Source organism: Thermus brockianus (genome assembly GCF_021462505.1).
Classification (GTDB): Bacteria; Deinococcota; Deinococci; order Deinococcales; family Thermaceae; genus Thermus; species Thermus hydrothermalis.
This window is the reverse complement of sequence record NZ_JAKEDV010000008.1, coordinates 57,317-111,749: the sequence shown is the minus strand read 5'-3', so window position 1 is coordinate 111,749 and position 54,433 is coordinate 57,317. Positions and strand designations below refer to the sequence as shown.

Sequence of the window (54,433 nt, the reverse complement as noted above, 5' to 3'; positions counted from 1 at the left end):
CTCGTATTCTGGAAGAAGCTGGCGAACGCCTGGATCTACCTCGGTTACCGCTACCTCCGGCAACCGGGTTGCCTGAAGGGCGGCCTCGAGGTCCGGGTACACCCCTCCCCCTACCATAGCCAGGATGGCCGCTCCCCGGGCAGCTCCTTCCTCGCCCACAACCTGGTAAAGGGGAACCTGTAGAGCTCCTCCCAAGAGGCTTAGCCAAAGGCTAGAGGCCGAACCTCCGCCGGTGACCAGAAACGCTTCGGCTTGCGACAAGGAACGCATTACCTCATAAACAACCCCTAAGCTTAGGGCCACCCCTTCCAGGACCGCCCGCACCAAATGGCCGCGTTCATGCACCAAGGAAAGACCCAAGAAAGCGCCCCGCAACGCCGGCTCCAAATAGGGGCTCCGCTCTCCCGCCAAGAACGGGAGAAAGTAAAGCCCCTGCGCTCCCAAAGGAACCTTCTCCGCCTCCGCAAGGAGCTCCTTTAGCGAAACCTCGGGGAAAAGTCGGCGAAGCCATTCCAAGCTCCCCGCGGCGCTCAGGGTTACCCCTAGAAGGTGGTAGGCACCGTCAGCGTGGCAAAAAAGGTGGATCCGTCCCTCAGGATCGGGCAAAGGCGCTTCAATGGGAAGGAAGATGACCCCACTCGTGCCCAAGGAAACGCTACCGGTGCCCGGCCGATAGCGGGAAACCCCTAGCCCAATGGCAGCGGCGGCGTTGTCCCCGGCTCCCGCCACCACGGGGGTACCTGTCCTGAGACCAACCGCTCGAGCCCACTCCGGCCGGAGCCCTCCCACCACGCGGTGGCTTTCCCCAAGGTCGGGGAGAAGGGAAACGGCTAGCCCAAGCGCCCTAAGCAGCTCTTCGTCCCAAACCCGTTCCCGGATCGCCATGGCCCCGGTGCCGGAAGCGTCGGAGTATTCCGTGGCCCAGTTCCCGGTAAGGAGGAAACCCAGGTAGTCTTTGGGCAATAACACCTTATAGACCCGCCGAAACAAGTCGGGACGCTTACGCTTAAGCCAAACAATCTTGGGGAGTTGGAAACCGGTGATAGCCGGATTGCCCGTGCGCCGGATCAGCTCGGGACGAGGGATCACCTCCTCTATCCACTTGGCCTCCTCCGCCGTGCGCTGGTCATTCCAAAGAGGAGCCGGAAGTATTGGCTCCCCCTCCCGGTCAAGGAACACGGCCCCATGCATCTGCCCAGAAAGACCGATAGCCACCACCTCTACTTGGGGGAGCCTGGACGTGAGGGCCTCGAGGACCTCCCTCAAGGCCTTCGCCCAATCGCGGGGATCCTGCTCGGTCCAACCCGGTTGGGGAACATGCAGGGGATAGCTGGCCCGGGCATCGGCCAGCTTTTGGCCCCTCTCGTCCAGAATCACCCCCTTCAGCCCGCTGGTACCCAAGTCCAGCCCCACAACCGCCTTCATCCGCGTACCCCGAGAAGGTGTTCCACCGCAAGTTGGTCCAACCGCTCCAACGCGTATCCCCTTCGCCGCACCCCTTCCAAGGGAATATCCGCACGCTTCAAGGCCTCCGCCTTTTCCCGGCTATAGGAGCCAAGAAGGGCCAAGGCTTCCTTGTCCGCCCGGTAATACTCCGCAAGCAAGGCTTGAACCTCGGGGTCCTGCCGGAAGGCCTGGGCCTTCTCCTTTAGGATCAAATACGTACGCATGCATCCCCGGGCAAATTCCCAAACCCCTTCTTCATCCTCTGTCCTCAGGGCATGGGCGTCAAAATGGCGGGGACCCTGGTAGCCGGAGTGCTCCAGGAGGTCTACCAAGAAGAAGGCAGCTTTCAGGTTTTCTGCGCCGAAGCGGAGGTCCTGGTCAAACCGGCTCATCCTCTGATCGTTAAGGTCTATATGGAAAAGCTTACCCACCTCCAGGACCTGAGCCACTGCGTGGACGAAGTTTAGCCCTGCCATGGTTTCGTGCGCAAACTCGGGGTTGAGGCCAAAGCGGTCAGGGTCCTCGAGGGTGTAGATAAAGGCCAGAAGGCTTCCCACCGTGGCGAAATAGATGTCGCCCCTAGGTTCGTTGGGCTTTGGTTCCAAAGCGAAGCGGTACCCATAACCTTGGTCCTTGGCGTAAGCAGCCATGTAGTTGAGCGCCTCCCGCATCCACTCCCACACATGACGGCTTTTGCCCGTAGCTTCTACCTCCGCTCCCTCCCTCCCGGGCCAAACCACGTAGATCTCCGCTCCTAACTCCGCGCCTAAGTCCATCGTTTCCAAGCTCTTGCGAAGCGCATAGGCCCGGACCCATGGGTCTGGGCTCGTAAAGGCACCGTCCTTGAAGGCAGGGTCGGAAAAGAGGTTTGCGGTAACCATGGGGACCCGGAGACCGGTTTCCTCAAGGGCTTTCCTAAACCGACGAAGGATTTGGTCCCGCTCCCGAGGCGGCGTATCCCTGGGGACGAGGTCCTCGTCGTGCAGGTTCACCCCATAAGCCCCAAGCTCCGCCAACTTCTGCACGACGTAAACTGGATCAAGCTTTTCCCGAACCGCATCCCCAAAGGGATCCCGGCCCACATTACCCACCGTCCAAAGTCCAAATGTGAACTTGTGCTCCGGTTTAGGCTCGTACATCTAAACCACCTCCACAAAAGCCATTTGATCTATGAACTGGGCAGCAGCCAAAGCGCCTGCCCCCAGAAGAGCGGCTTCCCGCCCAAAAGGGGAAAGAACAACTTGCTCAGGAGAGTGAACCCGCAAGGCGTATTTAGGGAGCCTTTGACGAACCTCGCGAAGAAGCTCCTCCCCTGTGGCCCCCACCAAAGGTCCTCCTAGCACGATGAGGTTCGGATCTAGCGTGCTCAACACGATGGCGCAAAGGTGCGCCAGCTTGTCCCCTATCTCCGCCAGAAGTTCCTTGGAGGCGTTCGCGTTCCACCGGCGAAAGCTCAAATAGACTTCGGCGCATCCTTGTTTGCCACAACCACAGGAAGGCCCATCGGGGTTCAGGGGAATATGGCCCACCTCACCTGCGTGAAAACGGGCCCCGTGGTAAACCTTCCGGTCTACCACGACGCCGCCTCCCACGCCTACGCCCAGGTTCAGGTACACGCAGTGGCCTACCTCCCACCCCCCCAAGGCATAAAGGCCGTACGCTGCGGCATTCGCCTCGTTTTCCACTATGAGAGGAACTTCTGCAAGCCCCAAGCTTGCCAGAGCCTTCTGTGCCATCTCCCCCAAGGCCAGGTCTTGCCAGCCCAGGTTGGGTGCTAGGGTCAAGTGACCTTCTTCGGGTTCCACAAGGCCCGGCACAGCGACGCCTACGCCGAGAACCCGCCTGCCCGAAAGCAAGGGGTACGTGGTTGCCGCCAAAAGGGCTAGCGCCTCTTGAGGGTCCCTCGGCGCCGGGGGCAGGACCGTCTTTACCCGCACGTCCCCCGCTAGGCTCATAAGGGCCACCGCCATCCGGTCCACATCTATTTCCCAGGCAAGGACCACGTTCCTTTCGCCCTCTACCTCGAGGGCGATGGAAGGCCGGCCCTGGCCCTGGGGAGGGAGGGGCCGTTCCAAGAGGAGGCCCTCTTCTAGAAGCTCGGCCACGGCCTCCGTAACGGCTGAGGGAGAGAGCTCTAGGTGTCTGGCTAGGTCGCTCCGAGAAAGCCCGGGTTGCTTACGCAACAGGTCCAGAATCCTAGCCTTGTGCCAACGACGAAGCTGCCGGGTACCGCCTTTGGGGATTTCGGAAGCGTTAGGCATACTGGTCCGCATTTTCCCAAATCCCTGCCTACCTCTTGGGCTCTCCAGCCAAAATCATCCCCAACACCTCCTCCTGGGTGCTCTCGCAGGCCCGCACCGTTCCCACCACCCTGCCTCCCTTCATCACCGTAATCCGGTCGCTTAGGTCAAAGACGTCGTGGAGATCGTGACTAATGAGGACAATACCCAGACCCTCCTCGCGGAGAGCGCGGATGAGCGCTTTGACCCGAGCCGTTTCCCCCGGGCCAAGGGCGGCGGTGGGCTCATCCATGATCAGGACCTTTGCCCGGAAGAGTAGGGCCCGGGCAATGGCCACCGCTTGGCGCTGGCCCCCCGAGAGGCGGTGCACCGGGACCCTGAGGGAAGGTAGCCTCGCTCCTACCCGCTCCAATACCCTTCTCGCCTCCGTCTCCATGAATTCCTCATCCAGAGAAAGATGCCGAACGCGTTCCCGACCCAAAAAAACGTTGGCTACTGCATCCAAATTATCAGCCAAGGCCAGGTTCTGATGAATGGTTTCAATGCCAAAACGCTGCGCATCTCTTGGGGAGGTAAAGCGCACCTCCTCGAGCCCGCCCCCAGTCCGCAGGAGGATCCTCCCTTCCTGTGGGGTGTAAACCCCCGCTAAGACCCGGATGAAGGTGGTCTTTCCCGCCCCATTGTGCCCCACCAAGCTATGAACCTCGCCCTCGTGGAGATCAAAGGATACCCTGTCCAAAGCTTGCAGCCCACCAAAACGTAGGGATACGTTTTCCGCGCGCAACAGCGGTAGGCTCATGTCCGCCTCCGGTGAAACCTAGCGTTCCACACGGCAGCCACCACCAAGACCACACCTAGGATTAGGTTCTGCCACTCTGTAGGGACGCCCATTAACACCAAACCGTTTTGCAGACTAGACATGATCAAGGCCCCCAGCGCCGCCCCAAGAATGGTTCCGCTTCCCCCAGCCAACGAAGTACCTCCCACCACAGCAGCAGCTATCACGTACAGCTCCAGCAGCGTGCCCATGCCCGTGGGCACAAAGGCAAGTCGTGCCGCTTGCACTGCCCCAGCCAGGGCGGCGAGGAAGCCCATTAGACCAAACACCAGAACTTGGACACGGCGAACAGGAATGCCCGCTAACAGGGCCGCCTCAGGATTGCCGCCGATAGCGTACACATACCTGCCAAAACGCGTGCGCTGGGATACCCAATGGAGAAGCACGAGGACACCAAGGGCAATGAGTACGGGCACAGGGATCCCCCGGCCTTGGCCCGTAACAGGGTGAGGAAAACTGTTCATGACCCAGAGAAAGCTCCCAAAAACCAAACCCAGGAAGAGGGTTACAGCGAGGTCCACCCAAAGGGGGCGCACGGAAAGACCATGGCGTTGCCGAAGCCACCGGCCACGCCATACAGCCCAGAGGGTGTAGGCCAAGGCCAGAAGGGTAACCACCGTAGACCAAAAAGGCCCGATCGAACCTTGGAGTCCCCCGCCCAGAATCAGAAACTCGTCCTGAAGAGGGCCTACGGTCCGACCTTCGGCAATCAAGTAGGCAGCATTACGGAAAACAAGGAGCCCAGCCATGGTAACGATAAAGGAAGGAGCCCCAAGATAGGCGATCAGATACCCTTGTAAAAGGCCCGCCCCAGCCCCCAGGAGCAGGCCCACCAAAAGGGCTAGGGGCCAGGGCCATCCTTGGCCAATGGGCGGGACCGCTTGCAAAAGAGCCATGGCCATCCCGGTGAAACCCAAAAGCGATCCCACGCTAAGGTCAATCTGCCGGGCCACAATGACCAGGACCATTCCCCCTACCAAGATGGCTACCACGGCGGTTTGTACGGAAAGGTTCCAAAGGTTTTGGGGGGATAGAAACTTGCCCGGTTGGCCCAAGGTCATTAGATGAAAGACAATCCAGAGAAGTCCTAGAACGAAAAGAAGGAAGGCATTTTGCGAGTATGTGCCCATGTCGGCACGGGGACTTTTCCCTACCTTATCTGAAGGGTACATGGCGTTCATGGCTCCTCCAAAAGGGGCTCAGGGGACTTCCCCTGAGCCCCCTTAGGCCTAGCGGCAAACTGCGGGCGCCTGCGGCCCGCTTACACCCTGGCAAAGCGCTTCTTTCGTGATCCAACCGGCCTCGAGGACGATATGCAAGTTGTCGCGTGTAATAGGAATAGGCCGCAACAGCACTGCGTTCACCACGGTACCTCTAGGATCCCCCGGAACGCGGAACCTCTGAGCACCCGGGATTTGGTCCGGACGAGTCCCCCGAGCTAGGAGCACTGCGATCTCTGCAGCCCGACGTCCAAGCTCTCGGGCATCCTTCCAGACGCTTACGGTCTGCAATCCTCGAGCCACCCGGTTCAAAGCAGGCCAATCGCCGTCCTGGCCGGAAACGGGTACACGCCCGGCCAACCCCACCGAAGCCAGGGCCGCAATCACACCCCCTGCGGTACCGTCATTGGAGGCTACCACTGCATCCACTTGATTTCGGTTGGCTGCCAGAATCTGTTCCATGTTGCGCTGGGCAACTTCCGGACGCCAACCCTCCGTATACTGTTTGCCCACTACGCGAATCTCACCCCGGTCAATGGCAGGTTGTAAGACTTCAAGATGTCCTTGGTGCAACAGATCTGCATTAGGATCCGTGGGCGCACCTAGGATGAAGACATAGTTCCCTCGAGGCCGCACCTGGTACACAGCACGGGCTTGTTGCCTCCCCACCTCCACGTTGTCAAACGAAATATAGAAGGCGTATGGATCGGCAATTAGGCGGTCATAAGCCACCACGGGGATGCCAGCTGCGCGAGCCTTTTGGACCGCAGGAAGAATAGCGTCCTTGTCCCAAGCGAGGATGATGAGGGCGTTTACCCCTCGGGAAATAAGGCTGTCCACATCGTTAAGCTGCTTTTCTGCAGAACTTTGCGCATCGGTGCTCACATACTGAGCGCCCATGCGAGCCAGCTGCTCCTTGATGGCCGCTTCATCCCGCCGCCAACGCTCCTCCTGGAAGTTGGCCCAACTTACACCTACTACCAAGGGGCGTTGTTGGGCCCAAACCCCACCTGCAAACACCAGCAGCACCAGAACACCAAGCCACCCATTCCGCATACGCAACCTCCTACCGAGCCGGGAAGGGGTTGACCAGGAGTTTGAGAAGCCTTTCTTTTTTTCCCGACTCAAAGTAAATGTATCGCGGAACATCCCAAATGTCAACCCCCCCGGCCTCTGAGCTCTCATCACTTTCCCCGCCCCCGTGCCAGTTGCCGGGAAAGACCCCCAAGCACCCGCACCACCACGCCCTGCAGGGAAGGAGGACCCTCCGCCAGAAGGAGGCAAGCCAGGCGGAAAAGGCTATGCCCCTCAGATCGCACCACCCCCTGCCCCTTTAGGTCCCGAGAGGAAGCGTTCCCCCTTCTCCATCTCCCCCTCCCGGTGGCCCCGTAGCCCCAGGAGGAAACCCATGCTCGTTCCTCCTGCCTATCCGGGAGACCCGGTCAAAGCCCCGGTCGGGGAGGAAGAGGGGGACATACCCTAGGGCCTGGACCTGGCGGCCCAAGCGGAGGAGGAAGGCTTCCTCCACCCGGCTCTGGCTGGGGAAGGGGGAGAGGGGATGGAGGGCGAAGGCCACCCCCAGGGCCCTCCCTCCCTTGGGGAGGGCGGCCACCAGGACCTGATGCTTCCCATCCTCCCCTGGGGTCCAGTCCACGAGGATGGGAAGCAGGCTTCCTTAGGCGAGGCGGGGGGCGAGGAGGAGGAGGTGGGCCGTGAGGGTCCAGGGGTTTTGCCGGGTGGGGTGGTGGAGGAAGCGCCAGAGGCGGTTGAGGCGGCTTTGGGCGAGGGTGGGCAGGGGGGTTCTGCGGGCGAGGTTGGAGAGGGTCGGGTCAAGGGGAGCGGAGAGGAAGAGGGCCAAGTTGGTGCGCGCGGGTTTTCTGAGGGGATGGAAGACCGTGTGGACCCAGGTGGTGGTAGCCTGGAGGAGGGGGTTGTGGGTTCGCATACCTTACACAACCCCCTCTTTGTTTTCCCTTGTCAAGCCCCTACGGAACAAAGTGATTAGAGCTCAGCCTTGACCCCTCTTGCAAGCGCTTTCAAGCCGTGCTACCCTAGGTTCCAAACCATGACCCGCACGCACCCCACCATCGCCGAGGTGGCCCGCCGCGCCGGGGTTTCGCCTGCCACCGTTTCCCGCGTCCTCAACGGCACCGCCCGGGTGTCCCGGGAAAAGGTTCGGGCGGTGCTCCAGGCCATAGAGGAACTGGGCTACACGCCAAGCCCCCTGGCGCAAAGCTTGGCCAAGGGGCGTTCGTACGCCGTGGGCATCCTCTTGCCCGATTTCGGGAGCCCTTTCTATGGGCCCATCCTCGAGGCCATCACCCTGGAGCTGGAGGCCACCCCCTTCCGCCCCATCGCCGTACCCGGGCACTGGAGCCTGGTGCGGGAGCTGGAAGCCCTGGACTTCCTCCGGGGCCACCGGGTGGAGGCGGTGGTCCTCCTCGGCACCTCCTTGGAGGAGTCCGCCCTCAAGCCCCTAGGCGTCCCCGTCCTGGCCTTCGGCCAGGCCCTCACGGGGCCCCAGACCTGGTCCTTGGTCCTGGACAACCGGGAAGCCGCCTACCGGGCCACCCGGTACCTCCTGGAGAAGGGGCACCGCCACATTGCCCACATCTCCAGCCACCGCGGCGGCGCCGACGTGCGCGAGCGCCTCCAAGGCTACCGCAAGGCCATGCGGGAGGCGGGGCTTGCACCCCGGGTGGTCTACGGCAACCTCCAAGAGGATGGGGGTTACGAGGCGACCAAGGAGCTTTTCGCCCGCTTTCCCGATACCACCGCCGTCTTCGCCGCCAACGATCAGACGGCCATAGGGGCCCGGCTCTACCTCTATGAGCGTGGGATCAAGGTTCCGGAAGACGTTTCCTTGGTGGGTTTTGACGATATTCCCCTGGCCGCCTACCAGATCCCTCCCCTGACCACGGTGCGCCAGCCGGCACGGGAAATAGGCCGCGCCCTGGCCCAAGCTCTGAAAGCCCTGCTGGAAGGGGAAGTGCCCACCCTCTTCCCCATCCCCCTCCAGCTGGTGGAAAGGAGTTCGGTGAAGGAGGTGGGAGCCTGAAGGAAACGCAGGCCCTTCGGCTTTAGGCCTTCGGACCGTCCCAAGGGACGGGTTTGCCTAGAAGGAGGTTTCTATGTGGAAGAAAGCGCTTTCAACACTCTTCTTCGCCCTTTCCCTCGGTCTTGCGCAACGGACCCTCGAGGTCTGGATCATGCCCAACAGCGCCCAACCGGCAGAGGACTTCAAGGCCCTGGTGGCTCCCTTTGAACGGGCCAACAACGTGCAGGTAAAGGTCACGGTCCTGGACTGGGGCGTGGCCTGGACCCGCATCACCGCCGCCGCCACGAGCGGCGTGGGGCCCGACATCACCCAGCTCGGCACCACCTGGGTGGGGGCCATCAGCGCCATGGGAGTGTTGGAGCCCTTGGACGACGTGCTCCAGGCCCTCGGCGGGCAAAACGCCTACCTGCCCGCCGTGTGGAACACCACCCGCTTGGCGGGAAGCACCAGGGCCACCGCCCTGCCCTGGTTCTCCGAGCTCAGGGCCTTCTACTACCGGACGGACGCCCTCCAGGCAGCGGGGGTGAACCCCTCCCAGATGTTCGCCAACTGGCAAAACTTTGAGGCGGGGCTTGCCCGGCTCGCCGCCTCCTCCTTCACCGACCCAGAAACCAAGGGGCGCCTCGCCCCCTTGTGCACCCCGGGCAAGAACTCCTGGGACGTCCTCCACAACGCCGCCCCTTGGATCTGGGGCGCAGGGGGCGATGTGGTGCGCCAGGCGCAGGGAAGGTGGCAAAGCGCCCTGAACACCCCCGAAAGCCTCCAGGGCCTCTACTTCTTCCTCTCCCTGGCGCAAAAGGGCTACGTCCCCGCCGAAAGCCTGGAGAAGAACACGGCGCAGATTGAGGCCGACTTCCAGGCGGGGAAGTGCGCCGTCTTCGCCAGCGGCCCCTGGATGATCCAGCGGGCCCAGGTGCCCGAGGCCAAGGGGGGGTTCGCCGAGCGGGTAGCCGCCAAGAACCTGGGGGTAGCCCCCTACCCCGCAGGCCCCAGGGGGCGGTACACCTTCTTCGGGGGCTCCAACCTGGCCCTTTTCAACTTCTCCAAGAACAAGGATTTGGCCAAGGAGCTCCTGAAGTACCTGGGAAGCCCCGAGGCCCAGGTCACCTACGCCCGCATGAGCGGCATGCTCCCCGCCCTACGCGCCGCCTGGAACGCCCCCGAGGTCCAGGGGAACCCCCTCATGCGGGTCTTCGTCCAGGCGGCCCAGTTCGGCCGCACCTACCCCACCTTGGCAGGCTGGGGCGGGGTGGAGAACCTGGCGGTGCAACACCTGGGCATGGCCTGGGACCTGGTGGCGCAGAAGCGGCTTACCCAGGAAGGCCTGAAGGACCTCATGGACAAGGCCTCCGCCGCCATCAATAGCGCCTTGAGGTAGCAGAAAGGGGGGCGTATGCCCCCCTTCCTTAAACATCATGGGTCTAGCAAAATTCTGGCAACGCCACGGCCTCGCCTACCTCTTCGTGGCTCCCGCCCTCCTGGGCATGGTGCTCGTCCACTACGGCCCCATGCTCCAGGGTATCTACATGGGGTTCCTGGATCTGAAGCTAAGCACCCTAAGGCTCTACCTCAGCGCCCCCTTCGTGGGCCTGGCGAACTACCGGGAAATCCTCTTTGACCCCCAGTCCACCTTCCGCACGGGCTTCCTCTACGCCGTGCGCACCACCCTGCTCTACGCCCTGGTGGTCAACGCCCTCACCCTCTCCCTGGGGCTCCTCTTCGCCCACGTGCTCAACCGACCCCTGCTCCTTAGAGGGCTTTGGCGAACCCTTTTTCTCCTCCCCTGGGTGGTGCCGAGCTACGTGGTGGGACTCCTGTGGGGGTTCATGTGGCTCAAAAACGGGGTGATCAACACCCTCCTCGTGGACGTGCTCCACCTCCTGCCCGAGAAGCCCCACTGGCTCATCGGCCCCCTCACCTTCTTCGCCATCGTCCTCCCCACGGTGTGGCGGAGCTGGCCCTTCGTCATGGTCACGTACCTGGCGGCCCTCCAAACCATCCCTCAGGAGCTCTACGAGGCGGCCAAGGTGGATGGGGCCACGCCTTGGCAACGCTTCCGGCACATCACCTGGCCCCTCCTCCGGCCCGTGACGGCCATCCTGCTCCTCTACGGCCTCCTCGGCACGCTTTACAGCTTCAACATCGTCTACATGATGTTCGGCCACGGGGCCGGCTATCCCGGGGAATGGGGGGACCTCCTCATGACCAACCTCTTCCGGAACACCTTCGGCATGTGGAACTTCGGCCTGGGGGCTGCCGCCAGCACCCTGTACATGCTCTTGACCCTCCTCCTCATCCTCTTCTGGTACCGGGTCTTCCGGGAAGACCTGAAAGCGAGGTGAACGGTGCGCGAGGAACGTTGGCTTGCGTGGGGCGCCTGGGGCGTCCTGGTCCTAGGCCTAGCAGGGCAACTCTTCCCCATCCTCTGGATGGTGAACACCTCCTTGATGACCCAGCTGGAGGCGGCCACGGGGAGCCTCTTCCCCAAGGTGCCCCAGTGGGGCAACTACCTGGAGATCTGGCGGGCCCTGCCCTTTTTCCAGTACCTCAAGAACTCCCTCTTGGTCTGCGGCCTCACCACCCTCTTCGCCTTGGGGGTGGCCACCCTGGCGGGCTACGCCCTGGCGCGGTTCCGTTTCCCTGGAGCCGAGCTCTTCGGGGGAAGCGTGCTCCTCACCCAGGTAATCCCGGGGATCCTCTTCCTCATCCCCATCTACATCATGTACATCGCCTTCCAGAACTGGGCCAGGGAGGCGTGGGGCCTCGAGGTGCGGCTCGTGGGGAGCTACTCGGGCCTGGTCCTCACCTACACCGCTTTCTTTGTGCCCATGAGTATCTGGATTCTCCGGGGCTTCTTCGCCTCCATACCCAAGGAGCTGGAGGAAGCAGCCCTGGTGGATGGGGCCACCCCTTTCCAAGCCTTCCACCGGGTAATCCTGCCCCTGGCCCTGCCGGGCATCGCCGCCACCGCCGTCTACATCTTCCTCACCGCCTGGGACGAGCTCCTCTTCGCCCAAATCCTCACCACCGAGGCCACCGCCACCATTCCCGTGGGCATCCGCAACTTTGTGGGTAACTTCCAAAACCGCTACGACCTGGTGATGGCCGCCGCCACCGTGGCCACGCTGCCCGTTCTCTTCCTCTTCTTCCTGGTGCAGCGCTGGCTCATCCAGGGCCTCACGGCGGGGGCGGTCAAGGGATAGGAGGTATCTTGTGGAAAAGGAAAGCTTTCTCTTTGGAGCGGCCACCAGCGCTTACCAAGTGGAAGGGGCCACGAGGGAGGACGGGCGGGGCCCCTCCATTTGGGATGTCTTTAGCCAACGCCCAGGAGCCATCCGCGACGGGAGCTCAGGCGAACCCGCTTGCGACCATTACCGCCGCTTTCGGGAGGACATAGCCTGGATGCGCTGGCTGGGCCTAAAGGCCTACCGGTTCTCCGTGGCCTGGCCCCGGATCCTCCCCGAGGGCAAGGGGCGCATTAACCCCAAGGGCCTCGCCTTTTACGACCGCCTGGTGGACGCCCTATTGGCGGAGGGGATCACCCCCTTCCTCACCCTCTACCACTGGGACCTCCCCTGGGCCTTGGAGGAGCGGGGCGGGTGGCGGAGCCGGGAGACCGCCTACGCCTTCGCCGAGTACGCCGCCCTGGTAGCCCGGGCCCTTTCCGACCGCGTGCCCTACTTCGCTACCCTCAACGAGCCCTGGTGTAGCGCTTTCCTAGGCCACTTCACGGGGGAGCACGCCCCGGGCCTCAGGAACCTCGAGGCCGCCCTCCGCGCCGCCCACCACCTCCTCCTGGGCCACGGCCTGGCGGTGGAGGCCCTACGGGCAACCGGGGCCAAACAGGTGGGCATCGTCCTCAACTTCACCTGGGTGGAGGGAGAGGACGAGGAGGCCGTGGACCGAGCGGACCGCTACCACAACCGTTTCTTCCTGGACCCCCTCCTGGGCCGGGGCTACCCGGAAAGCCCCTTCGCCAACCCACCCAGCGTGCCCATCCACCCCAAGGACCTGGAGCGCATGGCAAGGCCCCTGGACTTCCTGGGGGTGAACTACTACACCCGGGCCCGCGTGGCCCGGGGGGAGGGCCCCTATCCCGTGCGCTACCTCCCCCCGGAGCGGCCCACCACGGCCATGGGCTGGGAGGTCTACCCCGAGGGGCTTTACCGTCTCCTAAAGCGCCTCGCCCAGGAAACCCCCTGGCCCCTCTTCATCACGGAAAACGGGGCCGCCTACCCGGACCTCTGGCGGGGGGAGGAGGTGGTGGAAGACCCCGAGCGGGTGGCCTACCTGGAGGCGCACCTGGAGGCGGCCCTGAAGGCCAAGGCCGAAGGAGTGCCCCTTAAGGGCTACTTCGTCTGGAGCCTCCTGGACAACTTTGAGTGGGCCCACGGCTACACGAAGCGCTTCGGGCTCCTCTACGTGGACTTCGCCTCGGGCAGGCGCATCCCCAAGCGGAGCGCCTTTTGGTACCGGGAAAGGACCGGGGGGGAGGCGGCTCAACCCCCCGCCAAGCGGTAGCGCCTCAGGGGGCGCCCCTGGCCCCGAGGGTCCACCTCTCCCTCCAAGAGCCCTTCCCGCCGCATCCCCTCCAGGTAGCGCCAGGCGGTGACCCGGGAGAGGCCCAGGGCCAGGGCCACCTCCTCCACGGTGAGGGTCTCCCGGCCCTGAAAGAGGGCGAGCACCCGTTCCAGGGTAAGGGGGTCCAGACCCTTGGGCGTCCGCCTGCGGGCGAGGAGGCGGTCCAGGTCCGCTTGGGAAACCTCGTCCTTCTTCTTGAGGGCGCGGAAGGCGCGGTAGCGGCTTAGCGCCTCCTTCAGACGGCTTTGCCCGAAGGGCTTCACCAGGTAGTCCATGGCCCCGCCCAGAAGGGCCCGCTCCACGGTGGGCACGTCCTTGGCAGCGGTGATGACGATGACGTAGGTGCCCACCAGGGCGGGCAAGAGGTCCAGCCCGTGGCCGTCCGGGAGGTAGAGGTCCAGAAGGACCAGATCGGGCTCCAGCGCCAGGGCGGAGAGGGCCCCCTCGAGGCTACCTGCAACCCCCACCACCTGGACCCCCTCCGCCTCCAGAAAGGCCCGGTGCAAAGAGGCCACCCGAGGATCGTCCTCTACGATGAGCGCTCGGTCCATAGCCTACCGAAGGCTACCCAGAAAGCGGTCCAACCCTCCTCCCGCCGGTACCCCAGCTCCCCCCCTGCCGCCCGCACCAGGGTACGGGCCAGGGCCAGGCCGTAGCCCCTGCCCGTCCCTCGGCCGCTGGCTTCCGGCTGGAAGAGGACCTCTCCCTTAGGCCCCGGGCCGTTGTCCCGCACCTCCACATAGAGGCCCTCCTCCTCTGCCCGGAAGCGGAGCCGCACCTGGCCCCCGGGCCTTTGGGCTGCCGCCTCGAGGGCGTTTTCCAAAAGCTGGCCCAGAACCGAGGCCAATAGGTCCCCAAAAGGGGCGTAGCGGGCAGGGAGATGCCCCTCCAAGGCCATCTCCACGCCCAGCTCCTGGGCCCGGCGCCACTTGCCCAAAAGGAGGGCCGCCAAAAGGGGAAGCTCCACCCGGGCGAGCACCTCCTCCAGCCGTGCCTCCACCTCGCCCTCGCTCCGCAAAAGCCGCAGGGCTTCCTCCACCCGCCCGAGCTCCAAAAGACCCCCCAGGAGGTGCAAAAAGTTCTGGAACTCGTGGGTCTGGGCCCGCAAAAGGTCCAGGTGGCGGCGGCTTTGCGTGAGGCTTTCCGCAAGGCGTCTCAGTTCCGCATGGTCCTGGAAGACGATCACCTGGTACCCGGCGGAGGCGCTTTCCCGCACCCTCGCAGGCCGGCCCCCGGGAAGGGGCAGGACCTCCGCACCCCTTGCCGCCGCCAAGGCCGGCCACACCCGTTCCAGGGCCAAGGGGGTCATGGCCCCCTCGGGCAACCCCAGGAGGGCCAGGGCGCGCCGGTTGAGGTAGACCACGCGCCCACCCCGGACGATGGCCACCCCTTCTTCCAAGGAGGCAAGGGCCGCCTCCAAAGCCGCAAGCCGCTCCTTGGCCGCCCCTAGGGAAAGTCCCAGTAGGCCCTGCACCTCCCCCAGCACCCGGGCCCTGGCCCAGAGGAAAGCGAGGAGGAAAAGGACCAGGTAAGGCCCCAGGGCGGGAAGGTAGAGGGGGTAGGCCCGCTCCACCACAAGGGCCACGGGACCCGAAGGCCGGGCGACCCAAACCCTAAGGCCCGTGGGCCCCACCTCTACCCCTTCCACCCCTTCCCCCAAGAGGGGCAAGGGGCTAGGGGGGCTAGCGGTAAGCCGGCCACCCAAGCGCTCCAGCGCCACCCCCAAAGCTCCCGCCTCGGCCACCCGGCGGGCTTCCGCCAGGAGGGCTTCGGACAGGAGCCCATTTGCCCGAAAGGCCTCCAAGACCCCTAAGCCCAAGCACAGGGCCAGGAGCGGCACCGCCAAGGCGCGCACCACGAGGCCATTATCCCCCCTGGGCGGGGTAGGCCAAGGCTGCCTCGGGGTCAAAGGCCAGGCGCACCCTGGGCCCGGGAAGGGGCGTGGGGCTAAGGAGTCTAAGAAGGGCCTCCCCCACCCTGACCCAGTGCTCGTGGTGCATCCCGAGGTAGAGGGAATGGGCAAGCTCCCCCTCCAGGGCGTTCGCCTCCCCAGGCCCCGCCAGGCGCAAGGCCTCGGGGCGGAGGACCAGCTTGGCAAGCCTCCCCGGGACCAGGGGCCCCATGGCGCGTGCCCGCACGGGGAAGCCGGAAAGCTCTAGCCGCACCCAAGGCTCTTCCACGACCACCACCAGAGCCTCCACCACGTTGGGGTTGCCCAGGAAGTCCGCCACGAAAAGGGTTCGGGGGTTGCGGTAAAGCTCCTCGGGCGTCCCCACCTGCTCCACCCGGCCCTCGTTCAGGAGGGCGATGCGGTCGGCAATGGCCATGGCCTCCGCCTGGTCATGGGTAACGAAGAGGGCGGCCTTGCCCGTGGCCTTTAGGGTTTCCCGGAGCCAGACCCGGGCCTGGTCCCTGAGCTTGGCGTCCAGGTTGGAGAGGGGCTCGTCCAGAAGGAGGAGCCTGGGGTTGTAGGCCAGAGCCCGGGCCAGGGAAACCCGTTGTTGTTGTCCTCCGGAAAGCGCCCCGGGGTAGCGCCCCTCCAGACCCGTCAGCCCCAGGCGGTCCAGGAGGTGGAGCACCCGCTCCCGCACCTCCTTCTCCGGCACCCTCCGAAGCCGGAGCCCATAGGCCACGTTCTCAAAGACCGTGCGGTGGGGCCAAAGGGCGTAGGACTGAAAGACGAGGCCCAGGTCCCGCCGCTCTGGGGGCAGGAAGACCCCCCTTCCTCCGTCAAAGAAAACCGTGTCCCCCAGGGCGATCCGGCCCCCGCTCGGGCGCACCAGGCCCGCCACCGCCCGGAGGAGGGTGGTCTTGCCGGAGCCCGAGGGACCCAAAAGGGCCACCACCTCCCCGGGGGCCACGGTGAGGTCCACCCCCTTGAGGACAGGGTTCTCCCCAAGCCGCACCTCCAGGGCCTCCACCACCAAGGGGGCCTCATCCCCCTTAACCCCTGAGAGCAAGCTCGTCGTGCGCTTCTCCGTCATGGCCGCACCTCAAAGCCCCTGGGGCCGCACCCCAAGGCGGTTCGCCAGCAAAAACACCGCGCTCACGATGAGCACCTGGAGGGTGGCCAGGGCGGCGATCACGTCCACCGCCCCCGTGCCCCAAAGGGCCACGATCTGGGCCCCCAGCACCTCCGTGCCCGCCGTGAGCAGGTAGACCCCCGTGGAGTACTCCCGCACGAACTGGATGAAGAGGAGGAACCAGGCGGTGAGGATACCCCCTTTGAGGAGGGGAAGGGTGCCGTGCAAGAAGGCCCTCACCGGCGAGGCCCCGGCGATGCGCGCCGCCTCCTCCACCTCCCGCCCCACCTGGAGGAGGGCGGCGGTGAGGAGGCGCACCCCGTAGGGCATCCAGACCACGGTGTAGGCCAGGATGAGGGCGAGGAGGGTGTTCCGCAGGGGAGCAATGGGCTTGAAGAAGAGGAAAAGCCAGAGGAAGGCGAGCCCCATCACGATACCCGGCACCGCCCGAGGCAGGCCCGCCAGGTAGTCCAATACCCGGCCATACCCCCCGCCCCGCTGGATCCCCAAGGCGATGAGAAGGTAAAAGCCCAGGGCCAGGACCCCCCCTAGGGCGGCCACCACCAGGGTGTTGGTCACCGCCCGGCTGAGGTTTGGAAGCTTGAAGACCTCCAGGTAGTGGCCCAGGGTGAGGACCTCGCGGAGGTCCACCCCAGGCCCCCAGCTGGTGACCAGGCTCCGGAAGACCACGCCCAGCACGGGGAGGACCACCGCCACCAGGAGGTAGAGGGCGAGAAGGAGGGCCCAGACGTAGCGGAGCCTGCCCAGGGGAAGCCGCTCCGTGCGGTAACCCCGGGCCCCGATGGCCACGTACCGCCCCTCCATCCGCCCCACCAGGTAGCGTTGCAAAAGGACCAGGGCCATGGCGATGGCCACGATGGCCACGCTCACCGCCGCCATGAGGTGGTAAGCGGAGGTGCCGGTGATGGCGGTGAGGCGGTAGAGGTAGGTGGTGATGACCATGATGCCCTTGGCGTCCCCGAGGACGAGGGGTAGGCCGAAAAGCTCAAACCCCAAGAGGAGCATGAGGGCGGCGCTGTAAACCAAAGCGGGCCGGACCAAGGGGAGGGTGACGCTTAGGGCCACCCAGAAGGGCCTGGCCCCGGCCACCCGGGCTGCCTCCTCCAGGGAAGCGTCCACGTTCTGGATGGTGCTCGCCACGTAGAGGTAGACATAGGGCACGTGGGTAAGGCCGGCGATGACGGCGATGGCGGGGAGGGTGTATATGGTCCAGGGTACCCGGCCAAAGACCGCCTCCACCAGGCCAGACACCAGGCCCGAGGGACCGAAGACCACGATGAACCCGATGCCCAGGATGATGGGGGAGATGAAGATGGGAGCGAGGAGGAGGAGCTCAAAGAATCGGGCGAAGGGGAGGTCCGTCTTCGTCACCAGGAAGGCGAAGAGGCTTCCCAGGGGGACGGCCACCCCCACCATGCCGAGGCCGATGGCGAAGGAGTTCTTCAGGGCCTCAAAGAAGTAGGGGTCGTGGAGGAGGTAGCGGTAGGCCTCGAGGGCAAGCCGCTTAACCGGGGCGAAGAAGGGGGCGGTGAGGAGGCTTTGGTAGAGGAGGATGCCCAAGGGGGCCAAGACCAAGACCGCCACCAACCCCGCCAGGAGGGGAAGGGCCAGGTTGGGCGAAAAGAGGCTCCGGCCCAGCACGCCCACCCCCTACTGGCCCCGGATGGCCTGCCGCCAGAAGGTGAGGAAGCGCAAGCGCTCCTGCGGGTCCAGGTTCTTGAGGATCTCCTGGGAAACGGGGATGGCGTAGACCTTGTCCTTGCCGCCCACGGCCTTGTACAGGGCCTGGGGCGTGGCCTCGCCCACCACCGTCTCCCGCCTGGCGAAGATCAGGGCGGTGTAGGCCATGAGGTTCTGGCCCCGGAGGGAAAGGAGGTAGTCCAGGAAGAGCTTGGCGGCGTTGGGGTTCGCCGCCCGCCGGTTGATGAAGGCCACCCGCTGGATGGCCACCGTCCCGTCCGTGAGGTAGACGATGCCCAAATCCTTCACCGTGCGCTGGCGCAGGAGGGCGTAGGAGCCGAAGAAGCCATAGGCCAGGTAGTGCTCGCCGGAGATGACCTTTTCAAAGGCCGCCCCGGTGGAGGAGTAGAGGGAAGCCTGGGCCCGGCCGAAGGCCCGCACCAGGTCCTGGAAGGCGGGGTAACGGTCGTAATCCGCCTTGAGGATGGTGAAGCCCACGGCGCTCCGCTCGGGGTCCCAGGTGGCCACGCGCCCCCGCATCCTGGGCTCCTGCAGGAGGCGAACCAAGCCCTCGCGGGTGGTGGGCACTTCCTCGGGTTTGAGGAAGCGGCGGTTGTAGACCACCACCCCCGGCTCGAGGGTGGTCCCATAGGCCAGGTTCTGCAAGCGGGCGTTGGCGGGCCAGTTCTTGGCCTCCGGGGAGTCGTAGGGCAGGGCATAGCCCTCGCTCGCCAGCTTCACCTGGAGCTCCATGGCGCTGGACCAGAGGAGATCGGCGCTCCTCGCTCCCGCTGCGGTTTCGCTCACAAAACGGTCGTAAATGGCCTGGGTGCCAAGGTCATTGTATTCAATCTGGATAAATGGGTAGAGGCGGCGGAAATCGTCCAAAAGCGCTTGGGCGCTCGCCTGGTCCGTGGAGGAGTAGATGATGAGACGGCCCTCCTTGCGGGCCGCCTCCACCACCTGGGGATCGGAAGCGGGGCGGGACTGCTGCCCCAAGGCCCATACACCGAGCAAAGCCAAAAGCCACACCGTTCGTTTCATGGCCATCACCTCCCAACTTAGGCCTACAAGGGGGACTATACGCCACCGCCCCCTTCAGGACAAGGTCGTTTCTTTTTTTTCCCGCTCGTTCGCTTCGGCGCAAACCCCTAGGGACGCCCGTTTCCGCCAAGGGGCGCGCCCTGGCCCTTGTCGGGCGGGGACGCTCGGGGATATACCGAAGGACATGGAACTTCTCCGCCCTCTCGTCCTAGGGCTCGTCTTGGGGCTAGCCTTCCACCGCCTGGGCCTCCCCGGAGGGGCGGTGGTGGGGGCCATGCTCGGGGCGGGTCTCTCCCAGGTGCTCTCTCCTACCCCATCGCCCGCACCAGCAGGGTTGGACCTTTTGGCCCAACTCCTAGCCGGGGTTGTCGTGGGCATGGCCTTCCGCCGGGACCTCCTCCAGGGATGGCTCCTGCCCTGGGCAACCCTTGCCGCCCTGGGCTTTCTGGCCCTGGCCCTGCTCTTGGCCTTCCTTTACGCCCGCCTTCTGGGGCTTAGCCCCCTTACCCTCTTCTTCGCCCTCTCCCCCGGCGGCATCACCGGCATGGGCCCCTTGAGCCGGGCCGAAGGGGGGGACGCTGGGCTCGTGGGTCTTTTCCACACGGTGCGGGTCTTCCTCGTCTTCCTCCTCGTTCCCCTCCTGGCCCGCCTCCTGGGCCTAGGTGCCCGGTGAGCGGGCTAACCGGCCTATAAGGACAGGAGGGCCATAACCTCCTCGCTTCGGACCAGGTCCGCCATGCGGCCCTCCATGCGCACCTCGCCTGTTTCCAAGACATACGCCCTGTCCGCCACCCTCCCCGTAAACCGGAGGTTCTGCTCCGCAAGGAGGACGGGCATGCCCTCCGCCTTAAGGGCCAGGACGAGGCGGGCGATCTCCTCCACGATAAGCGGGGCGAGGCCCTCCGTAGGTTCATCCAGAAGGAGGAGCCTGGGGTTAGTCAGGAGGGTGCGGGCGATGGTGAGCATCTGCTGCTCGCCGCCGGAAAGGAGCCCACCCCGGCGGTCCTGAATCTCCGCCAACCGCGGCAGGATTTGGAAGACTCGCTCCAGGTTCCAGGGGCCAGGCCGTGCGGCCACGAGGAGGTTTTCCCTCACGGTGAGCTCGGGGAAGATGCGGCGGTCGTCAGGAACATAGCCCAAACCCAGCCGTGCCCGCCGGTAGGGGGGCCAGTCGCTAAAATCCTGGCCATGGTAGCGCAAGCGCCCGGAAAAGCGGCGCACGAGGCCCATGACTGCCTTGATCAGGGTGGTCTTTCCGGCCCCGTTCCGCCCAAGAAGGGCCACCACCTCCCCCTCTTCCACCCGCAGGCTCACCCCGTGAAGGACGGAAATCTCCCCGTAGCCCGCCCGCAAGTCCTCCACCACCAGGCTCATGGGCTCCCTCCGAGGAATGCCGCCCGCACCGCCGGGTCGCCCCGGATCGCCTCAGGCGTGCCCTCCGCCAGCACCTGGCCTTGGTGAAGCACGGTGACCCGGTCCGCCAGGGCCAGCACCGCCTCCGTGTCGTGCTCGGTAAAAAGAAGGGTCACACCTTCTCGCCGCAACAGGTCGCCGATAAAGTCCACCATGCGCCGTCGCTCCGCCCGGGAGAGCCCAGCTAAGGGTTCGTCTAAAAGGAGGAGCTCGGGCTCAGCCACTAGGGCCATGGCCACGTCCAGGCGCTTGAGGTCTCCCAGGGGCAACTCGGCCACCCGGCGGCCCGCATGCGCCTCGAGGCCCACCTTGCCCAAGGCCTCCTCCGCTTTAGCCCTGGCCTCGGCAAAGCGCCCCAGGGGCATAAGCAGGTGAAAGGTGTGTCCGGTGTAGCCAAGCCGGGCCAAGACCACCGCCTCCAGAACCGTCATGGAGGCGAAGGGCTGGGCCCTTTGGAAAGCGATGGCAATGCCCATGCGCGCCACCTTGGGCGTGGGCCAACCCGTAATGTCGTGGCCCCGGAAGTACACCTTCCCTTGGTCCGGGACCAGGCGCCCGGTGATCACGTTGAAAAGGGTGGTCTTCCCGGCCCCGTTAGGCCCCACGAGCGCATGGAAGGATTTTTCCTGCACCTCCAGGGAAACCCCACCCAGGGCCAAAAAGCCCTGGAAGGACTTGTAGACCTTGTCAACTTTGAGGGACGCCACCGCGCACCCCCTTAAGCCTCCGCACCACTTCCTCCCCCACCCCGGCTAGCCCCTTGGGGAAGAAGAGCACGGTGAGGAGAAGGACCACCCCCAGGAAAAAGGGCCAGTACTCCGTTTGCGATTGGACCAAAACCCGGAGGAAGAGAAAGGCCGCAGCCCCTACCGCAGGCCCCAGGAAGACCCCACTCCCTCCCAGGATCGTGGCCAGGATGGCCTCCGCCGAACGGGTCCAGAAGAGGTACTCGGGGAAAACGGAACGCTGCAACGCCCCCTGAAGGGCCCCTGCCAAGCCAGAGAGGAGGCCGGAAAGCACGAAGGCCAGGAGAAGGTGGCGAAATCCCCCGATCCCCACGGCCTCAGCACGGGCCCGGTTGTCCCGAAGCCCCCGAAGGGCATAGCCAAAGGGCGACCGCTCCAGCAGGGCGAGGAACCCCACCCCCAGGGCGAAGGAAGCGAGGACCAGGTAGTAAAAGGGCAGGCTCTCCCCTAACACCCCATGGGGTCGCAAGTCCGTGATCCCGTTGTCCCCCCCGGTGAAGGCGTACCACTTGTGGGCCACGGCGTAAAGGAGCTGGGCGAAGGCCAAGGTCAGCATGGTGAAGTAGATGCGGGTTAGGCGCAGGCTCAAGAACCCGATAAGGACCGCCGCCAGGCCTGAGGCCAAAAGGGCGAGGGGTAGGGTGAGGAGAAAGGGCCATCCTGCCCGGCTCACCAGAAGGGCCATGGTGTAAGCGCCGATGCCGAAAAAGGCCGCCTGGCCGAAGGAGAGGAGGCCTGCCTGGTGGAAAAGGAGGTTAAAGGCCATGGCGTAAAGCCCTAGAATTAAGGCCTCGCTGAGGAGCTTGAGTCCATACTCGGAAAGGGCCGGACCCAGCACCGCCAGAAAGAGGAAGAGGAGGAGAAGCCTCATGTCCGCACCGCCGGTGGACGCCCGAGGAGGCCCCAGGGACGGAGGAGCAGGACCAGGGCCATGAGGGCGAAGGGGAAGACCATGGCCATCTCCGGAAGCAGGAGTATGCCAAAGGCCTGGAGAAGCCCTATAAGCACAGCCCCCAAAAGGGCGCCCCAGACGCTACCCAAGCCCCCAATCACCACCACGATGAAGGCCTGGATCACCGCGTCCACCGCCATACCTGGGGTGGCCGCTTGGAGAGGAAGGAGGGCCGCCCCACCCAGGGCAGCCAGGGCTATCCCCCCAGCGAAGACGGTGGTGTAAAGCAGGGGGACGTTGACGCCCAATGCCTCTAGCATCTCCCGGTCCTGGGTGGCCGCCCGCACCCACACGCCGAGGCGCGTGCGCTGGAGAAAGGCCCAAAGGAGGAAGGCCACCAAGGCAGCCAAGCCCACCAAGAAGAGGTAATAACTAGGGAAAGGGGTCCCCAGGACGAAAAGGGGATTGGCAAAGGCGGGGGGCATGGGGAAGGAGCGGTAGGCGGCACCAAAAGCAAAGCGCACGAGGTCCTCGAGGATAAGAAGGAGGGCGTAGGTGAGGAGGATCTGGTACTCCTCCGGCCTTCGGTAGATGGGCCGGATGAAGAGGCGCTCCACCAATGCCCCGATCACCACCCCCGCCGCCCCCACCAGCAAAAGCCCCTGCCAGAAGCCTTGTGCCTGGCCCTGGGCGAAGGCGTAAAGCAGGTAGGCTCCCAGCATGTAGAAGGAGCCATGGGCGAAGTTCACGATGCCCATGGCCCCGAAGATGAGGGAAAGCCCCACGGCAAGGAGGAAGAGGGTGCTGGCGTAGGCCAAGCCGGTAAGGAGCTGCAGGAGGTAGAAGCCCAGTTCCATGGCCTACCGCTTGCACTGCGTGGGGTAAACCGTGTCCGTGGCCGGGATGATGCGCATGCGGTCCAGGATGGCGAAGGGATACTCGGGGGTATGCTTGGTGTAGCCCCAAACGAGCCCCTCAAACACCTGATGGTCCTCAGGGCGCAGGCGCTTGCGCCCCTCGGGGGCGTCGTAGGTGAGCCCGCCATCGGCCTCAAAGGCCCGGCGCACCGCCTCCGCCTGGGTAGAACGGGCCTTCTGGATCGCCAGGGCGAGCATGTGCATTCCGGCGTAGGCCTCCTGGGCGTTGTAGCTGGGGTACTCGTTGTAGCGCTTGCGGTATGCCTCTACAAAGGCTCGGTTCCGCTCGGTGTTGGGGTAGAGGAACCAGTAGCGGGCCGAAACGAGAAGCCCCTCCGGGGCCTCCTTGCCCAAGGGTCCGAGGACCTCTAGGGCAGCCCCTACAGGGTTGACGAAATAGCGCACCTGGTTGAAAAACCCAAAGGCCTTCGCCTGGCGGGCGAAGATGACCATGTCCCCCGCCCACAGGGTGGAGAAGACCCCTTCCGGCCGCGCCCGCATCAGGGCGGTGATGAAGCTGGCGTAGTCCGTGGAGCCGAAGCGGGGCCACTGCTCGCTCACCACCTCCACATCGGGACGCAACTGCTTCAAGCGGGTGATGAAGTCCTGCCAGGAAACGCGGCCGAACTCGTAGTCAGGGCCGATGTTGGCCCAGCGTTTCACCGGTAAGGTGGCGGCCAGGGCCGCCGCCGCCCACGCGTCCATGCGGGCGTTGTTGGAGGTACGGAACACGTAGGGCCGGCACTGCTCCGTCAGGGTTGGGGTGGCCGCATGGGTGACCACCAGGGGGATTTTGTACTCGTCTGTGAGGGGCGCCACCGCCAGGGACACCGAGCTGGAGTCAACGCCAAAGAGAAAATCCACCTTCTCCTGCAGGATGAGCCTGCGGGCCTCCCTGACACCCACCTCCGGGTTCCCTTGGTCGTCCACCACGATGAGCTGCAAGGGACGGCCCAGCACACCCCCCCGGGCGTTGATCTCGTCCACCGCCAGTTGCGCCCCTTGCGAACCCGACTTTCCGTAGCCCGCAAAGTTGCCGCTCAGGATGAAAAGCGCCCCGATCTTGATGGGCTGCTGTCCCTGCGCCCACGCCAAACCGACCACCAAAGCCAAAACCCCGACCCACCTTAGGACCTTCATAGACCACCTCCTATCTCGCTCCCACGCCGCCGTCCACGGCGTAGACGCCTCCCGTCAGGTATGCGTTTTCCGGCTCCAAGAGGAAGGCTACCACTCTCGCCACCTCTTCAGGGCGAGCCAAGCGCCCCAAGGGGATCTCCTGCAGGATGGCAGGGCCAAGCCTCGGGTGGTTCCGCAAGCCCTCCGTCATCTCCGTTTCCGTCCAACCAGGGGCCACAAGGTTCACCCGGATACCCCTGTCCGCCCAGTCCAAGGCCAAGGAACGCGCGAGTCCCCAAAGACCCGCCTTGGACGCCGTATACGCAGCCAGCCGGGCCCCACCCCGGAAGCCCAGGACGGACCCTATCAGGACCAGGCTCCCAGGGCCCTTAAGCTCTTGGGCGAAAGCCCGGGCCGCCACAAAAGCCCCGGTAAGGTTTACGGCAAGCACCTCGTCCCACACCTCCAAGGGCAAGCGCTCAGCCCGGGTGAAGGCAGGGCTGGTACCGGCGTTGTACACCAAGCCGTAAAGCCCTTCCTCGTGGGCAAAGCGGGCCACCGCCTCGGCCAAGCGTTCCCGTTCCCGTACGTCCACGGCCATGCCCCAGGCGCCAAGCCGCTCAGCCACGCCCTGCACCCGGTCAGGGTCCCGCCCCGTGATGCCCACCCTCGCTCCCTGGCGAACGAGCTCCTGGGCCACCGCCAGGCCAATCCCCCGCGTGGCCCCCACCACCAACACCGGAAGCCCCTCAAGCCCCGGCATGCCGCACCACCCGCTTGGCCTTAAAGGCCGTGCGTTCCAGGGTACCGGGGGCCTCGAGGCGGACCCCTGGGGTCACCCCCAGGGCCTCCTTGAGGCGCTGCCGGATCCTATCCGCAAACCCTTCGCCGAGGTCCTGAGGACGGGCCAGCTCCACCACCACCGTGACCTCCCTGGCCACCCCATCCACCTCGAGGACCTCTATCCGGTACTCGCTGGACAATTCGGGAAAACCCCGCACCACCTCCTCCACCTGGCCGGGATAGAACTTGGCCCCGCGGTAGACCACAAGATCGTCCGCACGGCCCAGAATACCCCCCAACGCTCGGAGGTGCGTGCGGCCGCACGGACAAGGCTCTTTGGTGATACGCGCCAGATCCCCCGTGTAGTAGCGCACCAAAGGGGTGGCCTCCCGGGTGAGGTGGGTGAGCACCAGGACGCCCACTTCCCCCTCCGGAAGAGGCTCCTTACTCTCAGGATCCACCACCTCCACCAGGTAGTGGTCCTCGGCAAAGTGAAGCCCCTGTTGGAAGGCGCACTCCCCGGCAAAGGTGGGTCCCATCTCCGCCAAACCGTAGTAGTCGTAAGCGCGCAACACCAAACCCTCCTGCAACCGGCTCCGCGTGGCAGGGTTTTCCGTCCCCGCTTCTCCCCCGAAGGCCCCTATCCTTAAAGGGCTCTCTAGCCCCCTCTCCTTCAGCACCTCGGCCAGGTAAAGCCCAAAGGAGGGGGTAGCGGTGAGGGCCTTGGGCCGAAAGCGGGAGAGGAGCTCCAGGTGGCGTTCCGTCTGACCGGCACCCACCGGCAAGACGAAGAGGCCGAGCGCCCGGGCAGCGTAGTGCACCGCCATCCCCGCAACCCAGAGGCCGTAGCTAAACCCGTTGAGGAGCGTGTCCCCCGGCCGTAGCCCATAGGCGAAGAGCGTCCTGGCGGTTACCTGGGTAATGTTCTCCACGTCCCTTTCGCTCCATACCGTTCCCACTGGGAAGCCGGTGGTGCCGCTACTGGGGTGGTACTCCCTCCACTCCGACTGGGGAGCCACCGTGTAGCGCCCTAGGGGCGGGTGGAGGCGCTGCTCCTCCCTCAGCTCACCCTTGGTGACCAGGGGAAAGCGGGCAATGTCTTCCAGGTGCCGGATCTCCAGGGAAAGGCCAGCCCACTTTTCGCGGAAGAAGGGGCTTTCCCGGTAGAGGCGCTCCACCTGGAAGCGAAGGCGCTCCAGCTGCAAGGCCTCCAGCTCCCGCCGAGGCATGGTTTCCACTTCCGGCTCCCAGTAGGCCGCCATTTTGCCCTCCGCGCTTTGCGCCCACTATAGGGTTTTGGACAACCTATGTCAAGAGTGAACATTTATGTACGTTTATGGGCACCTTGTGCTAAACTGGGTCCATGCCCCCAACGCTTCCCTCCCTCTACACCCTGAGCGACCTCGCCCGGGCGAGCGGCGTTTCGCGGCGCATCCTACAGCACTATGCCCAGCTCGGCCTTTTGGAGCCCGGTGCCCTCACCCAAGGGGGGCGGAAGCTCTACACGGAATTCGCCCTCTACCTGGTTCAGGACATCCAAGACCTCAACCAACTAGGGTTTACCCTGGACGAGATTCGCCAGATAATGGCCCTTAAGAAGGCCATCTTCCACCCCGATGGAACCTACCGGCAGGACTGGCGTCGGGAGGAAATTCCCCTCTCGGACGAAGAGCTTTGGGCCATGTGGCGGAAAACGGGGGAAGTGCTCGCCAGCATAGAGCGGCAGGAACGGATGATCCGCCGCTTCTACCGCTTCCTCACCAAGCACTTCGCCCCGAAGGAGGTGCGGGATGGACTTCTCGTTGGACCGGGAGACCGAGGCGTTAAGGGAGAGGGTACGGGCCTTTCTGGAAGAACGGGTCATACCCCGGGAGCGGGAGGCGACGCCGGCGAACCTTGAGACCCTTACCAAAACGCTACAGCTGGAGGCAAGGGAGTGGGGGGTTTTTCTGCCCCACATGCCGAAGGAGATGGGCGGCCTGGGCCTCTCCTGGACCCAACTGGCGGTGGTCTTGGAGGAGGCGGGAAGGAGCCTCTTAGGCCCCAGGGCGCTCAACGCCGCCGCTCCCGACGAGGGCAACATGCACCTCCTCCACAAGGTGGCGAGCCCCGAGCAGAAAAGGCGCTACCTGGAGCCTTTGGTGGCCGGTGAGGTTCGCTCCGGCTTCGCCATGACCGAGCCCATGGGCGCTGGGGCTGATCCTACCCTCCTCAAGGCCACAGCCCAACGCCAAGGCCGAAAGTACATCCTGAACGGCCGGAAATGGTTCACCACAGGGGCCGAGGGGGCGGCCTTCTTCCTGGTCCTGGCCCGCACCGAGGAGGGTCCCACCCTCTTCCTGGTGGACCGGGAAAACCCGGGCCTCAAGCTGGTGCGCACCATCCCCACCATGGACCACTGGTCCGTGGGGGGGCACGGGGAGCTCGTCCTGGAGGCATGCGAGGTGGGCGAAGACGCCATCCTGGGCGAAGTGGGCAAGGGTTTCGCCTACGCTGAGCTACGCCTAGACCCCGCCCGGCTCACCCACTGCATGCGCTGGCTGGGCGTGGGGGTCCGGGCCACGGAGATCGCCCAAGACTATGCGTTGCGGCGGGACTCCTTCGGTAAGAAGCTGGCCGAACACCAGGGCGTCCAGTTCATGATTGCTGACAGCCACATAGAGCTCCACGCCGCCCGGCTCATGGTATGGCACGCCGCCTGGAAGCTGGACCGCGGGGAGAGGATCCGCCACGAAGCCTCCATGGCCAAGGTCTTCGTTTCCGAAGCGGTTGGCCGGGCCGTGGATCGCGCGGTGCAGATCACCGGGGCCCTAGGGATCAGCGAGGACATCCCCCTATCCATCTTCTACCGGGAGGTGCGTCCTTTCCGCATCTACGATGGCCCCAGCGAGGTCCACCGGGCCTCCGTGGGGAAGCGGGCCCTCTACAAGGGGCTTCGGCCATGAAGGAAGTACTAGAGGCCACGCTAAGGGATCTCCTAGGTCCAGGGGAGGTGGTCCGGCTCCAACGCCTGCCGGGAGGGGCCTCCAAGGAAGCGTGGGCGGTAGACTACCGTACGGGCGATGCGCTCCACCCCCTCTTCCTGCGGCGGGCAGCGGGGGGAGTAATCTACCGGGGCACCCTCAGCCTGGCCACGGAGTTCCGCATCCTCAAACTGGCCCAAGCGCACGCGGTGCGGGTACCAGAACCCCTGGCCTATCTTCCCGACATGGAGGGCCGAGAGGCGTTCCTGATGCGCCGCCTGGAGGGGGAGTCCATCGGCACCCGGGTGGTGCGGCGGCCGGAGTACGCCAAAGCCCGGGAGCAGCTTCCCTTGGCCATGGCGGAGGAGCTTGCGAAGATCCACACCATACCCTTGGAGAAGGTCTCCTTCCTCCCGGCCCCCGAAGCCCACCCTTGGCGCACCGCCTTGGAAACGGCCTACGAGGACCTGGACGCCCTCGAGGAGCCCCACCCCGCCCTGGAGTGGGGCCTACGTTGGCTTCAGGACCACCCTCCTCGGGAACGCCCCTTGGTCCTCGTTCACGGGGACTTCCGCGTCGGCAACCTACTGGTGGACGAGGAGGGGCTGGTGGCGGTCCTGGACTGGGAGTTCGCCCACCTTGGCGACCCCCGGGAGGACCTGGCCTGGCCCCTGGTGCGGGCCTGGCGCTTTGGGGAGGACGCCAAGCGCCTTGGGGGAGTGGGCGAGGTGGGGCCCTTCCTGGAACGCTACAACGCCCTCACCGGCCAGGACTTTGGGGAAAAAGAGCTCTTCTGGTGGGAGGTCCTAGGCAACGTGCGCTGGGGCCTCGGGGCGCTGAAGCAGGCCCGGAGGCACCTCAACGGGGAAGAGCGGAGCGTGGAGCTCGCCGTCCTAGGCAGACTTGCGGCGGAGATGGAGTACGAGGTCCTTTACCTTCTGGAAAGCTATGGATAGGCCCACACTGGACGAGTTGCTGGAGGCGGTGGCGGAGTTTCTGGAGCGGGAAGTCCTCCCCGCACTCACAGACCCCCGGCTTCGCTTCCAAACCCTTGTGGCCCTAAACGCCTTGGGTATTGCGCGGAGGCAGGTGGCCTTAGGGGAGGACCTTGAAGCAGAGGAGCGCAGGGCCTTGACGGAGCTGTTGGGCGAGGAAGGGGAGGTGGACGCGCTCCTGACTTCCCTGGCCCTGCGCATCCGCCAGGGCCACGCCCCGCCTGGCACGTTCGCCTACCTCAAGGCCCACGTGGTCCGCAAGCTCAAAGTAGCCAACCCCAAATACCTGGAGCGTTACCCATGAGGAGGCGGCTTCTCCTTCTGCGCCACGGCGAGGTGGATTACTTTCCCCAAGGGAAGCCCGTGCCCCCGCAAGGGGTGAGGCTGACCGAGAGGGGGAGAAAGCAGGCGGAGGCGGTAGGGAAACTCCTTCGGAAGGTGCCCTTGGACCTCGCCGTCCACACAGGCCTGCCCCGCACCGAGGAAACCCTTGCCCTCGTCCTTAAGGGGCGCACGGTCCCCGTGGAGGCCTGGCCAGACTTCCAAGAGATCCGCCCAGGTAGGCTTAGAGACCTAAAAGACGCAGAGCGGGCCTTCCGGGAAGCGTTCCATCCCAAGGACCTCTCCGAGCGCTTCCTGGGCGGGGAACGGTACTCCGACTTCTTGAACCGGGTCCTCCCCGCCTACGAGCGCCTCCTAGAGAGACACTGGGACACCGCCCTCCTGGTGACGCACGGAGGGGTGATCCGGGCCCTCCTCAGCTTTGCCCTCACCGGGCAAAGAGGCCTCCTCCCCCTGGAAGTGCACCCCTGCGGGCTCTCCATCCTGGACCTGGGGGAAAAGCCTCTTCTGCGCCTCCACAACCTCACCCCGTACGAACTCCTCCCCAAAACCCGCCTCTCCACCATGGAAGCCCTATGGCTGGCCTACCGGACGCCCTAGCGCCACACCCCCCTTTCCCGGAAGTAGCGCACAGCCCCCTCGTGGTAGGGCACCTTGCCATTCCGGGAGCGGACAGCGTTATCCAGGGTGGTGTCCCGGGCAGGGGCCACGGCAGCGTACAGGGCAGGGAGGTTCTCAAAAACGGCCCTCACCATCGCGTAGGCCACCTCTTCGGGAAGGCTCGCTGGGCAGACGAAGAGATTCCAGAAGGTAAGGGTAGGGGTATCGTACCGCGTGTTGTAGACACTTTTTGGAATAATCCCCGTGTCTACCACACCGGGAAAGCGTCGCTTGAGCACTTGCACCGGGGTGCTCTGCGGGGGCAGGGGAACGAGGAAGAGGCGCTTCCCCTTCCGGGCGAGGCTACCCGCAAGCTCCAGAATGCTCCCCGTGGGCAAGCCACCAGACCAGAAGAAGGCGTCCAGGTTCCCCTCGGAGAGCATCGGGGCCGCCTCCGCCACCCGTACCCGCTCCCACTTGCCAAAGTGGAGCTTGGGGTCAAAGCCAGAAATGGCCGCAGACATAAGGAGGCGGGCCTCGTATTCAATGATGCCCCCGGCCACCTCGGTGGAAACGCGCTTTCCCTTTAGGTCTTGCAGGACGCGGATGCCGCTATCCTCCGTGGTGACCACGTGGAAAAAATTGGGGTACATGGTGAAAAGGATGCGTACGGGCGCGGGCTTTCCTTGGAAACGCTCCTCCCCTTGGAAGGCCAGGAGAGCCGCATCGGGCAGCACGGTGCCGCAGTAGTAGAGGCCCCGGGCAGGGTCCGTACGGTCCCGGAGGAGCATGAGGTTCTCCATGGACCCGCCGGACTGCATGGCCTGGGCTTGGACCACGCCGGCCTTGTTGAGGATCTCCGCCACTGCCGTCCCGTAGTAGAAGTAGACCCCGCCCACACCGCCCGTCCCGATGACGATCTGGGGCTTTTGCGCAAGGGCTACTCCCCAAAGGGCCAAAACCCAAAGCCACCGCTTCATGGCACCCCTCCGGTTGGAGGGGAGTTTACTGAGAAAGGAGCCGCACCACAAGCCCCTCCTTGTCCAAAAGCGTTCCATTGGGCCACCTTATGCTTACACTTGAAGGCGTCAAGGAGGGCACTTTGGGCTACTGGTCAAACCTCGTTCTAGAGGAACGACCTCGGCTTAGGCGGTGGGAGCTTGGGATCACGGCGCACCTTTGAGGCTAATGCAATGTCCCCTGGCCAGCTCCCAAGGGCACCGGTGGGGCCCCTAGCGCAAACCGCCGGGGACCTCTTGCGCTTCCTCCACCAAGAGGCTCAGGTCCTCCTCGAGGCGGCCCCGCAGGTCCAGGACCCGCCCTAAAGGCAAAGGGGCATCGGCAAGCCCTGGGGCTAGCCGCAGGCAGAGGGTGAAGGCCTCTCCTAGCGTGCCCTTCTCCGGGTTGGGCCGTACCTCCACCCGCAGGCGTTGCCCCTCCCGGTCCACGAGGAGCCCCACCACCCTGAAGCGTCCTGGCGCTAGGGGGGGAGGCTCCGTGGTGTAGATCTTGGCAAGGAGCGTCTTCCCCAGGTCCAAGGAACACCCCTCCGTGCGGGGATAGAGGAGGACGGGCACAGGACCCCCTCCCGGGTTTCGCCGCAGGAAAGCCTGAAGTACCCCGGGTAAGCCGGCCCTGGCCTTGGGGGCCAGGCCATTCCCGGGCACCCGGTACGTGCGGTCCAGAACCTGCACCGAGGGAAAGTGGCCAGGCCCCTTGGGCGGGGAGGCCACTCGCTGGAGCAAAAGGATGGCCTGGAAAGGGGGTGGCTTGGCTTGCTCCATGGCACCAGTCTACCGCTCTACCCCGCCCTTTCGGGCCTGACTAGCAAAGCAAAATCGCCTCCGGGGATGTGCGTGTGAAGGGTAACCTTCGCGGCGCAACCCCCTAGAGGGTGATCACCTGGTCCACCCGGCCAGCCAGGGCCCGGTAGAGGTCCGGGAAACACCCCACCTCCACCCCCTCCACCACGTGGGCCGCCACCCGGCATTCCCCAGGCACCTTCCGCCCCTCCCCCGTGGGCGTGCACCAACGGGCCTCCCCCTCCGCAAGCCCCCTCTCCAGGGCGCAAAGGTCGCACATCATGAGGAGGATCCCCTTCTCCTTGGCCACCTTCGCCAGGCGCTCCCCAATGGGGTTCCCCCGTTGCAGGACCAAGGTGTTGTCGTCAAAGAAGAAGATCCCCACCACCTCCGCCCCGTGCACCCCCGCCTCCAGTTGGGGCAGGATCATCTGCCCGAGCTTGTGGCTCGCCGCCCGAGGACTCGCCAAAACGTAGGCTACGCGCATTAGAAACCTCCTTGGTTCCTAGGCCTCCAGCGAAGAAGCCTGTCCTCCAACTTGCCGAAAAGGAAAAAGAGAAAAAGGACAAACAGGACGATGAGGGTAATGAGGGCCAGGGAAAGCCGGGCGTTGTAGGTGCTTTGGGCGAAGGAAAGGAGATAGCCAAGACCCCGGCTCGAGGCCACGAACTCGCCCACCACCGCCCCCGTGAAGGCAAAGCCCACCGCCACCTTCAGGGAAGACAGGACCCAGGCCGAAAGGGAGGGCAGGTAGACCTCCCGCAGCAACCAACCCCTTCCCCCACTAAAGTGCGCACCCGCTCCAAAAGCCGGGGATCCACCTGCTTCACGCCGCTATAGACGGCGAAGAAGATGAGCACCGCAACCAGGATGAGGCTTAGGGCCACCTTGGAAGCCAGGCCGATCCCCAGCCAAATGACGAAAAGGGGCGCCAGGATGACCCGCGGGATGGCGTTCAGCAGGAGCATCAAGGGCTCCAAGAGGTCCGAGAAGAACGGGCTGAAGGCGGCCATCAGGCCCAAGACGCCCCCGAGGAGGATACCGCCCCCTAGGCCCAGAAGGGCGGCGGTGAAGGTGGCCTGGAGGTGGGGGAGGATCTCCCCCGTTTGGAAGAGCTCCAGGAGGGTGAGGACCACCTGGTGGGGCGGGGGAGCGTAAAGGGGGTTCACCCAACCGAGGCCTGCCAGGACTTCCCAGAAGAGAAGGAGCCCTATGAGCACTAGTAGGCGACGCATGGGGAAACCTCCTCCAGATCCCGCCAAAGCCTCTGCAGAAGGGAGCCGAACAGGGGTTCCGCCCTTACCCCCACAGGGTCTCGGGGCCGGGGGAAGGGAATGCGGTACTCCCGCACCATCCGTGCCCTTGGCCCCTTGGAAAGAAGGTAGATGCGGTCCGAAAGGGCGATGGCCTCCTCCAGATCGTGCGTGACCAGGAGCACGGCGATGCCTTCGGCTTCCACCAGGCCGAGGAGGTCCCGGGTCACCTGGGTCCGGAGAATGGCGTCCAAGCTGGCCAAGGGCTCGTCCATGAGGAGGAGGCGGGGTTTGATGGCCAGGACCTGGGCCAGGGCCACCCGTTTCCGCTGCCCTCCAGAAAGCTCGTGGGGAAAGCGGTCCCCAAGGCCCGCAAGGCCCAGGCGGGAAAGCCACGCATCCGCCTCGGCCAACGCTTTCCCTTTCGCCAGCCCCCGGATCCTCAGCCCCAGGGCCACGTTCTCCCGGGCGGTGCGCCAGGGCAAGAGGGCGTCCTCCTGGAAGAGGAAGCCAAGTTCCTCCGCGCCAAAGTCCCGCTCCACCTCCCCGGCCTCCGGCCGAAGCAGGCCGGCGATGGCCCGCAGAAGGGTGCTCTTACCGCTCCCCGAGGGGCCCACCAGGCTGACGAACTCCCCCTTTCCCACCTCGAGGTCCACCCCCTCCAGGACGGGGACGGGGCCATAGCCCAGGCGAAGGCCTTTAACCCGTAGCACCGACCACCTCTAGGTCCAATAGGCTCTCCACCTTGAAGGAAGGGGGTAGGAGCCCCGCCTCCACCTGGCTTTCCGCTACCCTCCTGGCGGCCTCGAGGTCAATGCGCACGCTCGTGGGGTAAAGGTCCTTGCGATACCGCTGGATAACGGCCTTAAGCCGCTCCTCGTCCCCGCCCGCAATCAAGGCCTTGGGAAGGGTGTCGGCGATGAGGCGGGCGTCCGCCGCGTGGACAAAGCGGAGAGCCTTTTCCAGGGCGCGCGCCATAGCCTTTATTTCCCCAAGGCGCGCCTCCCGCTCCTCCCGCCGCACCGCCACCCCCATGAACTCGTAAGCCCCGCCCAGGTAGGCCTGGGCCTGCTTGAGGTCCATGAGGTTCACGATCTCCCTTCCTCCCGCCTCCTTGAGAAGGGTGAGGGCTGGTTCCTGAACCATCCCCACCTCCACGTGCCCCGCCCGAAGCGCCTCGTACAGGTTGGGGCCCAAGGTGGCGTACTGCACCCGCCTGGGATCCACCCCAGCCTTCTTCAGGAGGTAAACCAAGAGCACGTGGTCCGCGTTGCCCAGGGCGGAGATGCCCACGGTCTTGCCCTGAAGGTCAGGGACGCTCCGGACCGTGCTCTTAGGCCCGGCGGCCAGGGCAAAAAGGGGAAGCCTCCCCGTGGAAAGGACGCGGACGATGGGCGCCCCTTGCCGGTAAGCCTGCAGGGCGGCGTCCAGGCTGGTGGCGGCGTAGTCCACTGCCTTGCCCACCAAAAACTGGAGCGCTTGCGCTCCCCCCCGGGCATAGACGAGCTCCACCTCGAGGCCTTCCTCGGCGAAATAGCCCCGACGTTGGGCTACCTCATAGGGAATGATGCAGAGGAGCTGGGAGCAAAAGGCAAGCTTTATCCGCTTCTTTCCCCGTTGCGCTAGGCTCAAACCCCCGAGCGCAAGCCCCGACAACCCCTGGACTACCTTCCTGCGGTCCACGCAGCAGTCCATACCCATAGGGTGGTGCCTGAGCTTCATCTTGTCAAGGGTATAAAGCACGCCCATCCAAAGGAAAGCCCGCCCCTTGGGGCCAAAGGAAGGGTTAGCAGAGAAGCCACCCAGCCCCGAGGGAATGCAGAAGGCTTGATGACACACCCCTGAAGGGAAACGCATAGGGTGGGGTCCATGGACCTCCGCCTAGCCCTTCCCCTGGACCAGGTCCTACCCCAACGCAACCAACTGGAGGCGCTCGGGGTGGGCCTCGAGGTCTACCTGGACCCAGAGCACCTGGAAGACGACGCCCTTTTCCACCGCCTGGCCCAGGAGCTAAAGGAACCCGTTTCCGCCCACCTTCCCTTCTGGAACCTGGACCTCCTCTCCCCCGACCCCGAGGTGCGGGCCCTCACCCTAAGGCGCCTCCTCTTCGGCCTGGAACGAGCGGCAGAACTGGGCGCAGACCGGACGGTCTTCCACTCGGGCATTCCCCATGGCCGGACCCCCGAGGAGGCCCAGGCCCGGGCGGAGCGCCTGGCGGAAAAGCTCAGGGCGGTGGTACGGAGGGCGCAAGCCTTGGGCATCCGCCTTCTCCTGGAAAACACCCACGAGCCCAGCCCCGAGGCCTTGCAACCCCTTCTCGCCGCCTACCCAGAAGCCCTGGGCTTCTGCTTTGACGCCGCCCATGCCCGGGTGTTCAGCGCCACCCCAAAGCCCGAGCCCTGGCTTGCCCTCGGACCAGAGCACCTGCACCTCAACGACACCGACGGGGTCTACGACCGCCACTGGAACCTCGGGCAGGGGGTTTTGGACCATGCCCGCTGGCTCCCTCCCTACCTTAGCCTTCCCCTGGTTCTGGAGGTGCGGGGGGATCCCCGGGCTTCCCTGGCCTACCTGGCGCGCTTACGCCAAGGGCTTGACGTTTCCCTGACGGAGGACCGGTAGGGTGGCCCCCGTGGAACGGGTTCTCACCCAGGAAAAGGGCGGGGCGAGGCGGTATGCCCTGGAGCCCTTGCCCTTCCTCCTCCCCGCCTACGGCCTCTTCCTCCTCTTCCTCATCCTGCCCGTGGGGGAGGCCCTTTGGCTTTCCCTCCACCAGGAAAACCTTTTCGGGAAGGGCCGGGAATGGGTGGGGCTAGCCAACTACCTCGAGGCCCTCTCCCGCCCCGAGTTCTGGAAAAGCGTCCAAACCACCCTGGTCTTCGCCCTCATCACCGCGCCCCTGGAGCTCCTCCTGGGGCTCCTCGCCGCCCTCTTGGTTTACCGCCCTTACCCCGGCGTGACCCTCTTCCGCACCCTCTTCTTCCTCACCACCGCCGTCCCCACCGCCGTGGCCGCGGTGGCCTGGGGATGGTTTCTCCACCCCGTGGGGGGGTGGGCCAACCGGACCCTAGCCGCCCTCGGCCTCCCTCCCCTTCCCTGGCTCACCTCCCCCGAGCTGGCCCTGCCCACCTTGGCGGTGGTCACCGCCTGGGCCGGGGTGGGCTTCACCGCCATCCTCCTCACGGCGGGGCTCCAGAACATTCCCGAGGAGGTCCTCGAGGCGGCCACCGTGGACGGGGCGGGCCCCTGGACCCGCTTCTTCCGCATCACCCTCCCCCTCCTCTCCCCCACCCTCTTCCTGGTGGGGCTCCTGGTGGTGCTCAAAAGCCTCACCGCCTTCGGGCAGATCCACCTCCTCACCCGGGGAGGACCCGCCGAGAGCACCATGGTCTGGATTTACCGAGTTTACCAGGACGCCTTCTTCAACTTCCAAGTACCCTTGGCGGCTTCCGAAGCCTTCCTCCTCTTCCTCCTCCTCCTGGCGCTTGCGGCGCTCCAGTTCTGGCTTTTGGGCCGGAGGGTGCACTATGCGTAAGCGCTTGAGACTTCTCCCCACCTACCTCCTCGCCACCGCCTACGCCTTCCTCCTCACCCTTCCCCTCCTCACCCTACTTTCCGCAAGCCTCCGGAGCGAGGGGGACCTCTACACCCCCACCCTTCTACCCCCAAACCCCACCCTCGCCCCCTACGCCGAGGCCCTGGCCAAGTTTCCCCTGGCCCGCTTCCTCCTCAATAGCTTCCTCGTTTCCACCGCCGTGACCCTGGGGGTCCTGGCCATGAGCCTCCTCGCCGCCTACGCCCTCACGCGGCTACGCTTCCGGGGCCGGGAAGCCCTCTTTGGCCTAGCGGTGGCCCTCCTCCTGGTTCCCGGGGAGGTAACCTTCTTGCCCCTTTACCTCCTGGTGGACCGCCTTGGGTGGCTGGACACCTACTGGGCCCTCACCGTCCCCTTCCTGGCAAGCCCCTTGGGCGTCTTTCTCCTCCGCCAAACCCTGAGGACCATTCCGGAGGACTACTTTGACGCCGCCCGCATAGACGGGGCCACCCACGGGCAGGTCCTGCGCCACGTGGCCCTGCCCCTCACCGCCCCCGCCCTTGGCGCCCTGGCCGCCCTCACCTTTATCGGTACCTGGAACATGTACCTCTGGCCTCTGGTGGTCACCAAAAGCCGGGAGATGCAGACGGCTCAGATCGCCCTGAACTTCCTCCTGAACGAAGAGGTGGCCCGTTGGAACGTGGTGGCCGCGGGAGCTGTCCTCGTTCTTCTCCCTACCCTGTTCGCCTTCCTGCTCGCCCAAAGGGCCTTCATCCGGGGCATCGCCCTGGGCGGGCTGAAGGGATAAAGGAGGTGGCGTATGCGGACATGGTTCTTGGGATTGACCAAGGTTAGCGCCTTGGGATGGCTCCTCCTAGCCCCCGTCCAGGCGCAACGGGTGACCGTGGAGTTCTGGCACTCCATGGGCGGGGTGTTAGGAGAGGCCACGGAAAAGCTCGTGCAGGAGTTCAACCGGAGCCAAAACGCTGTCCAGGTGAAAAGCCAATACGTGGGGAGCTACGACGACGGCATCAACAAGCTCCTCGCCGCCCTGCGGGCAGGCCGGGGCTACCCCCACGTGATCCAGGTTTACGATATCGGGGCCCGGATCATGGCGGACTCCGGGGCTGTGGTGCCGCTGGAGGATCTGGCCCGAAGGGACGGGTTTGACCTGGACCGCTTCCTGCCCCAACCCAGGAGCTACTACACCCTCGAGGGTAAACTCTACGGCCTCCCCTTTAACTCTTCCAACCCCATCCTCTACTTCAACATGGCCGCTTTCCAGGAAGCCGGAATCCCCTACAGGCCGACCTGGTCCCTAAAGGACCTGGAGGAGGCTGCCCGCAAGCTCACCAAAAAGGACGCCCAGGGGCGCACGGTGCGCTACGGCCTCTCCATCCCCATTGACTCCTGGTTCGTGGAGCAGATCTCCTACAACTCCGGCGAGTACTTCTGCAACAACGAAAACGGCCGCAAGGCCAGGGCCACGGCGGTGACCTTTGACAACGAGGCCGCTGTGGCCTTCCTGGACACTTACGCCCGCCTGGTGCGGGAAGGCGTGGCGGCCAACACGGGCCGGAACTGGGCTGACTCCCAAAGCCTCTTCGCCCAGGGCCAGGCGGCCATCGCCGCCTACTCCACGGCGAGCCTCACGGGGGTTCTTCGCCAGGTGGGGGGGCGCTTCCCCCTGCGCACCGCCTACTACCCTTACCTGCGGGAACGGAACGGGGTGGCCATTGGCGGCGCAGCCCTTTACGTCCTAAGGGGCTTCTCCGAAGGGGAAACCCAGGCCGCCTGGCGCTTCGTGCGCTTCCTCTTGGAGCCCAAAACCCAAGCCCAGTGGCACCTGGACACCGGCTACTTCCCCGTGGTGAAGGGGGTGACCGAACTTCCCGAGGTGCGCCAAGCCCACGTGCGCCAGCCCAACTACACCACGGCGATCCAACAACTGGGTACCAGTAAGGTCAATAGCGCCAGCGCAGGGTGCTTGATGGGCGCTTTCCCCGAGATCCGCCAGTACGTGCAGGCCGCTTGGGAGGAAGTCCTCCGGGGCAAACCCGCCCGGGATGCCTTGAAGGAGGCCAAGGCCCGGGCGGATGCCGCGCTGGAACGCTATAACCGGAGCGTGGCAAGCCGCTAACAAGCCGCAAAAAGCCGCCCCGGGCTAAGCCCGGGGCCTTTTCTGATGGCCTCCTGACACCCGGCCCCTACCCTTAGGGCATGAGGATTCTGGTGACCAACGACGACGGCATCTTTAGCCCGGGACTGTGGGCCTTGGCCGAGGCGGCAACCCGCCTGGGGGAAGTCTTCGTGGTGGCCCCGGAAACGGAGCAAAGCGCCACGGGGCACGCCATCACCATCGCCCATCCCGTGAGGGCCTATCCCCATCCCGCCCCCTTGCCGGGGCCCGATTTCCCCGCCTACCGGGTCCGGGGAACCCCCGCCGACTGCGTGGCCTTGGGGCTACACCTCTTTGGCCCCATAGACCTCGTGCTATCGGGGGTAAACCTGGGGACCAATCTGGGGCACGAGATCTGGCACTCCGGCACGGTGGCCGCCGCCAAACAGGGGCGGCTCTTTGGCCTCTCCGCCGCCGCCTTTAGCGTGCCCCTAAACGGCAGAACCCCAGACTTTGAGCGCCTGAAGCCATGGATCGTGCGTACCTTGGAAACCCTCCTCCGGCTCAACGCTCCTTTCTTGGTGAACGTGAACCTTCCCCTCGAGCCCAAGGGCTTCCTCTGGACGCGGCAGTCGGTGCGGGCCTACGAGGGGGTGGTGGTGCCGGGGGAGGACCCCATGGGCAGGCCCCTCTACTGGTTCGCCGCCAAGCCCCTCCAAGAGGCGGAGGAGGGGACGGACCGCTGGGCGGTGGAGCAGGGTTTTATCGCCGCCACCCCCTTGCGGCTGGACCTCACGGACGAAAAACGCCTGCAGCCAAGCCTAGCCCATGATTAGCGTCCTCATCCCCACCAAGGGCCGCCCTGGCCTTTTGCTAGAGGCCCTGGGCTCCCTCCTTCGGCAGACCTTCACGGCCTTTGAGGCCCTGGTGGTGGAGGACGGGGAGGGGGAGGGCCTCGAGGCGGCCTCCTCCCTCCAAGATCCCAGGATCCGGGCTCTTTGGAACCGGGGCCGGGGGCAGGTGGAGGCCCGCCTCACGGGACTGGAGGAAGTCCAAGGGGAAATCGTCCTCTTCCTGGACGACGATGACCTCCTCCTCACCCCCACCTACCTGCACCGGGTCTGGCGGGCCCTCGGAAGAGGGGAGGGGGTAGCCTACGGGGAAGGGGTCCTCCTCGTAGGCCTCGAGGTCCTCCCCTTTGCCCCGGGGGAGGCGGGGGAGTGGCTTCTCCAGGACAACCGCATCCTGGCCTCCGGCACAGCCCTACCCCGGGCCACACTCCTCGCCTTGGGCAGCCTTGACCCCAGCATGGGGGACTACTGGGATTGGGACCTTTGGCTCCGCGCCCACCAGGCGGGCCTCCCCTTCCACTACCTGCGGGGCCCCAATATCGGCGTTCGGGTCCACGGGCAGAACCAAAGCTACGGGAAACGTATAGAGGAAAGGGCCTTCTACCTGGCGCGCCTCCGGGCCAAACACGGCCTACCCCCTACCCCCCTCAAGGACCACCTGCGGCTCCGCTAGCCCTCGCAAGCCCGGCAGGAGAGGAGAAGGTCACGGCTATAGGCCTGGGCAGCGCTGGCGCTGAACTGGTAGTAAAGGCTCTTGAGGCCAGAGCGCCAGGCGTGGAGGACAAGCTCGTTTACATCCTTGGGCGGAGCTTCGGGGTGGATCACCAGGTTCAGGGACTGCCCCTGGTCAATGTGCCGTTGCCGGGCCGCAGCCAGGTTCACCAGGGTCTTCTGCGAAACCTCGGCGAAGGTTTTGAAGACAGCCTTTTCCTCCTCGCTCAGGAAGTCCAGGTGCTGCACCGAACCGTTGTGCTCCAGGATGCTCCGCCACACCCTTTCCTCGTCCTTGCCCTTCTCCCGGAGGAGCTCCTCCAGAAAGGGGTTTTTGAAGGGAACCCGTGCCTTTTGCAGGTCCTTGAGGTAGTAGTTGCTGGTATAGGGCTCAATGGAAGGGGATACCTGGCCGAGGATGAAGGAACTGGACTTGGTGGGAGCGATGGCGAGAAGGGTGGCGTTGCGCCGTTCCATGACCTCGGCCAACTCATCTTCCGGATGGCGGGCACGCAGCCACCGGGAAGCCTCTTCTGCCCGCTCCCGAATGGTTTTAAAAATAAGGTTATTGAGGAAAAGGGCATCGGCGCTCTCCAGGGGAATGCCCTTGGACTGTAGGTAGCTGTGCCACCCCAGGACCCCTATCCCAATAGCGCGGTACCGCTTGGCAAACCGCACGGCCCGCTCCATGTAGGGGATGCCCTCCGCCTTCTCTATGAAGTCGTCCAAAACGGAGTCCAAGAAGATGACCAAGGTCTCCACAGCATCCGTGTCCTTCCACTCATCAAAGTGGAGTAAGTTTAGAGAGGAGAGGCAACACACGAAGCTCTCCTCCGGACTGGAGGGGAGCATGATCTCCGTGCAGAGGTTGCTGGCGTAAATCGTCTTACCCAGCTTGCGGAAAACCTCGGGAGCCTGCCGGTTGGCGTTGTCCCGGAAAAAGATGTACGGGATACCCACCTCCGCACGGCTTTTGAGGACGGCGGCCCAGCGCTCCCGCTTTTCCCGATCCCCGGCAATCATGGACTCCAACCAAGCATCCCCCACAGAAACGCCCCAGAAAAGGGACTGGATCTCGGAGTTTTCCCGTTGGATACGGGTCCACTCCCAGAAGTCAGGGTGCTCTATGGGCAGGTAGGCAGCGCACTGGCCGCGACGGGTAGAACCTTGGTTGAAGACCTCAATCACCCGGTCAAAAAGGCTGGCGAAGGCATAGGAGCCGTTGCTCTCCCCGTTATCGCGGATGGGGGCCCCTCGAGGCCGAAGCTCCCCAAGGTAGACCGAGGTTCCGCCCCCCTGTTTGCTCATCATGCCGATCTCCGCCACCGCCCGAAGGATGGAGGCGGTATCGTCCTCCACGTAGGTGCCGTAGCAGGAGATGGGAAGCCCCCGCTTGAGGCCATAGTTGGCCCAGACGGGAGTGGCCAGCGAATACCAGCCGTAGGCCACGTAGCGCGCAAACTTCTCCGCAAAACCCGGGATCCCCGTAAGCGCCTCGGCCCGGAGGGCGATCTGACGCACCCGCTCCTCCACGCTCACCCCGGGAAGGAGGTAACCGCGGCTCATGTAAAGCCGCGTCCACTCGTTGACCCAGTACCAGGGCTTGTACTCCCGCTTTACCGTTACCATGGCGCCTCCTTAGAAAAGGCTATCCGGATCGTAGCTCTGCACGCGCCGCGCGTAAGCCACGCTGCGCTTGTTGAAGAAGTCCACTTCCTTGTCGGCAAGGAGCTCGAGGGCGAACCATTCCGTATCCCGAAGGAGCTCGGCCCTGGGCGTAAAGGGGGCAGGAAGGCCATGGAGGGAAAGCACCTCGTTGTAGCGGTGCTTAAGAAACTCCAAGACCTCCTCCTGGGAAACTACTTCCACGTCTCCCTGGGCAAAGATCCAGTCCACCAAAGCCTCCTCCCCGCGGAAAAAGCGCTCGGCCCAGGCCAAGGCCTCCTCAGCAAAGCCGTCCCCGAAGTGCTCGGGGAGCTCCTTGCGGAGGAGGCGCAGGAGCTCCACGCCAAAGAGGCCGTGGATATTCTCCTCCTTGCTGGTGGCCTCTATGGCGTTAGAAATGCCCTTGAAACGCCCCGCACGGCGGTTTAGAGCCATGAGGACATAGAACTGGGAGAAAAGAGAGATGTGCTCCGTAAAAGCGGCAAAGAGGAGAAGGCTATGGGCATACGTCTTTAGGTTTTCTTCCCGGGCCCGGCGCAGGACGTCCTGAAGAAGCCGTTGGCGCTCCTTCAGGGCGGTCTCCTCCTCCAGGGCTTTCTGAAAGTGTTCGTTGAGCCCCAGGAGGTCCAGGAGGTGGGCGTAAGCGTTGGCGTGGCGCACCTCGCTTTCGGCGAAGGTCATCCCCACCTCCGCCACCTCCGGCTTGGGAAAGCGGTCGTAGATCCGGGCCCAGAAGAGCTTGACGGCAAGTTCCACCTGGGCGATGGCCAAAAGGGACCGCCGCACCAAGGCGCGTTCCTTCTCATCTACTAGGGCGTAGTCTTGAACGTCGGCGGTGTAACTGAACTCCGTGTGCACCCAGTAGCTATGCCGGATGGCATCCCGGAAACGCAGAAGTTCGGGATACTCGTAAGGGCGGTAATGGAACCTCGGCTCAGTGAGCATCATCCCTCCAAAGGAGGCACCGGCGTGGGTCGGCCCGACGCATCCAGCGCCACCAACACAAAACCCCCTTGAGCGGCAAGGTACCGCTCCCCTTGCAAAGACTCCACCCAAAGCTCCACCGCCACGCGCATGGACGTACGCCCCACCTCCACCACCCGGGCCACCAGCTCCACAATGGAGCCCAAGGGCACAGGATGCTTAAAGTCCACGGCGTCCGCATGCACGGTGACCACCTTGCACCGGGCATGCCGGGTAGCGGCCACAAAAGCCGCTTGATCCATCCAGGCCATGACCGTGCCACCGAAAAGGGTTCCGTAGTGGTTGGTCTCTCCCGGGAACACGGGATACACCATGCGGGTTTCCCGCACGAGCACCTCCTCCAAACCGGGCAAAAAGTAGGCGAAAGCCGCTTCCTCTTTGGGCCAGCCGTACACTGGTCCTTACGCGTTTTGGGGGAAAGGGTCAGGTCAAGGTCCCATGCGCATCACCACCTTCACCCTTGCCTCGAGGGCTACGGGGCAGGGCCGCGAAGCGGGTACTCGGGCTTCCGGCCAGGTGGGGCCGGTTACCGTTGCGGGACAGCGCCGGACTTTCACCGGACTTCCCCCACCGCCCAAAGGCGTCCAGGCCTGTCGGCCTGGCATCGCGGCCAGGGCACCCTAGGTATTGGGTACCCCTGCGGGGAGACTACCATGGGTTGGGCCCCTGGTCAAGGCCCTCGGCTAAAGCTCTTTGAGAAACTGCAACAGAGCCTCCCGGTCCTCTCGGGGCAGGGCGAGAAAACGCTTCTTGGCCGCTTCCGCCTCCCCTCCATGCCATAAAACGGCTTCCTCCAAGCTCCGGGCCCGGCCGTCGTGGAGATACGCCTCCTCCCCAAGCACCTGCCGGGTAAGCCCGATGCCCCAAAGGGGCGGGGTACGCCACTCCCGGGACTGGGCCGCCCCTTCCGCAACCCCGTCGTCCAGACCGGGGCCCATATCGTGCAGGAGAAGGTCCGTGTAGGCGGGAAGTCCGGCCAAGTTCTCCCGGTGGCAGGCGGCACACCCGATTTCCCGAAAGAGGCGCTTCCCCTTAAGGTCCTCGGGGCGGTGCCGCGGTGCCGGCACCGCCAGGTGGCGCAGGTAAAAGGCCACCCGTTCCAACTCTTCCTGGGAAACCTCCACCTTTCCGTCTTCTTCGGGGAACAAGGGCGTGGAAAGGCCCATGTCCTCGCGGTAGGCTATGGCGCTTTGCTCCTCCAGGCTGGCCACGCTGGCCTTCCACCCGAACCGTCCCACGCGTCCCCCCTCCAGGTAGGCAAGCCGTCCCGACACCCCGTCCCCATCCCGGTCCCCAGGGTCCTCTAAGGCGGCCAGTACCGCTTGGGGGACCGCCTCTAAAAGCCCAAGCCCAAAGACGGGCGGAGCCAAGCGGAGGCTATACCGCCCAGGCACGGGGAACCCGTTGGCGTCCAAGACCTCCACATGGGGCCGGCGCAGGCGGTAAGGGGTACCGTCCACATACCTTCCCTCCACCTCCTCAAAGCGGAGGGCCACCCTCCCCTCAGGCTCCAACCCCAAAAGCGCGTGGTCCTGGAGTTGCCACCCGAAACGGGGATGGGGGTCCAGGCCGTTTGGAGCCCGGGTGCGCACGAGCGCCTCGCTCCGCTCGGCGAAGGCCAGCCGACCCCGGCCATCCCGCACATGGCACCCGGCACAGGACTGGTGAACAAAAAGAGGGCCCAGGCCGTCCTCCCTCACGAAAACCCGGTTGAAGGCTTGGTCCCCCAAGCGGAACGCCTCCAATTCTTCGGGCGTCAACCCGGGTAAGGGGTGGCCGAAGGCCCGGGACGAGGCGTCGTTCACCAGGTACCGGGCAGGAAGGGCTCCGAGGAGTAGGACAAAGAGGAAAAAGAGCCCCTTCCGCATTAGCGCAAAAGCTCCTCCAATGCGCTGAGAATAGGCTCCACCTCCTCAGCGGGGGCGTGGGCCTCCACCTTAGCCCGGATAGCCTGCAAAAGGCGCACCGCCTCTTGCGCCTCGGGAAGTGCCTGTACCGCTTGCTCCAGGCCCTCTAAAGCGGCAAGTCCCTCGTCCACTTCCCCTTCCCCCAGGTACTCTTCGCGGAAGGTGCGTAGCCAAAGGCGCGCCCGCTCCTTGGCGCCTCCCACCGGGGTTTGGGAGAGGGCGCGGTACAGGGCCATGGCCTTCGTTCGGGCCGTTTCCACCCGGGGATCATCCCAAGCCTCCTCCAAGGGGCTTGGTAGGTTGGCAAGGGCTGCCTGAAGGTCCAGGGTCAATGCCCAGGAGTTGCCTTGAAGGGTTAGGAGGGCCAAGGCCTTGGCCAACCCTCGGCCGTTGGCCCGGTAATCCTCAGCCGAGCGCCGCGCATAGGGGCTTTCCGGGTTTCTAAGCTTTTCGCTGAAGAGCTCCTCGGCCAGCTCCAAGCTGGCAGCGTAGAGTTCCGAGGCGAGCTCTTCCTCCGAGGCCTCCTGCAGGTAGGCCTCGTACCGTTCCCGGAGCGCATCGGCCTGGCGGGCAAGGTCCTCCGCCAAAAGGGCTAGGTGGCGCAAACCCTCGGCTTCCTTGGGGAGCGCTTGGAAGAGCAGGTATTCCAGGGCATGAAAACCCCGCACCTCAGGGGGAAGGTTTTCCACGGAAGTCCCTAGGGAGCGCGCGAGCTCTTCAGGGCTTATGGGCCAGGTATCCAGGTACGGGTCATAGTCCCCTACCGGACCGAAGGCGAAAGCCTCCAACTCTTCCCAGTAATCCCGGGCGGCGTGCCAAAGGAGCTGTAGACGATGGAGCCCGTCTGGGGTGGGGTTTCCCGCAAACGCCCGCGCTGCCTGCGCCAAAAGCCCACTCTGCGCCGCAAGGCCCTCCACCAAGGGCGACACCGTGGCCGCTAACCCCTCCCTAAACCCTTGCGCCCACGCAAGACCCAAAAAACCTAGGGCTATCCAGAGAGAACGCCACACGGTTTACCTCCCCAAGAGAGAACGCCGTACTCCTTCCACCAAAACGCGGGCAGAATGGGGCCCGCCATACGTCCAGGTGCTGGGGTCTAAGGCCACCACACGAGCCTTTGCCAATCGGAGCAAGGGACCCACCGCTGGGTCCGCCAGAGGGTTGTTTTCCGGTTGGGCGATGAGGAAAACGAGCACCCCAGGGTTGTCCTGTACCAAGCGCACGAGGCCTTCCGCACCTACCCGAGAAAGACCATAGGCCTCCGCTTTTCCCCTCCAAGCGTTGGCCAGGCCCACGGCCTCTAGGAGCTCGGAAGCCAGGGTGTCGCGGGTGAAGACGTTGTAGACCTTCTCCCGGGCCCACGCCTGCACCAAGAGGAAGGGCCTCCCCGCTAGTCCCGCCTGTCGCAGGGCGTCGGCGGTTTGGCTTAGGAAGCGGTCCAAATCCGCCAACCGCCTTTCCCCTTCGCGCTCCTTCCCCACCAGGCGAGCGTGCAGGAGGAAGTGCCGGCGCATGGCGGCGAGTTGCCCGCTTGAGGGTAAGTAGTCGTAAAGGGCCGTGGGCGCAATGCGGGCAAGCTCGGGGTAAAGCTTGGCCTGGAAACCCGTGTAGCCCAGAATGAGGTCTGGCTTAAGCGCCGCTAGGCGCTCAAGGCTCGGGTTCATGCGTCCCCCGAGATCCTGGATCCCCTGGGGAAGATCCATCCGCACCCACCTGGGAAAGTCCGCCAGGTCCGCTCCCGCCACGGGCCGGACCCCCAGGAGGAGGAGGTCCTCGAGGGGGCGCCAATCCAAGACCGCCACCCGCTCCGGGGTCTTGGCCAAGCACACCTCGCCCAGGTCATGGGGTACCCCCCCACCTGGGCAACCGCCCTGCGCCAAAGCTAGGGAAGCCAGGTAAACCGAAGCCAAACGTGCTATCTTCCGCATATTCTAGTTCAGATGGCGAAAATACCCAACAGGACTTGCCTTTTGCCACACAAGCCCCCGCCGCAGAAGGCGGAGGAGTTCCTGCCCTTCTCCCTCCCGGAACCGTAGACCCACTGCACCCAACCACACCACCCCATCGCCGCCCCGGGACAGGAGGTCTTCTAGAACCTGCGCCAGGAAAAGGAGGCCTTCCGGGGTAAGGCGAAAGGTACCCGCATCCCAATGCAGGTGGTAGGTGCCGCCGTTGCACGAGCATCGGGCAAGATAGCGGCTTTCGGAAATCCGGGCCACCACCTGGGCGTGCTCAGGCTCCACGGACCACCTCCTTGGGCACGGGCAGGAGAAAGGAAAAAGCCCCCGGGTGCCCTAAGGCGCGGAAGGGAACCTCGTAGACCTCTTCCAAAAGCTCGGGGTGCAAGACGGCCTGAGGAGCTCCATACGCCACAGACCTTCCCCCCTTCAAAAGGAGGATGCGGTCGGCGAAAAGCCCCGCCAAGTTTAGGTCGTGGAGGACCGCCACCACCCCCTTCCCTTCGTAGGCCAAGGCGCGAAAGAGGCAGAGGAGTTCTAAGGCATACCGCGGGTCTAGGTGGTTGGTGGGCTCGTCCAAGAGGAAGAGATCCCCTTCCTGGGCCAAAAGCCGCGCCGCTTCCACGCGCATGGCCTCACCCCCGGAGAGGCTTGGGTAAAGCCTTTCGGCCAGGTCTCCCGCTTGGGCCCGCACCAACGCACTCCTGACCTTGGCATGGTCTTCCTCCCGCTCCCGCCTTCCCTCAAGGTGGGGAAGCCGCCCCAGGAAAGCCACCTCATAAGCGGTGTAGGGGAAGTTTATTTCCCGGTGCTGCGAAAGCACGGACCGCACCCGGGCCAGGGCCTGCGGAGTATGGGCGGCCAAGGGACGCTCCCTAAGCCACACCTCTCCTTGGGTGGGCCGAAGCTCACCGGCAAGGAGGCGGAGGAGGGTGCTCTTGCCGCTCCCATTAGGCCCCAAGACGGCCAGGAATTCTCCTGGGCGCACGGCAAGGTCCACGCCCTTGATAAGCCACCTTTCGCCCACTCGGTAACCCAGGTTTCTCGCCTCAAGCACGGAACACCTCCCGCTTGTACCGCAGGACCAGATAGAGGAAAAAGGGACCTCCTAGACAGGCCGTGACCACGCCCACGGGGATCTCCGCCGGGGCAGCCAAGGTCCGGGCCAGGAGATCGGCGGTTACCGCCAAGACCGCTCCCAACAGGGCCGCCCCCGGGAGCAGGTAGCGGTGGTCGGGCCCCGCCAGGAGGCGGAAAAGATGAGGCGCCACGAGCCCCAAGAACCCCACGCCCCCGGCCAAGGCCACGGCCACCCCCACCCCCAAAGCTGCCCCGGCCACTGCCCGCCGTTTGAGGGCCTCGAGGTCCACCCCAAGGTGAAACGCCTCCCGCTCCCCCAGAACCAAAGCATTCAGAGGACGGGCCAAGTGCAGGAGGAGAAGGAAGGCGAGAAGGCCAAAGGGAAGCCCCGCCAGAAGGAGGTGCCAGGTAATGGCAGAAAAGCCCCCCAGGGTCCAAAAGGTGAGGCTACGAAGCTCCTGCTCGCTGGCCACAAAGGTGAGAAGGCCGATGCCCGCCCCCACCAGGGCGTTTAGCGCAATCCCAGAAAGGAGAAGCACCGATACCTGGACGCCCCAGGGCGTTTGGGCTAAGCGCCAAAGTAAGTGGGTGGCGAGAAGCCCCCCAAGGAAGGCAAAGAGGGGTAGGGCGTATACCTCCAAGGCGCCCGCCCCGGGCAACACGACGATGAAGATGGCAGCGCCCAAGGCGGCCCCGGAGGACACGCCGATGAGGCCCGGATCCACTAGAGGGTTACGGAAAAGCCCTTGCAGCACCGCCCCCGACAGGGCAAGAAGGGCACCCACCAGAGCCGACCCCAAGACCCGGGGCAAGCGAAGGGCGGTAAGGACTTGGTACTCCACCCCTTCGCCCTTGAGCAAGATGCCGGGAATGGAGAAGGGCGGAATGGGATAGGCCCCAAGGGCCGCCCCCAGCAAGAGGGCCAGGGCAAGGAGGAGCACCAACCCTAGCAGTACCAGCCGGTAGCGACGGAAGCGGCCAAGCGGCAGGCCACGGGTCACGGCAGCTCCTCCCAGAAAGCGTCCAACCGAGGGGGTAGGGGTTTGCCGAGCAGCGCGAGGAACAAGGCTGCCTTCAGGAAGGCCCGCCAGATAAGGTACGACCTCACGGTCCCACCTCCACGAAGCCGTCCATCAGGTAAGCCGCCCGGAACAGGTCTAGGGCAGCCCGGCCTGCCCGGGGCCCGAAGCTCCCCAAGTAAAGGTCGTCCATGGCCACCACGCGGCGGTTTTGCCCTGCGGGGGTTTGCGCCACGCCGGGGAGTTTGAGAAGGCCCTCGAGGCCCCCCACGCTCTCCAGGCCCCTTTTGAAGACCACAAGGACATCCGGCCGGGCCGCTACCACGCTCTCCGCGGTCATGGGTTGGCACTCCCGTATGCCCTTGGCGGCGTTCTCAAGCCCCGCTAGCTCCATGACGCCCACAGGGGTACTGCCCTCGCCGCACACGAAGGTGGTACCCGGTCCCCGTAGGTAAAGGAAGAGCGCCCGTAGCTTTCGGGAAGCGTGTTGCGCTTGGAAAGCGCGCAAAGCCAAAAGGTCCCGCTCCAAAGCCCGCACCAAAGCATCGCCCCTTGCGGCTTGGCCCACAGCCTCCGCCACCACCCGGATCTTGCGCTTGGCCCCCTCCACGCTGGGTTCGGCAGGCACCAGGACAACCGCCACCCCAGCTTGCCGGAGTTGGTCCACCACCTGGGGCGGGCGCACATCCTCCCGGCCAATGACGAGGGTAGGCTTCAAGGAGAGAATGCCCTCGGCAGAGAGACGGAACTGGTACCCTACGCTCGGAAGCCGAAGGACCTGGGGCGGATAGTAACTGGAGTCATCCCGCCCCACCACCTTGTCCCCTACACCCAAGGCAAAGAGGATCTCCGTGGTAATGCCATCCAGGCTTACGATGCGCTCAATGGAGCGCACCTCCACCGCTTTCCCACTAGCGTCCACCACCCGGTAGGGTTGCGCCCAGGCTAGCAAGGAAAGCACTGCCATGAAAGCCACGCCGCTTCGCCCCCTCATGCGTACACCTCCACGTCCTCTAGGCGCAGGACTATCGTTTCCATATCCGTCGCCTCCACCACCACCTCCCGCTCCACGGGAAGCCACAACCCTTGGAAAGAGGCATAGGTATCCCGGAAGCGTTCCACCTTGATCAGCCGCCCCTTGGGGTCCCGGTGGACCAAAAAGAAGCGTTTGGGCAACAGCTTCTCCCCCACCTCCTGCCAGGCCTCGAGGTGAATGCGGAAGGAACCCTCCGCCAGGCTGCGCTCAATGACCTCTATGCGGCCATGGCGCACCCAGATGCGAGAACGGAAAGGGTCATTCAAGGCGATGGCGGTACCCAAGGGGCCCTCTTCCACCAAGCGCATGGCGTAGCGCCCTTCCCCCTCCTCAAAGGGCACAGGCCGACGGTGGCCCAACAAGGAGGCCAGTTCCCGCTCCGCAAGGGGGCCCATACCCTCGGGCAGTTCCACTTCCGGGCGGAAGCCCTCCACCTTCACCCGCCCGAAGTACCAGAGGCCCTTGAAGTAGAAAGCAACGCTTGCGGAAAAGCCGGGGAAAGTCTCGGGCAAGGTGTATATTCGTTCCCTTGCCCGTTTTAGGAGGGCCCAGACGGGAAGGCTCTCAACCACCTTCCACCTCCGAGTCCAAGATTATCTGGAAAAGTTCTAGCTTATTCGGACCCGCAAAAGCTTCCTTGGGCAAGGTACCGCTTCGCGCGTGGCCCTCCCTGAACTCGGGGCTTTCCGTCCAAGCCCGAAAGGCCTCCTCGCTCTCCCAAAAGGTGAGGACGATATAGGGGTCCCCTGGGCTCTTGGGCCGCAGAACCAGGTTGCGGACAAACCCCGGCATCCGGTCCACGAGGCGGGCCCGGGTGCGGAAAACCTCTTCAAACCGCTCGGCATACTCGGGTTTTACCGGTATGCGGTTCATGACCACAAACACACCATCACCTCCCTAAGGGGAGGCTAGGGGAAACCCCCAAGAATGTCAAGTATTCCGGTCGGATTTTGTGAGTATTAGGAACGATAACCGTTCGCAACAGGCTCCTATTCCAAAAGGGCCCAGCCCGCGGGAAAAGCCCCCGCGGACTGGAGAATCCGACCTTACCTACGGACAAAACCCGAAACCGCCTTCTGCGCTTCCTCGGGGGTAATGGCCACCTCAAAAGCCCGGTCCGCCGGAGAGCGGGGACCGGGGAGCTCCTGGTCCCCTAAAAGGATGCGGGAAGCCCGCACCGTGGCGCGGTGAGCGGCCTCGTTGCCGAGGATCGCCCCCCCGCCTTCAGGATGTCCTTGTTGGCGATGAGGGGCAAAGCCCCTAGGTATGCCCCCACAAAAGCGTCCTCCAAAGCGTTGAGTAAGCGCAGAATGGCGAGCTGGTTTCTAGGGAGAAACTCCACAGGATAGACGAAGTTCGGCCTTTCCACGGGACGGACACCGAGGCTTTGAAGGTCATCTGCCCGAGCTTGTGGCTTGCCGCCCGAGGACTCGCCAAAACGTAGGCCAGGCGCATAGCGACTTAATGATAATGTCTTCTCAGTAGTTTGTCAAGGAGCACAAAAGGCCCCGGCCCATGGCCGGGGCCGAAAGGGAAACAGGCGCTAGTGCTTCACCCCCTCCACCTCAAAGAGGGCCAAGCCCAGAGGCATGCCCCCCACCTTTAGGCGGGCCGCCACCTTCCACTCCTCCAGGTCCACCCGCACCACCTCGCCCCGAACGGGGTCGGCCAGGTAGGCCACCCCGTGGCCCAGGGCAAGCCCCGGGGCGGTGTCCAGGGGGGAGGTGGCCTCGAGGCTCCCCACCACCCGGCGCGCCACCGGGTCCACCTTGTGGAACTGCCCGTCGGCGGTGAGGACGTAGAGGGCCTCCCCTTCCGGTCCGAAGCCAAAGCGCAAGGGGCGGGCGGGCAAGGGCAGGACCTCCATCCGCCCCTCCCCGGGCTTCAAGAAGGCGAGGCCCTGGCCGAAGTTCCCCACGAAGACCCCCGCCCTGGGATGGGCCACCAGGGTACCCACCCGGGCCCCTTCGGGGCTTCCGGGAGGGTTCGCCACCTTGCGCCCCATAAACCCCTGGCCTCGCCGCTCCACCAGGAGCACCCCATCCAGACACCCGAAGGCGGCCACCTCCCCTAGCACGGCCTCCCCGTGGAGCCGGGGGCAGGTCTGGGGCAGGGGGAGAACCCGCCTCCCTTCCCGGGTGTAAACCTCCACCCTACCGCTCTCCAACCCCCCCACCAGGACCGCCTCGCCCAGGAGGGCCACCGCGCCGTGGTCCGCCCTACCGGTGGCGATGAGCCCGGGAGTGAAGTCCAGGCCCAAGCGCCTCAGGTCAAAGAGGGCCAAGGTGCCGTCCCCATCGTGGAAGACCGCCAGGGTATCCTCGTTGGCGAAGATGTGGGTGGGTTTAGGCCCCGTGCGCAGGGTGGCGGCCACGTAGGGGTTCTCCTCCTTCACATCCCGATGGTCGCCGTGGTCCTCGAGGCGGAAACCCCCGAAGAGAAAGCTCACCGCCCCGGCATCCCGGTGGACCGCCAGGACGTACTGCCCGCCCGGAAGGGGATAGAGGCGGGCGGGGGAAGGCACGGTGAAGCGGCCAAGCTCCTTCCCATCCTCGTTCATAACCCGCACCAGGGGCTCCTTCCCGTCCGCCACCGCCAGGCGGCGGAAAAGCCCTTCGCCGTGAGCGTGTTCCCCTTGGGCCAGGGCAAGACCTAAGGCCAAAACCGCGGCAAACGCAACCTTTCTCCCTCGCATCGTTCCTCCTTTCCCTCGAGGCCAAAGGCCCCGTAAAGGGCTACGGGCACAAGGCATTCCGGTTCCAACGGAGGAGGTCCCGGTACGTGGGCACCCTCCGGTCCAAGGCGTCGGTGTAGAGGACCACGAGCCTCGCCCCAAGCTCCTCCGCCAGCCGGCGCAAAGGAGCAGGATCCAGTTGGGGCTCCGCCACCACCAGGTCCACCCCCTTGGCCTCCGCCTCCTTAAAGAGGGCCAGGCGTTCCCGGACGCTTCCCTCCTGGCCGTGGGCGTCCTTAAGAGCCCCCACGATCTCCAGGCCGTAGCGCCGCGCCAGGTAGGAGAGGGACAGGTGGCTCACCACCACCCAGAGCCGCCTCCCCTCGAGGCAGGCGGAAAGGGCCTGGTCCTCCCGCTCCACCGCTTGGCGGAAGGCCTCGAGGTTCTTGCGGTACGCCCCTTCCCCCCTCGGGTCCAGGCGGGCGAGCGCCGCCGCAATGCGCTCGGCGTAGCGCAGGGCGTAGGTGGGGTCCAGCCACAGGTGGGGGTCGCAGTCCCCGTGGAGGTGGACCCCCTTTTCCCGGAGGCCCAGGAGGCCGCAGATGGGGTCGGGCATCCCCGGGGCGAGCTCCACCACCCTGGCCCCCGGGGGTAGAAGGGCCCTGAGCTTTGGCAGGTAAGGCTCCAGGCCCAAGCCGTTGGCGAAGAGGAGGCGGACCCGGGAGAGTTGGGAGGCGGTGGAAGGCCGCAGGTCAAAGGCGTGGGGATCGGCCCCGGGGGGCACTACGCTCTCCACCCGGACCCTATTCCCTCCCACCTGGCGCACCAGGTCCGCCAAGACGGTGGTGGTGGCCGCCACCTGGAGCTGGGCCAGGGCGGAGGCGGCGAAGAGGCTAAGGGCGAGCAGCCTCCTCATCGCTCCTCCAAAGGGACTTCCACTCCTTCAGGTGGCGGCGGGCAACGGGAGGGAGGTGGCGCAAAAGCCGCTCCCGTCCCTCCCCCCGGAGGGCCCGCACCCTCTCCTCGTGGGCCTGGATGAAGGGCAGGTAGTGGGCGAGGCCCTCCCCAAAGGGAAGGGGCTCGGCTTGGGGGGCCACTTCCGGGGGATAGGGCGGGAGGGAAGCCCGGTAGAACCGCTCCTTGGGCCTGAGGTAGAGCACGCCCCGGTACCAGAGCCCCGTGGAGTGGAGCACCGCCTCCTCCCCCAGGTAGAGGCTGGAGCCCACCCCCTTGGGATGGGGAGCCTTCCGGTACCCCAGGGCCTCGAGGAGGCCCTGGGCCGCATCCACCCCCAGGAGGTACATGAAGACGGGCATGGGGTTCATGGCCGCACCAGAACCAGGCGGGTGGGGCTACCCCCCGTGTGCAGGTACCGGACCACCCGGCCCCTCTCCCCGTCCACCTCGGCCACGAGGCCCAGATGGGGCAGGCTCACGTAGAGGAGGCCCCGCTCGGGCCAGGGGGCCAGGTCGGGGTAGATGGCGCCCCCGGTGTCCTCCTCCATCTCCGGGAAAGGCCGGGCAAGGCGGAGCTCCCTAAGAAGCTTCCCTTCCCGCCCCTCCAGCACCTGGAGCCTCCCGTCGGTGAGGAGGACGTAAACCCGCTTCCCGTCGGCCTTGGCCCTTAGCAGCGCGCCCCCGAGGGGGATGGGGGTTAGCTGGGGGCCTCGAGGGTCCAGGCGCTGCAGGTGGGTAACCTTGTCGGAGTAGCCGAAGAAAACCCCATCCCCCTTCAGGAAAGCCCCAACCCGCTCGCCCACGGGGTAGGCCAGGCGGGCAAGCTCCCTACCCCCCTCCAGGACCAGCACGTCCTTCGCGCAGGCGAAAAAGCTCCGGCCCGTCTCGGGGTGGAAGGCCTCCCCGTGCTCCACAGGGCAGGCGAAGCGCCCCCGCTCCGCCCGAAGCTCCCGGTCAAAGAG

Annotated in this window: 59 protein-coding genes, 3 pseudogenes and 1 riboswitch (2 of these 63 cut by a window edge); of the genes and pseudogenes, 17 read left to right on the top strand and 45 right to left on the bottom strand. The window is 65.1% G+C overall.

Translation table 11 applies throughout. The annotated features are described in order from the left end of the window. From xylB to LXN00_RS10350, 9 genes and pseudogenes are all read right to left on the bottom strand, one after another. On the bottom strand, positions 1-1,425 hold the 5' portion of the coding sequence (gene xylB, locus LXN00_RS10390; protein ID WP_234507969.1) for a xylulokinase. It extends 42 nt beyond the left edge of the window; the window shows 1,425 of its 1,467 coding nt (coding positions 1-1,425); the start codon lies at positions 1,423-1,425; the stop codon falls past the left edge of the window. Next, a complete protein-coding gene (xylA, locus tag LXN00_RS10385) occupies positions 1,422-2,585 on the bottom strand; it encodes a xylose isomerase (protein WP_234507967.1) in 1,164 nt (387 codons plus the stop codon). The genes xylB and xylA overlap by 4 nt, the downstream gene beginning before the upstream one ends. After that, positions 2,586-3,449 (bottom strand): ROK family protein, encoded by an 864-nt coding sequence (locus LXN00_RS10380; RefSeq protein WP_234507986.1) that lies wholly within the window; start codon positions 3,447-3,449, stop codon positions 2,586-2,588. It abuts the gene before it with no gap. Positions 3,450-3,533: 84 nt separating this feature from the next. Beyond that, positions 3,534-3,707 (bottom strand): annotated as a pseudogene (locus LXN00_RS12745) (winged helix-turn-helix domain-containing protein); the annotation flags it as partial. A gap of 28 nt (positions 3,708-3,735) precedes the next feature. After that, positions 3,736-4,485, bottom strand: a complete 750-nt coding sequence (locus LXN00_RS10370) for an ATP-binding cassette domain-containing protein (RefSeq protein ID WP_234507965.1) — start codon at positions 4,483-4,485, stop codon at positions 3,736-3,738. Next, a complete protein-coding gene (locus LXN00_RS10365; RefSeq protein WP_234507963.1) occupies positions 4,482-5,705 on the bottom strand; it encodes a sugar ABC transporter permease in 1,224 nt (407 codons plus the stop codon). The genes LXN00_RS10370 and LXN00_RS10365 overlap by 4 nt, the downstream gene beginning before the upstream one ends. Before the next feature lie 48 nt (positions 5,706-5,753). Then, positions 5,754-6,800 (bottom strand): D-xylose ABC transporter substrate-binding protein, encoded by a 1,047-nt coding sequence (xylF, locus tag LXN00_RS10360; protein ID WP_234507961.1) that lies wholly within the window; start codon positions 6,798-6,800, stop codon positions 5,754-5,756. 128 nt (positions 6,801-6,928) lie between these two features. Next, the gene (locus LXN00_RS10355; protein WP_234507959.1) at positions 6,929-7,066 is read right to left on the bottom strand and encodes a hypothetical protein; all 138 of its coding nucleotides are present in this window, start codon (positions 7,064-7,066) and stop codon (positions 6,929-6,931) included. Positions 7,067-7,094: 28 nt separating this feature from the next. Next, positions 7,095-7,689, bottom strand: a pseudogene (locus LXN00_RS10350) (IS4 family transposase); the annotation flags it as partial. A 120-nt stretch (positions 7,690-7,809) separates the two neighbouring features. Between LXN00_RS10350 and LXN00_RS10345 the strand changes: the two are divergent. From LXN00_RS10345 to LXN00_RS10325, 5 genes are all read left to right on the top strand, one after another. Then, on the top strand, positions 7,810-8,802 hold the full coding sequence (locus LXN00_RS10345; RefSeq protein WP_234507956.1) for a LacI family DNA-binding transcriptional regulator: 993 nt from the start codon (positions 7,810-7,812) through the stop codon (positions 8,800-8,802). A gap of 73 nt (positions 8,803-8,875) precedes the next feature. Next, positions 8,876-10,180, top strand: coding sequence for a sugar ABC transporter substrate-binding protein (locus LXN00_RS10340; protein WP_234507955.1), 1,305 nt, complete (start codon positions 8,876-8,878; stop codon positions 10,178-10,180). Between the two features lie 37 nt (positions 10,181-10,217). Continuing rightward, the gene (locus LXN00_RS10335; protein ID WP_234507953.1) at positions 10,218-11,144 is read left to right on the top strand and encodes a carbohydrate ABC transporter permease; all 927 of its coding nucleotides are present in this window, start codon (positions 10,218-10,220) and stop codon (positions 11,142-11,144) included. A 3-nt stretch (positions 11,145-11,147) separates the two neighbouring features. After that, a complete protein-coding gene (locus tag LXN00_RS10330) occupies positions 11,148-12,005 on the top strand; it encodes a carbohydrate ABC transporter permease (RefSeq protein ID WP_234507951.1) in 858 nt (285 codons plus the stop codon). 10 nt (positions 12,006-12,015) lie between these two features. Next, positions 12,016-13,323 carry a GH1 family beta-glucosidase gene (locus LXN00_RS10325; RefSeq protein ID WP_234507950.1) on the top strand — a complete coding sequence of 436 codons (1,308 nt, stop codon included), beginning with the start codon at positions 12,016-12,018 and terminating at the stop codon, positions 13,321-13,323. On the opposite strand, the gene LXN00_RS10320 is transcribed toward LXN00_RS10325, so the two are convergent. Genes LXN00_RS10320 through LXN00_RS10300 form a run of 5 tightly spaced genes read right to left on the bottom strand, consistent with a single transcriptional unit; the run spans position 13,302 to position 19,151 of the window. Further along, positions 13,302-13,934 carry a response regulator gene (locus LXN00_RS10320; protein ID WP_234507948.1) on the bottom strand — a complete coding sequence of 211 codons (633 nt, stop codon included), beginning with the start codon at positions 13,932-13,934 and terminating at the stop codon, positions 13,302-13,304. The genes LXN00_RS10325 and LXN00_RS10320 overlap by 22 nt on opposite strands. Continuing rightward, entirely contained in the window at positions 13,913-15,238 is a 1,326-nt protein-coding gene (locus tag LXN00_RS10315) for a sensor histidine kinase (protein WP_234507947.1), read from the bottom strand. Before LXN00_RS10315 ends, LXN00_RS10320 begins: the two co-directional genes overlap by 22 nt. 10 nt (positions 15,239-15,248) lie before the next feature. Continuing rightward, positions 15,249-16,367, bottom strand: coding sequence for an ABC transporter ATP-binding protein (locus tag LXN00_RS10310; protein WP_234507946.1), 1,119 nt, complete (start codon positions 16,365-16,367; stop codon positions 15,249-15,251). A 9-nt stretch (positions 16,368-16,376) separates the two neighbouring features. Then, a complete protein-coding gene (locus LXN00_RS10305; RefSeq protein WP_234507945.1) occupies positions 16,377-18,068 on the bottom strand; it encodes an ABC transporter permease in 1,692 nt (563 codons plus the stop codon). Positions 18,069-18,077: 9 nt separating this feature from the next. Further along, positions 18,078-19,151: an ABC transporter substrate-binding protein gene (locus tag LXN00_RS10300; protein ID WP_234507944.1), complete on the bottom strand. Its 1,074-nt coding sequence runs from the start codon at positions 19,149-19,151 to the stop codon at positions 18,078-18,080. Positions 19,152-19,335: 184 nt separating this feature from the next. Here LXN00_RS10300 and LXN00_RS10295 point away from each other — a divergent pair, with 184 nt between their 5' ends. Continuing rightward, entirely contained in the window at positions 19,336-19,824 is a 489-nt protein-coding gene (locus LXN00_RS10295; RefSeq protein WP_234507943.1) for an AbrB family transcriptional regulator, read from the top strand. Positions 19,825-19,838: 14 nt separating this feature from the next. Here LXN00_RS10295 and LXN00_RS10290 read toward each other — a convergent pair whose 3' ends face one another. Genes LXN00_RS10290 through LXN00_RS10260 form a run of 7 tightly spaced genes read right to left on the bottom strand, consistent with a single transcriptional unit; the run spans position 19,839 to position 26,283 of the window. Then, entirely contained in the window at positions 19,839-20,525 is a 687-nt protein-coding gene (locus tag LXN00_RS10290; protein WP_234507942.1) for an ABC transporter ATP-binding protein, read from the bottom strand. After that, the gene (locus LXN00_RS10285; protein WP_234507941.1) at positions 20,522-21,271 is read right to left on the bottom strand and encodes an ABC transporter ATP-binding protein; all 750 of its coding nucleotides are present in this window, start codon (positions 21,269-21,271) and stop codon (positions 20,522-20,524) included. The genes LXN00_RS10290 and LXN00_RS10285 overlap by 4 nt, the downstream gene beginning before the upstream one ends. Next, entirely contained in the window at positions 21,252-22,181 is a 930-nt protein-coding gene (locus tag LXN00_RS10280; protein ID WP_234507940.1) for a branched-chain amino acid ABC transporter permease, read from the bottom strand. Before LXN00_RS10280 ends, LXN00_RS10285 begins: the two co-directional genes overlap by 20 nt. Further along, a complete protein-coding gene (locus LXN00_RS10275) occupies positions 22,178-23,059 on the bottom strand; it encodes a branched-chain amino acid ABC transporter permease (protein ID WP_234507939.1) in 882 nt (293 codons plus the stop codon). The genes LXN00_RS10280 and LXN00_RS10275 overlap by 4 nt, the downstream gene beginning before the upstream one ends. Before the next feature lie 3 nt (positions 23,060-23,062). Beyond that, a complete protein-coding gene (locus tag LXN00_RS10270) occupies positions 23,063-24,259 on the bottom strand; it encodes an ABC transporter substrate-binding protein (protein ID WP_234507938.1) in 1,197 nt (398 codons plus the stop codon). A gap of 10 nt (positions 24,260-24,269) precedes the next feature. After that, on the bottom strand, positions 24,270-25,001 hold the full coding sequence (locus LXN00_RS10265; protein ID WP_234507937.1) for an SDR family NAD(P)-dependent oxidoreductase: 732 nt from the start codon (positions 24,999-25,001) through the stop codon (positions 24,270-24,272). Beyond that, positions 24,988-26,283, bottom strand: a complete 1,296-nt coding sequence (locus tag LXN00_RS10260) for a phenylacetate--CoA ligase family protein (RefSeq protein ID WP_234507936.1) — start codon at positions 26,281-26,283, stop codon at positions 24,988-24,990. The genes LXN00_RS10265 and LXN00_RS10260 overlap by 14 nt, the downstream gene beginning before the upstream one ends. Before the next feature lie 101 nt (positions 26,284-26,384). On the opposite strand from LXN00_RS10260, the gene LXN00_RS10255 reads away from it, so the two are divergent. From LXN00_RS10255 to LXN00_RS10235, 5 genes are read left to right on the top strand one after another with little or no spacing between them, the layout of a single operon-like run. Further along, the gene (locus LXN00_RS10255; protein WP_234507935.1) at positions 26,385-26,921 is read left to right on the top strand and encodes a MerR family transcriptional regulator; all 537 of its coding nucleotides are present in this window, start codon (positions 26,385-26,387) and stop codon (positions 26,919-26,921) included. Further along, the gene (locus tag LXN00_RS10250; protein WP_234507934.1) at positions 26,812-27,966 is read left to right on the top strand and encodes an acyl-CoA dehydrogenase family protein; all 1,155 of its coding nucleotides are present in this window, start codon (positions 26,812-26,814) and stop codon (positions 27,964-27,966) included. The genes LXN00_RS10255 and LXN00_RS10250 overlap by 110 nt, the downstream gene beginning before the upstream one ends. After that, entirely contained in the window at positions 27,963-28,940 is a 978-nt protein-coding gene (locus tag LXN00_RS10245) for a phosphotransferase family protein (RefSeq protein ID WP_234507933.1), read from the top strand. The genes LXN00_RS10250 and LXN00_RS10245 overlap by 4 nt, the downstream gene beginning before the upstream one ends. After that, positions 28,933-29,283 carry a DUF6285 domain-containing protein gene (locus LXN00_RS10240; protein WP_234507932.1) on the top strand — a complete coding sequence of 117 codons (351 nt, stop codon included), beginning with the start codon at positions 28,933-28,935 and terminating at the stop codon, positions 29,281-29,283. The genes LXN00_RS10245 and LXN00_RS10240 overlap by 8 nt, the downstream gene beginning before the upstream one ends. Beyond that, positions 29,280-29,921 (top strand): histidine phosphatase family protein, encoded by a 642-nt coding sequence (locus tag LXN00_RS10235; protein WP_234507931.1) that lies wholly within the window; start codon positions 29,280-29,282, stop codon positions 29,919-29,921. Before LXN00_RS10240 ends, LXN00_RS10235 begins: the two co-directional genes overlap by 4 nt. Here LXN00_RS10235 and LXN00_RS10230 read toward each other — a convergent pair. From LXN00_RS10230 to LXN00_RS10200, 7 genes are all read right to left on the bottom strand, one after another. After that, complete coding sequence (locus LXN00_RS10230; protein WP_234507929.1) at positions 29,918-30,901, bottom strand: TAXI family TRAP transporter solute-binding subunit; 984 nt, start codon at positions 30,899-30,901, stop codon at positions 29,918-29,920. The genes LXN00_RS10235 and LXN00_RS10230 overlap by 4 nt on opposite strands. A gap of 252 nt (positions 30,902-31,153) precedes the next feature. Beyond that, the gene (locus LXN00_RS10225) at positions 31,154-31,705 is read right to left on the bottom strand and encodes a hypothetical protein (protein ID WP_234507927.1); all 552 of its coding nucleotides are present in this window, start codon (positions 31,703-31,705) and stop codon (positions 31,154-31,156) included. A gap of 103 nt (positions 31,706-31,808) precedes the next feature. Next, entirely contained in the window at positions 31,809-32,210 is a 402-nt protein-coding gene (locus LXN00_RS10220; protein ID WP_234507925.1) for a SaoD/DsrE family protein, read from the bottom strand. Further along, positions 32,210-32,434, bottom strand: a complete 225-nt coding sequence (locus tag LXN00_RS10215) for an ABC transporter permease subunit (RefSeq protein ID WP_234507984.1) — start codon at positions 32,432-32,434, stop codon at positions 32,210-32,212. Before LXN00_RS10215 ends, LXN00_RS10220 begins: the two co-directional genes overlap by 1 nt. A gap of 2 nt (positions 32,435-32,436) precedes the next feature. Beyond that, entirely contained in the window at positions 32,437-32,958 is a 522-nt protein-coding gene (locus tag LXN00_RS10210) for an ABC transporter permease (RefSeq protein ID WP_234507923.1), read from the bottom strand. After that, a complete protein-coding gene (locus LXN00_RS10205; RefSeq protein WP_234507921.1) occupies positions 32,943-33,689 on the bottom strand; it encodes an ABC transporter ATP-binding protein in 747 nt (248 codons plus the stop codon). Before LXN00_RS10205 ends, LXN00_RS10210 begins: the two co-directional genes overlap by 16 nt. Next, a complete protein-coding gene (locus LXN00_RS10200; protein ID WP_234507919.1) occupies positions 33,676-34,698 on the bottom strand; it encodes an ABC transporter substrate-binding protein in 1,023 nt (340 codons plus the stop codon). Before LXN00_RS10200 ends, LXN00_RS10205 begins: the two co-directional genes overlap by 14 nt. A 147-nt stretch (positions 34,699-34,845) precedes the next feature. Between LXN00_RS10200 and LXN00_RS10195 the strand changes: the two genes are divergently transcribed. The 6 genes from LXN00_RS10195 to LXN00_RS10170 all read left to right on the top strand — a co-directional run bounded on the left by LXN00_RS10195 (position 34,846) and on the right by LXN00_RS10170 (position 40,154). Beyond that, entirely contained in the window at positions 34,846-35,598 is a 753-nt protein-coding gene (locus LXN00_RS10195) for a sugar phosphate isomerase/epimerase family protein (RefSeq protein WP_234507917.1), read from the top strand. 10 nt (positions 35,599-35,608) lie between these two features. Continuing rightward, positions 35,609-36,511, top strand: coding sequence for a carbohydrate ABC transporter permease (locus LXN00_RS10190; RefSeq protein WP_418952993.1), 903 nt, complete (start codon positions 35,609-35,611; stop codon positions 36,509-36,511). Beyond that, positions 36,504-37,319, top strand: coding sequence for a carbohydrate ABC transporter permease (locus tag LXN00_RS10185; RefSeq protein ID WP_234507915.1), 816 nt, complete (start codon positions 36,504-36,506; stop codon positions 37,317-37,319). The genes LXN00_RS10190 and LXN00_RS10185 overlap by 8 nt, the downstream gene beginning before the upstream one ends. Before the next feature lie 12 nt (positions 37,320-37,331). Then, entirely contained in the window at positions 37,332-38,651 is a 1,320-nt protein-coding gene (locus tag LXN00_RS10180; protein WP_234507914.1) for an ABC transporter substrate-binding protein, read from the top strand. Positions 38,652-38,731: 80 nt separating this feature from the next. After that, a complete protein-coding gene (surE, locus tag LXN00_RS10175; protein WP_234507912.1) occupies positions 38,732-39,466 on the top strand; it encodes a 5'/3'-nucleotidase SurE in 735 nt (244 codons plus the stop codon). Beyond that, positions 39,459-40,154 carry a glycosyltransferase family 2 protein gene (locus LXN00_RS10170; RefSeq protein WP_234507910.1) on the top strand — a complete coding sequence of 232 codons (696 nt, stop codon included), beginning with the start codon at positions 39,459-39,461 and terminating at the stop codon, positions 40,152-40,154. Before surE ends, LXN00_RS10170 begins: the two co-directional genes overlap by 8 nt. Here LXN00_RS10170 and LXN00_RS10165 read toward each other — a convergent pair. From LXN00_RS10165 to LXN00_RS10085, 17 genes and pseudogenes are all read right to left on the bottom strand, one after another. Next, on the bottom strand, positions 40,151-41,821 hold the full coding sequence (locus LXN00_RS10165) for a ribonucleoside-diphosphate reductase subunit alpha (protein WP_234507908.1): 1,671 nt from the start codon (positions 41,819-41,821) through the stop codon (positions 40,151-40,153). The two genes, LXN00_RS10170 and LXN00_RS10165, sit on opposite strands and share 4 nt — an antisense overlap. A 9-nt stretch (positions 41,822-41,830) precedes the next feature. Beyond that, positions 41,831-42,802, bottom strand: a complete 972-nt coding sequence (locus LXN00_RS10160) for a ribonucleotide-diphosphate reductase subunit beta (protein ID WP_234507980.1) — start codon at positions 42,800-42,802, stop codon at positions 41,831-41,833. Further along, the gene (locus LXN00_RS10155) at positions 42,802-43,155 is read right to left on the bottom strand and encodes an acyl-CoA thioesterase (protein ID WP_234507978.1); all 354 of its coding nucleotides are present in this window, start codon (positions 43,153-43,155) and stop codon (positions 42,802-42,804) included. Before LXN00_RS10155 ends, LXN00_RS10160 begins: the two co-directional genes overlap by 1 nt. A gap of 180 nt (positions 43,156-43,335) precedes the next feature. Next, positions 43,336-43,409: riboswitch (cobalamin riboswitch) on the bottom strand. Positions 43,410-43,524: 115 nt separating this feature from the next. Beyond that, a complete protein-coding gene (locus LXN00_RS10150) occupies positions 43,525-44,709 on the bottom strand; it encodes a di-heme oxidoredictase family protein (RefSeq protein WP_234507905.1) in 1,185 nt (394 codons plus the stop codon). Further along, positions 44,709-45,677, bottom strand: coding sequence for an imelysin family protein (locus LXN00_RS10145; RefSeq protein ID WP_234507903.1), 969 nt, complete (start codon positions 45,675-45,677; stop codon positions 44,709-44,711). The genes LXN00_RS10150 and LXN00_RS10145 overlap by 1 nt, the downstream gene beginning before the upstream one ends. Positions 45,678-45,761: 84 nt before the next feature. Beyond that, entirely contained in the window at positions 45,762-46,577 is an 816-nt protein-coding gene (locus LXN00_RS10140; RefSeq protein ID WP_234507902.1) for an iron-siderophore ABC transporter substrate-binding protein, read from the bottom strand. 102 nt (positions 46,578-46,679) lie between these two features. Next, positions 46,680-46,991, bottom strand: a complete 312-nt coding sequence (locus LXN00_RS10135) for a hypothetical protein (protein WP_234507899.1) — start codon at positions 46,989-46,991, stop codon at positions 46,680-46,682. Continuing rightward, positions 46,981-47,700, bottom strand: a pseudogene (locus LXN00_RS10130) (ABC transporter ATP-binding protein); the annotation flags it as partial. The pseudogene LXN00_RS10130 and the gene LXN00_RS10135, both read right to left, overlap by 11 nt. A gap of 55 nt (positions 47,701-47,755) precedes the next feature. Then, positions 47,756-48,787: a FecCD family ABC transporter permease gene (locus LXN00_RS10125; protein ID WP_234507895.1), complete on the bottom strand. Its 1,032-nt coding sequence runs from the start codon at positions 48,785-48,787 to the stop codon at positions 47,756-47,758. Positions 48,788-48,890: 103 nt separating this feature from the next. After that, positions 48,891-49,799, bottom strand: a complete 909-nt coding sequence (locus LXN00_RS10120) for a heme/hemin ABC transporter substrate-binding protein (protein ID WP_234507893.1) — start codon at positions 49,797-49,799, stop codon at positions 48,891-48,893. After that, positions 49,796-50,413, bottom strand: a complete 618-nt coding sequence (locus tag LXN00_RS10115; RefSeq protein WP_234507891.1) for a DUF3386 family protein — start codon at positions 50,411-50,413, stop codon at positions 49,796-49,798. Before LXN00_RS10115 ends, LXN00_RS10120 begins: the two co-directional genes overlap by 4 nt. After that, entirely contained in the window at positions 50,406-50,726 is a 321-nt protein-coding gene (locus tag LXN00_RS10110) for an antibiotic biosynthesis monooxygenase family protein (RefSeq protein ID WP_234507889.1), read from the bottom strand. Before LXN00_RS10110 ends, LXN00_RS10115 begins: the two co-directional genes overlap by 8 nt. Positions 50,727-50,994: 268 nt before the next feature. Further along, entirely contained in the window at positions 50,995-51,183 is a 189-nt protein-coding gene (locus tag LXN00_RS10105) for a ferritin-like domain-containing protein (protein WP_234507976.1), read from the bottom strand. Positions 51,184-51,384: 201 nt separating this feature from the next. Beyond that, positions 51,385-52,536 (bottom strand): YncE family protein, encoded by a 1,152-nt coding sequence (locus LXN00_RS10100; RefSeq protein WP_234507887.1) that lies wholly within the window; start codon positions 52,534-52,536, stop codon positions 51,385-51,387. Between the two features lie 40 nt (positions 52,537-52,576). Beyond that, positions 52,577-53,431: a metal ABC transporter substrate-binding protein gene (locus LXN00_RS10095; protein ID WP_234507885.1), complete on the bottom strand. Its 855-nt coding sequence runs from the start codon at positions 53,429-53,431 to the stop codon at positions 52,577-52,579. Further along, the gene (locus tag LXN00_RS10090) at positions 53,409-53,840 is read right to left on the bottom strand and encodes a hypothetical protein (RefSeq protein WP_234507883.1); all 432 of its coding nucleotides are present in this window, start codon (positions 53,838-53,840) and stop codon (positions 53,409-53,411) included. Before LXN00_RS10090 ends, LXN00_RS10095 begins: the two co-directional genes overlap by 23 nt. After that, positions 53,837-54,433: the 3' portion of a hypothetical protein gene (locus tag LXN00_RS10085; protein WP_234507881.1), read on the bottom strand. 582 nt of this gene lie beyond the right edge of the window; 597 of the gene's 1,179 nt are visible here — the last part of the coding sequence; its start codon lies beyond the right edge, outside the window — the gene reads right to left on this strand; it ends in the stop codon at positions 53,837-53,839. Before LXN00_RS10085 ends, LXN00_RS10090 begins: the two co-directional genes overlap by 4 nt.

Bases quoted from the DNA above. Each gene is read 5' to 3' on its own strand.
- LXN00_RS10275 (WP_234507939.1), bottom strand. From the start codon at position 23,059: ATGGAACTGGGCTTCTACCTCCTGCAGCTCCTTACCGGCTTGGCCTAC.
- LXN00_RS10240 (WP_234507932.1), top strand. From the start codon at position 28,933: ATGGATAGGCCCACACTGGACGAGTTGCTGGAGGCGGTGGCGGAGTTT.
- LXN00_RS10225 (WP_234507927.1), bottom strand. From the start codon at position 31,705: ATGGAGCAAGCCAAGCCACCCCCTTTCCAGGCCATCCTTTTGCTCCAG.
- xylA (WP_234507967.1), bottom strand. From the start codon at position 2,585: ATGTACGAGCCTAAACCGGAGCACAAGTTCACATTTGGACTTTGGACG.
- LXN00_RS10250 (WP_234507934.1), top strand. From the start codon at position 26,812: ATGGACTTCTCGTTGGACCGGGAGACCGAGGCGTTAAGGGAGAGGGTA.
- LXN00_RS10245 (WP_234507933.1), top strand. From the start codon at position 27,963: ATGAAGGAAGTACTAGAGGCCACGCTAAGGGATCTCCTAGGTCCAGGG.
- LXN00_RS10320 (WP_234507948.1), bottom strand. From the start codon at position 13,934: ATGGACCGAGCGCTCATCGTAGAGGACGATCCTCGGGTGGCCTCTTTG.
- LXN00_RS10235 (WP_234507931.1), top strand. From the start codon at position 29,280: ATGAGGAGGCGGCTTCTCCTTCTGCGCCACGGCGAGGTGGATTACTTT.
- LXN00_RS10180 (WP_234507914.1), top strand. From the start codon at position 37,332: ATGCGGACATGGTTCTTGGGATTGACCAAGGTTAGCGCCTTGGGATGG.
- LXN00_RS10295 (WP_234507943.1), top strand. From the start codon at position 19,336: ATGGAACTTCTCCGCCCTCTCGTCCTAGGGCTCGTCTTGGGGCTAGCC.
- LXN00_RS10195 (WP_234507917.1), top strand. From the start codon at position 34,846: ATGGACCTCCGCCTAGCCCTTCCCCTGGACCAGGTCCTACCCCAACGC.
- LXN00_RS10260 (WP_234507936.1), bottom strand. From the start codon at position 26,283: ATGGCGGCCTACTGGGAGCCGGAAGTGGAAACCATGCCTCGGCGGGAG.
- LXN00_RS10280 (WP_234507940.1), bottom strand. From the start codon at position 22,181: ATGAGGCTTCTCCTCCTCTTCCTCTTTCTGGCGGTGCTGGGTCCGGCC.
- LXN00_RS10265 (WP_234507937.1), bottom strand. From the start codon at position 25,001: ATGCCGGGGCTTGAGGGGCTTCCGGTGTTGGTGGTGGGGGCCACGCGG.
- LXN00_RS10210 (WP_234507923.1), bottom strand. From the start codon at position 32,958: ATGCGTCGCCTACTAGTGCTCATAGGGCTCCTTCTCTTCTGGGAAGTC.
- LXN00_RS10165 (WP_234507908.1), bottom strand. From the start codon at position 41,821: ATGGTAACGGTAAAGCGGGAGTACAAGCCCTGGTACTGGGTCAACGAG.
- LXN00_RS10310 (WP_234507946.1), bottom strand. From the start codon at position 16,367: ATGACGGAGAAGCGCACGACGAGCTTGCTCTCAGGGGTTAAGGGGGAT.
- xylF (WP_234507961.1), bottom strand. From the start codon at position 6,800: ATGCGGAATGGGTGGCTTGGTGTTCTGGTGCTGCTGGTGTTTGCAGGT.
- LXN00_RS10200 (WP_234507919.1), bottom strand. From the start codon at position 34,698: ATGAAGCTCAGGCACCACCCTATGGGTATGGACTGCTGCGTGGACCGC.
- LXN00_RS10150 (WP_234507905.1), bottom strand. From the start codon at position 44,709: ATGCGGAAGGGGCTCTTTTTCCTCTTTGTCCTACTCCTCGGAGCCCTT.
- surE (WP_234507912.1), top strand. From the start codon at position 38,732: ATGAGGATTCTGGTGACCAACGACGACGGCATCTTTAGCCCGGGACTG.
- LXN00_RS10160 (WP_234507980.1), bottom strand. From the start codon at position 42,802: ATGCTCACTGAGCCGAGGTTCCATTACCGCCCTTACGAGTATCCCGAA.
- LXN00_RS10185 (WP_234507915.1), top strand. From the start codon at position 36,504: ATGCGTAAGCGCTTGAGACTTCTCCCCACCTACCTCCTCGCCACCGCC.
- LXN00_RS10120 (WP_234507893.1), bottom strand. From the start codon at position 49,799: ATGAGGGGGCGAAGCGGCGTGGCTTTCATGGCAGTGCTTTCCTTGCTA.
- LXN00_RS10170 (WP_234507910.1), top strand. From the start codon at position 39,459: ATGATTAGCGTCCTCATCCCCACCAAGGGCCGCCCTGGCCTTTTGCTA.
- LXN00_RS10290 (WP_234507942.1), bottom strand. From the start codon at position 20,525: ATGAGCCTGGTGGTGGAGGACTTGCGGGCGGGCTACGGGGAGATTTCC.
- LXN00_RS10155 (WP_234507978.1), bottom strand. From the start codon at position 43,155: ATGGTGTATCCCGTGTTCCCGGGAGAGACCAACCACTACGGAACCCTT.
- LXN00_RS10255 (WP_234507935.1), top strand. From the start codon at position 26,385: ATGCCCCCAACGCTTCCCTCCCTCTACACCCTGAGCGACCTCGCCCGG.
- LXN00_RS10230 (WP_234507929.1), bottom strand. From the start codon at position 30,901: ATGAAGCGGTGGCTTTGGGTTTTGGCCCTTTGGGGAGTAGCCCTTGCG.
- LXN00_RS10090 (WP_234507883.1), bottom strand. From the start codon at position 53,840: ATGAACCCCATGCCCGTCTTCATGTACCTCCTGGGGGTGGATGCGGCC.
- LXN00_RS10365 (WP_234507963.1), bottom strand. From the start codon at position 5,705: ATGAACGCCATGTACCCTTCAGATAAGGTAGGGAAAAGTCCCCGTGCC.
- LXN00_RS10335 (WP_234507953.1), top strand. From the start codon at position 10,218: ATGGGTCTAGCAAAATTCTGGCAACGCCACGGCCTCGCCTACCTCTTC.
- LXN00_RS10345 (WP_234507956.1), top strand. From the start codon at position 7,810: ATGACCCGCACGCACCCCACCATCGCCGAGGTGGCCCGCCGCGCCGGG.
- LXN00_RS10300 (WP_234507944.1), bottom strand. From the start codon at position 19,151: ATGAAACGAACGGTGTGGCTTTTGGCTTTGCTCGGTGTATGGGCCTTG.
- LXN00_RS10100 (WP_234507887.1), bottom strand. From the start codon at position 52,536: ATGCGAGGGAGAAAGGTTGCGTTTGCCGCGGTTTTGGCCTTAGGTCTT.
- LXN00_RS10370 (WP_234507965.1), bottom strand. From the start codon at position 4,485: ATGAGCCTACCGCTGTTGCGCGCGGAAAACGTATCCCTACGTTTTGGT.
- LXN00_RS10270 (WP_234507938.1), bottom strand. From the start codon at position 24,259: ATGAAGGTCCTAAGGTGGGTCGGGGTTTTGGCTTTGGTGGTCGGTTTG.
- LXN00_RS10095 (WP_234507885.1), bottom strand. From the start codon at position 53,431: ATGAGGAGGCTGCTCGCCCTTAGCCTCTTCGCCGCCTCCGCCCTGGCC.
- LXN00_RS10340 (WP_234507955.1), top strand. From the start codon at position 8,876: ATGTGGAAGAAAGCGCTTTCAACACTCTTCTTCGCCCTTTCCCTCGGT.
- LXN00_RS10220 (WP_234507925.1), bottom strand. From the start codon at position 32,210: ATGCGCGTAGCCTACGTTTTGGCGAGTCCTCGGGCGGCGAGCCACAAG.